Genomic DNA, 57,671 nt, shown 5'->3' on the forward strand with positions numbered 1-57,671 from the left:
TCGTCGACCGAGTTGAGCGTCGACGTCGCAGCCGGCGAATGCGTCGCGCTCGGCGGCACCGTCGACGACGCGACCATCGACTACGCGGTGTGCGGCAGCCCGAGCTCGAATTACAAGGTCGTCGACGTCGTCGATGCCAGTGCCATGTGCCCCGGCGACATCGACCAGACCTACTACGAGTCGTTCGGCGGCATCGAGGTCGGCGCGTTGTGTCTCGACATCGACTGGGTCGTGGGGGACTGCATCGACCTCGGTGGCGAGGATCCGCAGCGCATCGATTGCGGTGAGCCCGCCGTCCAGGGCGAGGAGGTCACCGAGATCCTGCTCGACACCTCCGACGTGAACGACTGCTCGACGTCCGAGGGTGGCTTCGTGTACCGGGAACGCAACTTCGTGGTCTGCACCGACACCATCTGAGGTTCTCTCCTCGTGCGGATGCCCGTCGCCGCCGCGACGGAGCATGTCGGTGCCTCCCGCAACAATGCGTTCGACAGATCATCATCCGACGGACGCGAGGACAGAACATGACGCACTGGCCGGACAGACCGATCTGCGCGTTCGATCTCGAGACCACCGACCGGGATCCCCGCAACGCCCGCATCGTCACGGCCTGCGTCGCAACCTTCGACGGCGACCGCATCGACACACGCTCGTGGCTGCTCGACCCGGGTATCGCGATACCCGAGGAGACCACCGCGATCCACGGCATCACCACCGCCCACGCCCGCGCCGAAGGACTCGACTATCTCGAGGGATACAAGCAGATCCGGCAGGCCGTGAGCGACGCATGGGCGCGCGGCCACATCGTCGTCGCATTCAACGCCAGCTACGACCTGACGGTTCTCGACGCCGAAGGACGCCGGCTCGGTCTGACGGGGCTCGACATCGGCACGGTCGTCGACCCGTACGTCATCGACCGGGAGATGGACCGCAGCCGGCCCGGCAGGCGCACACTGCAGGCGGTGTGCGAGGCGTACGGGGTGTCGCTGCCGAACCCGCACGAGGCCGAGGCCGACGCGCTCGCGGCCGGCCACCTGACCCGCGCGCTCGTGGCGAGATTTCCCGAGCTCGCCGAACTCGACATCATGGCCGATCAGGCCGCCTGGCACGCCGAACGTCAACGCAGTTTCGCCGAGTACCTGCGCGGGCTCGGTCGCGAGGTCGTCGACGTCGACGACAGCTGGCCGGTCCGGCTTCCTGCCCCGGTGGGCACCGATGTCCTCGAGCGTCCCGCGACCGAGACGAGGTTCCGACGCGCGCTGCGCGCGATCCGCGAGTTCTTCCGGCGACTGCGCCGGGGTTGATCAGGGAAGCAGACCCTGCCGGCGCGCTTCGACCACGGCTTCGTGCCGGCTGCGCGCGTCGAGCTTGTCCATGGCGTTGCGCAGATAGGTCTTCACCGTCTCTACGCTCAGCGACAACCGGTCGGCGATCTCCGCGTTGCGGCAACCCAGCGCCACATGGCTCAGCACGTCGTGCTCGCGCGCGGTCAGATGCGTCCGCGGTTGCGATGCGCCGTCGCGCGCCCGGGCCAAGGTCTCCTCGACCGTCCGTACCTGTTCCCTGATCGACGGATCATCGGTCCGCGCCGCGATCGCCCGCAGCGCAACGAGGCTTTCCGTCAGCGCTTCGGAAACGGCGGCAGGCACGGTGGTGCCGTGCGCGGCCCGCGTGTTCCCGATCAGCGACACGCGACGGTCCACCTCGTCGCGGATCTCGATCTCCCGCGCGAGCTCCGCGGCCGACCGCACGACCTTCTCCGCCACGACGTCGCCGATGGGCCGATTGACCCTCAGCCCGCCGTAGATCGCCGCCCGGGTGCGTCCGCGCACCACGACCGGCACGGCGAGCAACGACTCGATTCCCTCACCGGCGACCTGCCGGTCGTAGTGGTGGGTGATGTGCGGGGAGGTGAAGTAGTCGGCGACCGCGCCGGGACGTTGTTCGACGACCACCCGCCCGCCGAGTCCGCGTTCGGCGGCGATCACCAGATTGCGCAGGACACGACCGCGCGTTCCGACGAATCCGGACAGGACGACGTCCGAGCCCTGCACCGCGCCACCGAAGAGCACCGGCAGTTCCGTCGTCGCCTTGAGGTCGCGCAGCGTGGCGCGGAGGGTGTCGAGATCGTCGGGACGCAGCACACCCGGCACAGCGACATCCATCGATTGCTCCTGCTCTTCCCTCCGAACACCCACTTTCGAGGGTAGAGGGGCCAGTTCCACGATTCGTAACCTGCACATCGTCCGGTGTTGCGACGATCACAGAAGACGCCGGAATCCGAGTAGGCCACCCCCGGAGGTATCCGTGTCCATCGCCCCCGTCCGTCCCGGCTCGACCGGAGCCGCGAACTACAGCCAGATGAGCCCGCTGCGCTTCCTCGAACGGTCCGCGGCGGTGTTCCCGGATCGCACCGCGATCATCCACGGCGACCGCACGTACACCTACGCCGAGTTCGCCGACGAGACGCAGCGGCTCGCGCGCGTGCTGCGCAGCCGTATTCAGCCGGGCGACAAGATCGCGTACCTGACCCCGAACGTGCCCGAGATGCTCATTGCGCATTTCGCGGTTCCGCTCGCGGGCGGTGTGCTCGTCGCGCTGAACTCGCGACTGGCCGGGCCGGAACTCGAGTACATCCTCGACCACTCCGAGACGAAGCTGCTGTTCGTCGACTCCGAACTGCTCGGATCGGTCGCGAACGTCCGCGACAACGTTCCCGGCGTCGTCGAGATCATCGAGGTCCCCGACTCCACCGTGCCGGCTCCCGACGTCCCCGCCGGGGTGGCCACCGCCCGGTACGACGAGTTCCTCGCGCAGGCCGACTCGCTCGATTCGACGCCGCTGCCGTGGAGCGTCGACGACGAACTCGGCGTCATCACCCTCAACTACACGTCCGGCACCACCGGCAAGCCCAAGGGCGTGATGTACACCCACCGGGGCGCGTACCTGAACTCGCTGGGCGAGACCTTCCACAACAGCTTCGACGGGCAGAGCAAGTATCTGTGGACGCTGCCGATGTTCCACTGCAACGGCTGGTGCACGCCGTGGGCGGTGACCGCTGCGGCGGGCACCCACATCTGCCTGCGGGCGGTGCGGGCCGACGCGATCTGGGATGCCATCGACAACCTCGGAGTCACCAACCTGTGCGGTGCGCCCGCGGTGTGCTCGACCATCGCGAACGCCGAGCAGGCCCATCCCCTCGACCGTCCACTGCGGATCACCACGGCCGGTGCGCCGCCGTCACCGACGGTGATCGCCCAGCTCGAGCAGATCGGCATCACGGTCGTCCACGTCTACGGCCTGACCGAGGTGTACGGCCCGTACACCATCTGCGAGTACCAGGACAGCTGGGACGACAAGCCGGCCGACGAACGCGCCGCGCTGCTCTCCCGCCAGGGCGTGGGCATGCTGCAGGCCGAGACCGCGCGGGTCGTCGACGAGGACATGAACGACGTGCCCGCCGACGGCGAGACCATGGGCGAGATCGTGCTGCGCGGCAACAACGTCATGCTCGGCTACTACAAGGACCCGGACGCGACCGAGGAGGCGTTCCGCGGCGGCTGGTTCCACACCGGCGACCTCGGCGTGATGTACCCGGACGGATACATCCAGCTCAAGGACCGCGCGAAGGACATCATCATCTCCGGCGGCGAGAACATCTCGACCGTGGAGGTCGAGCAGGCGATCGTCAGCCACCCGGCGGTGCTCGACGTCGCGGTCGTCGGCGTTCCGGACGAGAAGTGGGGTGAGCGTCCCAAGGCGTTCGTGATCCTGAAGAAGGGCGAATCGGTCACGGCCGAGGAGATCATCGACTACACGCGCACGCTGCTCGCCGGGTACAAGGTGCCGCGCGACATCGTCTTCCCGCTGGAGCTGCCCCGCACCTCGACCGGCAAGATCCTGAAGTTCGAGCTGCGATCGGCCGAAGCCGCCGAGGGGTGAGCCGACCCCTCACGACTGCATTGGATACTCGACGCCATGACATCCGGTACCGGTAACAGCACCCGTCGCCTCGATTCGACGGGCCCCGATCCCGCCCAGTTCCGGGTGCATGTCGTCACGCAGGCGATCCGCCTGTTCTCCGAGTTCGGCTACGAGTCGACCACCGTCGAGCAGATCGCCGCGGCCGCCGGGGTGTCGCGGCGGACCTTCTTCCGGCAGTTCCGGTCGAAGGAGGACGTGATCTTCGCCGATCACGAATCCCTGCTCGAGCAGGTCGCCGAATACCTCTCGCAGGATTTCGACGATCCGTGGGCGGCGGCCTGCGAGGGGGCCAAGCTCGTCTTCGGGCACTTCCGTGACCGGCGCGAGCTGGCGGTGTGGCGGTATCGGGTGGTGCAGCGGGTGCCCGCACTGCGGGAGCGCGAACTCGTCACCACCTACCGCTACGAGCGGTTGTTCACCGACTTCCTGCGCGCCGCCGTCCCGACGGAGAAGCCGGTGCGCACCGTCAGCTTCGCGGCGGCGATGACCGCCACCCACAACTTCGTGCTGCGCGCGATGATCCGCGGCGACGAGACCGCCACCGCCGAACGCCTCGAACAGGAGCTGCTCGAGCTCCGCCGCACGTACGGGGTGGTTCCGGTGCCCGAAGGCGCGACGAACGGGAAGGCCGCACCGGCCCCGCCTGCGGTCGCGGTGGTGACCTATCCGGCCCACCTGACACCGGCCGAGATCGCCGAGCAGGTTCGGCTCCAGCTCGAAGGTGCACGTCAGCACCGTTGACCTGGCACTGAGTGCCGTGGTTACAATCGACTCATTCCGTCACGTCGCGAACCCTCGCCTCGCTATCCTCGAGGGAGCTACGCTCGCAAATCTGGCACCGCGTGCCGTTAGGAGTCCGCCGTCATGGCCCTCAATCCCGACTTCGACCTGTTCAAGCTCTCCGAGGAGCACGACGCTCTGCGCGAGGCCATCCGCGCGCTCGCCGAGAAGGAAATCGCGCCCTACGCCAAGGACGTCGACGAGAACTCCCGCTTCCCGCAGGAGGCCCTCGACGCCCTCAACAAGTCGGGCTTCAACGCTATCCACGTGCCCGAGCAGTTCGAAGGCCAGGGCGCCGACTCGATCGCCGCCTGCATCGTCATCGAAGAGGTCGCCCGAGTATGTGGCTCCTCCTCGCTGATCCCCGCCGTCAACAAGCTCGGTACCATGGGCCTGATCCTCCGCGGCTCCGACGAACTCAAGGCCAAGGTCCTCCCCGACATCGTCAACGGCGCGATGGCCTCCTACGCGCTGTCCGAGCGCGAGGCCGGCTCCGACGCCGCCTCCATGCGCACCCGCGCCAAGGCCGACGGCGACGACTGGATCCTCAACGGCTCCAAGTGCTGGATCACCAACGGTGGTAAGTCCACCTGGTACACCGTCATGGCCGTCACCGACCCCGAGAAGGGCGCCAACGGCATCTCCTCCTTCATGGTCCACAAGGACGACGAGGGCTTCGTCGTCGGACCGAAGGAGAAGAAGCTCGGCATCAAGGGCTCCCCCACCGCCGAGCTGTACTTCGAGAACTGCCGCATCCCCGGCGACCGCATCGTCGGCGAGCCGGGCACCGGCTTCAAGACCGCTCTCGCGACCCTCGACCACACCCGCCCCACCATCGGTGCGCAGGCCGTCGGCCTCGCCCAGGGCGCCCTCGACGCGGCGACCGCCTACGTCAAGGACCGCAAGCAGTTCGGCCGCCCGATCTCCGACAACCAGGGTGTGCAGTTCATGCTCGCCGACATGGCGATGAAGGTCGAGGCCGCACGCCTGATGGTCTACACCTCCGCTGCCCGCGCCGAGCGCGGCGAGCCCAACCTCGGCTTCATCTCGGCCGCCGCCAAGTGCTTCGCGTCGGACGTCGCGATGGAGGTCACCACCGACGCCGTGCAGCTGTTCGGTGGCGCCGGCTACACCACCGACTTCCCGGTCGAGCGCATGATGCGCGACGCCAAGATCACCCAGATCTACGAGGGCACCAACCAGATCCAGCGCGTCGTCATGTCGCGCGCTCTGCTGCGCTGACACCGGTCGCGTAGGTTACCCCCGGAACATCGAAGCGATCAGGAGTTACCGCAGTGGCAGTGGCAGTGGAAAAGGTAGGCGTGATCGGCGGCGGCACCATGGGTGCCGGTATCGCCGAGGTGTGCGCCAAGGCCGGTAGCGACGTCCTCGTCAAGGAGACCACCGAGGAGTTCGCCGCCGCGGCGCGCGAGCGTCTGAAGAAGTCGATCGGACGTGGCGTCAAGTCCGGCAAGATCACGCAGGAGGACGCCGACGCGGTCCTCGGACGGATCCGCGTCACGCTCGACCTGAACGAGTTCGCCGACCGCGACCTCGTCGTCGAGGCCGCACCCGAGATCGAGTCGCTCAAGGTGGAGATCTTCTCCGAGCTCGACAAGATCGTGAAGCCCGAGGGCATCCTCGCCACCAACACGTCGTCGATCCCCGTCATCAAAATGGCGCAGGCGACGCAGCGGCCCGGCAAGGTCGTGGGCGTGCACTTCTTCAACCCGGTGCCGGTGATGCCGCTCGTCGAGATCATCTCGGCGCTCACCACCGACGAGGCCACCGCCGACACGGTGTTCGACTACGCGAAGAACACCCTCGGCAAGACGGCCGTGCGCGCGGGCGACCGTGCAGGCTTCATCGTCAACGCCCTGCTCATCCCGTACCTGTGCTCGGCAGTGCGCATGCTCGAGTCGGGATACGCGACGAAGGAAGACATCGACGCCGCGATGAAGGGTGGCTGCGGCTACCCGATGGGTCCGCTGACCCTCATCGACACCGTCGGCCTCGACATCACCCTCAACGCCGCGCAGTCGCTGTACGACGAGTTCGCCGAGCCGCACTACGCACCCCCGGCACTGCTGCGTCGCATGGTCGACGCGGGTCGCCTGGGTCGCAAGACCGGCGAGGGCTTCTACAGCTACAAGTAGGCCTCACTCGGACGCCCCTGCCGTTCCTTCTCGGAACGGCAGGGGCGTCTGCGTATCCGGAACAGCCGGGAGGTACGCAACAACAGTTCCGGGTTCGCAACACTGCCGGTAACTGCCGGCGTTGCGAACCTTCATCACGTGTTGCGTACCTCGCGTACGACCGATGTCTGTCGCCTTCTGCTATCGTCCCGACCCGGACGTATCGGGGGATTCTGTCGGGGGGCAGTGGTGACATTGCACGTAGATCCTGAAGCGCTGCGCACATTCGCAACCTTCGTTGCGGACACCGCCGACGCGATGAACGACTGGGACGTCGGCGAACCGTATGCCGTGTCGCAATCAGCACTTCCCGGAACAGAATTCGCGGCCGTCTGCGCACGAGCCTTCACCGCCACCGATCAAGCACTCGGCAACGTGTGCAGTCGCCTGCGCGAGATCGTCGACATCACCGACGGCGCCGCGAACGACTACGTCGTCGCAGAGACGGACTTCGTGGCTGCACTCTCGGCGATGGATCAGCACGGATGAGACCGGGAGTCGCCGCCATCCGGTCCTGGAATCCCGACGCGCTGCGAATCACCGCCGACCACCTCGACGTGCTCGTCGACACACTCGACGACCGCATGAAAGGTCTGCTCACCGAGCAGGATGTGCTCGCCGAGCGATGGTCCGGCGACGCCGCGCGTGCCGCCGCCGCGCGAGTGGTCCGCGAACGCTCATTGGGCAGCGCCATCGCCGAAGCCCTCCTGCAGGTCGCGGAGGCGTACCGCACCGGCGCGTGGCTCGTCGAAGGCACCCGCCTGCACCTCCTGTCGGTCGTGGGCGGCGCCGAACAGTCCGGGTTCACCGTGCACGACGACGGCACCGTCGACCCCTCCGACCAGATCCAGATCCTCTCGGCGATGCTGCCGGCCGAAGCCGTCGCAGAGGCCCGTGCACGTCTCGAACACGAAGCAACGGAACTGACCCACGCCGTCACCGGCGCTCTCGAACAGGCGTCGCGAGCCGCGACGGAAACTGCCGATCGCATCACCGCCGCCGTTGCGGTACTCGAAGCAGCCCGGGATGCCGCGGCGCCGGGGAAGGTCGTGCAGAACGAGAACGGCGAGTTCTCCTGGTGGCCTGACTGGGCAGCTACGACGGCAGCCTCCACCATCGGCGTGATGGCCGACGGAACGAAAGAGGGTCTTACAGCGGCAGCAACAGCGTCCGGTGACGACCTCGCCCGTGGAGTCGCGCAAAAGCTCGGGCCGGCTGGGGCGGCACTCGGAGTGGTCCCAGCGATAGTCAACGACATCGAAGGAGGGATGCATCCTGCCGAGGCAGTCGTAACAGAAGGCGCCGGCGCTGCGCTCGGCTACTGGGGCGGCCTGAAGGCCGGAGCTTTTGTTGGATCCCTTGTCGCGCCGGGGATCGGAACCGCAGTCGGACTGGTGGCGGGCGCGGTGGCCGGCGCTTCCATTTCCTGGTTGACCTCCAAGGTTCTACAAGCAGCACTGCATTGATTCGAGTCGTCCACCGCGTTGAAAGGAACAGGGCCAGACTTATGCAACACCAGCACCCGACGATGCCCGTCGGCCTTCCGGACGACAACCAGGCATGGCCTCAGTGCCTTCGCTGCACAGATGCCGTTTTCTCCGTCGCCATGTTCAGTCTTGCAATCCTTCTCGCATACTCGTCTTTCCAGGGCGCCGAGCGTGGGGACGCTACCTACTTCGTCGGCTTCGCAGGTGGAACAGCACTAGCAATTTCGCTCTTCATCATCGGCATCCGTGATGCCGGAATCCGATATCTCGGGTTATCCCGGTCGATTACGGTTCATGAGGATCCCGTGCGAGGACGCGGCTTGGCGATCCCGGTTCGAAAATCGAACACCCGGATCCTCTCGGGAATCCTTTTCGGCACCGCCGCATATGGTGCTTCCGCTTCACTTGGATGGTTCCTGGGATTCGGCGAGTCCCTGATGCCTTCCGGTCGCGACACACTCCCCGGTGCCGTGCTTCTACTCGCCGGTGCAATCGTCATGACCGCTCTTGCGCTCTTTGTCTTCGCCTTCCGCGCAACAACCGAATTAAGGATCTTTCCGTCCGGGGTGGAGCGACTTCGGAGGCGACGATCATTCCTCTCTGTACGAGATGATTCGACTTTCCTACCCTGGGACGATATCGGTCGCATAGAACCCAGGGAACTACCACCACGTACAGGATCCGCGGGTCGGCCGATCATCCACCTTTACAGCGCAACTGGAGCCGACACTTCGAGCACCGGGCATGATTCGACCCACCCCGTAAGCATTACAGCGCATCAACTGGTGGCGGAGCCGAACACACTTTTCGCGCTTCTCGAACACCTACGGACGAATCCGGATCAGCGGAGCTATGTAGGACAAAGGGGGGCAGTCGAACTGCTCCGCCCTCCCCCGCTTCGAAAACGGCTTCGTGAAGCCAGAATTGCTCACACGACGCGGTGAGGAAACACGTAGGTTGCGCGCGGACGCGTCAGAGAATCCACCGGCCGGAGTCCCAGGTCATTTCGCGGTTTCAGGTCTTGGCCAGTAGGTGTGGAAATGATCTCACCCCTCACGTACGAGCGAGGTGCTTGTTGAAGCGAGGAAAAAAGTTCGGACACCTGACGAACTTGTCGACAACATCCGATCGACGCCATCCGAAGCGCCCTGGCCACAACCGCTCAGGATAGTGCCACTAGTGCCGCACCCGTGAACCTTTGCCCGTTCTGGCCGACACGCCGACCGGTTGCGGCGTGTCGGCCACGGGATCGGTCAGCCTGGTCGAGTGGCAGAACGAGTACGCGTGCGAGAGATCGGTGACGACGAAGGCAGACGGCTGGTACGGATCATCCGCCGCGGCACCGGATCGGTGGTGACCTGGCGGCGCGCCCAGATGGTCCTGCTCTCGGCCCAGGGCATGCCGGTACCGAAGATCGCCGAGGTCAGCTTCACCAGCGCCGACCGGGTCCGTGATGTCATCCACAACTTCAACGCCGACGGATTCGACTCGCTGTACCCGAAGTACGCCGGCGGCCGGCCGAAAAAGTTCACCCTGCCGGAGCGCCGGGAGATCAAGAAGATCGCCAAGTCCGCCCCCGCCGAGCACGATCTGCCGTTCTCGACCTGGAGTCTGACCAAACTCGCCGAGTTCCTGGTCGCCGAGGGGGTGGTCGACGACATCAGCCACGAGGGTCTGCGCGTGCTGCTCCGCGAGGAGGGTGTCTCCTTTCAAAAAGTGAAGACCTGGAAGAGATCTCGGGACCCCGATTACGCGGTGAAGAAGGCTCGGGTCGAACACCTGTATGCCATCGCCGATGGCGATGTCGTGTCCGATCCCGATGAGCCACAGGCGATCTTCTGTCTCGACGAGTTCGGTCCCTTGAATCTGCAGCCGCATCCGGGCCGGCAGTGGGCGCAGCGTGGCGGCAGGCACAAGGACCCGGACCGGGAGCCGCGGCGCCGGCGGCGGGCGACCTACACCCGTCCGAACGGGGTGCGGCATCTGTTCGCCGCGTACGACCTGGGCAAGGACAAGCTGTACGGGCACGTCAAGACGACGAAGAACCGCTCCACGTTCCTCGAGTTCTGCCGTTACCTGCGCACTCTTTACCCGGCGGAGGTTCGTATCGCGATCGTGTGCGACAACTTCTCGCCGCACCTGACCACGAGGAAGTGCCAACGGGTCGGTCTGTGGGCAGAGGCGAACAACGTCGAGATCGCGTACACCCCGACGAACAGTTCGTGGCTCAACCGGATCGAGGCGCAGTTCACCGCGCTGCGGTACTTCGCGCTCGATGGCACCGACCACGGCAGTCACCGGGAGCAAGCGTCGATGATCCGTCGCTACATCATCTGGCGCAACAAGCACGCCGAGGATCAACAGCTACGGGAGATCGTCGACAGGGCAAACGTTGCGTGATGCGGCACTAGTTCTGTCGATTGCGCTGCTTATCGCAGCTTGCGTGAGCTTCGCATTCGTCCAGGACACGATCCGAACGAACGACTTCCAAGTCACACTCGGTGCGGCAGGCGGCTCGATTGCGCTGTTCGTCATCGCCCGATCCTCGTTTCGGCGTGCGGGTCTTCGGGACCTTCGACCGCACCGGGACATCAGATTTCGTCACGATCGCGACCGCGGTCCGGGTATCAGCATCCCAACACGAAGAACCGAAGTGTGGACAACAGTCGCAGTCATGCTGGGGTTGGCCGCCTATGGTTCCGCAGCAGCATTCACATGGCACAGCGGCCTCGGCGAAGCACTGTTGCCGATCAACCGAGACAACAGTGAGAGTGCCCTCTTCATAGCGGTATGCGCCGCCGGCATGGGCCTGATCGCGGTCCTGATCGTCTCCATCCGTTTCGAGACGACCCTGTACATCAGCCCACGAGGTGTACGCCGCTACGTACGTCGTCGAGTCTTCTTCAAAAAACAGGTATTCGACATCTCCCTGTCCTGGGAAGGTATTGCCCGGATTGGGGTAGGTAGCCTCGGAGTCGGTGGTGGAACTACGGTCCACCCGGTAATCGATCTTCATACGAACGAACCGATTCCACCAGAAGCTCGGACTCGACATGATTCGGAGTGTCGAGTGGCGGTCATGGCCCACCAGCTCGCTGTGGAGCCCAACACTCTGTTCGCGCTTTTGGAACGTCTGGTAGAGAATCCGTGCGATCGCGAACTCCTCACGAAATCCGATGCAGTCGAACTCTTGTGCCCTCCGCCGCTGCGGGAACGATTCCGCGCAGCACGCAAGCCGTCGCGTCAGCACGGGAACAGCCGGTAGGTACGCAACAGCAACATCGGGTTCGCAACGCGGCCAGTAACTGACGGCGTTGCGAACCCTCACTGCATGTTGCGTACCTCGATCCCCTGCCGCAGCAAGTGACGACCGGTTCGTCACCCCAGAGACAGCGCCGCCACGCCGTACACATTCAAAATGATTCAGGGAGTTGTAGTGACAGCCGGACACAACCGACCTTCTGGGACCGACTTTGCGAGAACGATTCCGGATGGCACGCCACCAGGAGGCGTCTCGATGAACGCTTCGATTCAGACGACTACAAGTAGGCCTCACTCGGACACCCCTGCCGTTCCTTCTCGGAACGGCGGGGGCGTCTGTGTATCCGCACCCTCGATCTCGTACCGGCGCCCGATACCGACGGTCAGCCGTCCCCACTCACTGCGGGCCACCCGCGTTCGATGCATCTCGAACGCGGTGACGTCGACGAAGGTTTCCTCGACGCGCCACACCATAGGGTCGTCGGTCGGCAGGACTTCGAACGAGACACAACCGGGTTCGGCGCGCGTCAGGTCAATATGACACTGCAGATGGCCGAGCATGATCTCACGCTCGGCCTCGCTGTGGCACAGCAGTTCTCCCCTGAGACGGACGTAGGACATCTCGGCTCCTTCCACGGCACCCCGACCGATCTCTGCTACCGTCACGCGCGGCGTATCGGAGAATTCAGTCGGAGGGTAGACGATTTCGCGCAGCACGCACCTCGTCACGCCAGCGCGCACACAACCGGGAGGTACGCAACAACAGTTCCGGGTTCGCAACACGGCCAGCAACTGCCGGCGTTGCGAACCTTCACTACGTGTTGCGTACCTCGCGTACGACCGATGCCCCGCTCGAAGTCGCCCGACGGTCCGCTCCGGCTCCGTGAGGGCGCCGTCTGCTATCGTCCCGACCCGGACGTATCGGGGGATTCTGTCGGGGGGCAGTGGTGACATTGCACGTAGATCCTGAAGCGCTGCGCACATTCGCAACCTTCGTTGCGGACACCGCCGACGCGATGAACGACTGGGACGTCGGCGAACCGTATGCCGTGTCGCAATCAGCACTTCCCGGAACAGAATTCGCGGCCGTCTGCGCACGAGCCTTCACCGCCACCGATCAAGCACTCGGCAACGTGTGCAGTCGCCTGCGCGAGATCGTCGACATCACCGACGGCGCCGCGAACGACTACGTCGTCGCAGAGACGGACTTCGTGGCTGCACTCTCGGCGATGGATCAGCACGGATGAGACCGGGAGTCGCCGCCATCCGGTCCTGGAATCCCGACGCGCTGCGAATCACCGCCGACCACCTCGACGTGCTCGTCGACACACTCGACGACCGCATGAAAGGTCTGCTCACCGAGCAGGATGTGCTCGCCGAGCGATGGTCCGGCGACGCCGCGCGTGCCGCCGCCGCGCGAGTGGTCCGCGAACGCTCATTGGGCAGCGCCATCGCCGAAGCCCTCCTGCAGGTCGCGGAGGCGTACCGCACCGGCGCGTGGCTCGTCGAAGGCACCCGCCTGCACCTCCTGTCGGTCGTGGGCGGCGCCGAACAGTCCGGGTTCACCGTGCACGACGACGGCACCGTCGACCCCTCCGACCAGATCCAGATCCTCTCGGCGATACTGCCGGCCGAAGCCGTCGCAGAGGCCCGTGCACGTCTCGAACACGAAGCAACGGAACTGACCCACGCCGTCACCGGCGCTCTCGAACAGGCGTCGCGAGCCGCGACGGAAACTGCCGATCGCATCACCGCCGCCGTTGCGGTACTCGAAGCAGCCCGGGATGCCGCGGCGCCGGGGAAGGTCGTGCAGAACGAGAACGGCGAGTTCTCCTGGTGGCCTGACTGGGCATCGACCATCGCAGCGTCGACCATCGGCGCAATGTCCGGAGCTACCAAGGAACTCCTGACCGACGCGGCCGTGGCCTCGGGCGACGATGTCGCACGCAACATCGCGCGTGGAATGAACCCGGCTGCCGCTGCAGTAGGCACCGTTCCTGCGATCGTCAACGACATCAAGGGAGGCATGGATCCCACCGAGGCGGTGGTGTCCGAGAGCGCCGGAACCGTTGTCGGCATGGTCGGTGCATTCCTGGCGTCGAAGGGAACTACCGCGGCTATCGGCGCTGCGACCGGCTCGGTCGTTCCAGGGGTCGGCACCGCCGCCGGCTTCGCTGTCGGGCTTGTGTTCGGGGGCTTTGCCACGTGGTACACATCCAAGAGGATCCAGGAGTTGTGGTGACGACCGAAGGCACGCCGGAAGACCGGAATCACGTTCGCGCCGATAGTTCCTCCGACGCGCCCTGTTGGCCGCAACGTCTTCGAATCGGATGGTGCATAGCGGGGGTATGTGTTCTGGTCTTCGCTACGTGGAGTCTGGTTGACAGTTCTGTGAGTATCCTCCACGAGGAGTTGGTATCCACGATCGGTTCGCTGTTGTACGGAGCAGCAATGCTGCTCATGGGCGTGATGTGTGTCAGACTCGGAGGGATTCGACATATCCTGTATTCCCCACGCATCAGAAGTTACAGGCATCCGGAACATGGCACGGGAATCGTTGTTCCCGGAGGATTTACGCCTCTAACTATTTTCATGGTCCTGCTCGTCGTGGTCGGGCTCGGATGCCTGGCCGTAGCGGCGCTGAACATCTACATCACCGACAAATCCGAGTTGCCTTACGGTCGCGACCCTCACGCCACTGCAATCTTCATGTTCGTGGGTGGGGTCGTCGCCCTGATCGCATCGGCAGTGTTCGCATGGTTCCGGCTCCCAACAACAGTGGGGTTGTACCCGCAAGGAATCGAAAGAGTCGTGCGCTCTCGCAAGCTCCGACGAAACAATGCCACCGTGCAGTTCGTGCGTTGGGACGCTATCGAAGGCATCATCGGAACGGATATCGTGACCCGTTCCGGATCCGGCGACGTCCGCACTCCGATGATCCACATCCACACGACCGGGCAGATTCCGCCCGAAGCGCGCATCCCCCACGACGAAGAACACACTCTCGCCATCGTCTGCACCTGGCTCATCGCAGAACCCAACACCCTACTGAGCCTGATACGACGAATGAGCGAACGGCCGCACGACCGCACGCTCCTCGCTCGGGAAGACGCGGCCGAACTTCTCAGACCACCGCCATTACGAGAGCGATTCCGGATGGCACGCCACCAGGAGGCGTCTCGATGAACGCTTCGCTTCAGACGACGCTCTCCGACTACCTCGCAGCACACGAAGTCGAACTGAACCCCTGCAGCCCGGACGATCCGCGGCACCCGCAACCGGAACTCCAGGCGCCGGAGGGTTGGATAGTTCTCCCTCGCGATGTCTTTCCGCATGCACATACGGTTCTCGTGGCTCCCGAGCACGTCGCGGACGATTGGGTGCCCAACGCCGTCCTCCTCCACGGCGCACTGTCGAAATGGCGGCCGACGGACGAACTACTGGAGGTCGCGGCGCGTGAAGCTCGCGAACTGCCCGCGTGGAGGGAGACGCTCCTCGACACATCCGATTTCCGCGGGCACCGATCGGTGATCATCCAAGGCTCCTATCGAGTGGACGACGTCGAGTACACCGCCGTGACGCGATACCTCGTGATCGACCACGAGTACGACCGCTACCTGACGCAACTGACGGCAACCGCACGCTCCGACAGTCTCGGGTCGCTCGACGTTCACATTCACACAATCCACGAAAGTCTGATCGTGCGGCAGGAGGGAAGGCCACGTGAGTGACCCTGCCGGAGACTCTTCTGTACAGCACCAATTCGATCCTGTATGGCCGCAACGCTTCCGGCCGTTCTTGTTCGCCCTCGGAACCATTCCGGTCTGGCTCGCCGTCACGGTGCTGGCCTGGGGTGCCGGTGACGATCATTCGACCTCGATGATCGACTCCTTGTTCATCGCCGCAGTGGTCATACTGCCCGCAGCACACATGTTCCACATGGCAGGATTCCAGCGGATCGGATTGCACCCCGGGATCCGGCACTGTCACGACGACACCCATGGACCTGGAATCGAAATTCCCTATCAACGGTTGCTTTACGCGCACGCGGCCTTCTGGCTGTCCTTCGTCACTGCAATAGTGGCGATCGGCATCCGTTCAGCCGACGAGCGACGAGGGATGAACGGGCCTTCCGATTCTCACCCTCCGGACGGGTCTTTCTGGATGTGGACGACCTTGGCCGTGGTCCTCGCCGGTGCCCTTCCGTTTCTGTTGCGACCACGTGGAGGTCTGTACCTCTATACAGACGGCATTCAGCGTCGCACGAGTTGGCTCTACCGTCGCGCAGTGTCGGATGTATTCGTCCGGTGGGAGGACATCGAGCAGATCGTGCCCGACGTCTACACTGTGACGTCTCGTGGTGCGGAGATACACCATCCGCTCATCAGGTTCCGTGTTCCGGGATTCAGCGTGACACGTCCGCGCGTGCCTCACGACCAGCCGGGTGCCTTCACCGTGATGGCGTACGTTCTCGTCAGCGAGCCCAACGCGCTGGTCGGGCTCGTCGACCGCCTCCATCGGTGTCCCGACGATTGCCATCTCGTCACGACACCCGAGGGCCCAGAACTCCTTCGTCCCCTTCCGGTGCGGGAACGCCTACGCATCGCACGGAAGATTCCGCGTCAACAGTGGGAATGGTGATGGGTACGCAACACCGGTGGTGGGTCCGCAACGCCGACAGTGACCGACCACGTTGCGAGCCTTCACCCCATGTTGCGTACCTCGGTCAGTTTCCGTTGTTCGGGCCGTGGACGCGGCGGTGCAGTGCTTCCATCCGCAGGTCCAGATCGCGCGCCGTCTCCGCGGCGAGGCGGAGTTCCTCGCGCAGTTCGTCCGGGACCTCGCGGTCGTGCTTGTAGTAGATCTTGTGTTCCAGACTCGCCCAGAAGTCCATGGCGACGGTGCGGATCTGCAGTTCGACGTAGACGCGCTCGACCCGGTCGGACATGTACACCGGGATCTGGACGATGACGTGCACGCTGCTGTACCCGTTGGGCTTCGGGCGCGCGATGTAGTCCTCGATCTCGACGACCGTCACGTCGAGCTGGCTCGTGATCATGTCGATGATCCGGTAGACGTCCGACGTGAAACTGCACGTGATGCGGATACCGGCGATGTCGCGGACGGCCTCGCGGATGCCGTCGAGCGAGGCGGGCGCACCCTTCCGTTCCGCCTTGGCGAGGATCGACTCGGGACTCTTCAACCGCGACTTCACGTGCTCGATCGGGTTGTATTCGCGGGCGTAGGTGAACTCCTCGCGCAGGATGTTGATCTTCGTCATCATCTCGTCGATGCCGAACTTGTACACCATGAGTGCGCGTCGCAGATCCTGCGCGAGATGCTCCACTGCGACCAGCGGTGCCTGCACGTCGTCCGGTGTCGGTAGTCCCGGTTCGGGTTCGCCCACCGTCGTCTTCACTCGATTCCTCCTCGACTGCTTCCGGGATCGAGTCTGCCAGTCCGACGACGACGGGCGGTTCCCACCTCCTCGACCTGCAGTTATGCCGGATACCTCACTCGAACAGGTCGGGCAGACCGTCCGAGATCCGATCGGGGAACTTCGGGTCGCGCTTCTCGAGGAACGACTCCACGCCCTCACGGACGTCGCCGGAGGTGCCCCGGACGTGGATACCGATCGACTCGGCCCGATGCGCGACTTCCGGGTCGGGCGCACCGAGCATCCGCCACATCAACTGCCGGGTCAACGCGACGGAGACGGGCGCGGTGCCGGCGACGAGGTCCTCCGCGATCTCGAGGGCACGCTCCAGCACCCTGTCGGCGGGCACGACCTCGCGGACGAGACCACGTTCGTGCGCTTCCGCGACCGGCACCATGCGACCACCGACGGTCCATTCGACGGCGGTCGAGATGCCGACGGCGCGGGGCAGGAACCAGGTGGAGCAGGCCTCCGGGACCAGGCCGCGGCGGGTGAAGACGAACCCGAACTTGGCGGTGTCGGCGGCGATGCGGATGTCCGCCGGGAGGGTCATGGTGACGCCCACGCCCGCAGCCGGGCCGTTGATGGCGGCGATCACCGGCTTGAGCGACCGGTAGATGCGCAGCGTGACGCGACCACCGAGGTCGGGCGGAGTTCCACCGGTTTCGGGGTCCTCGCCGAGGACGAAGGTGTCGCCACCGGCCGCGAGGTCGGCGCCCGCGCAGAACCCGCGGCCGGTGCCGGTGAGCACGACCGCCCGCACGTCGTCGTCGGCATCGGTCTCGTCGAAGAGGGAGATGAGCCGTTCACCCATGTCGTCGGTGAACGCGTTGAGGCGAGCGGGACGGTTCAGCCGGATGACCGCGACGGAGCCGTGGCGCTCGAGCAACACATCGTTTTCGGTACCGGTCTCTGTCACGTCGTCTCCTCGGTTCGCTGTCGGTCGTTCAGCGCCCGATGATAGGACTTCTAGCGATCGTTAAATAGCACTTCGGGACTCAGCGGGACTCACGCTTGCCGCGACCGAGTCGGTCGACGACGACGGCCCGCAACGAACGCGCTTCGATGCCGGCCTCGCGGCGGGCGCGTCCTCGGGTCACGAGCACACCGACGAGCGCGATCCCCCAGATCGGGTACTGCGCGAACCACGCGACGCGGAAGGCCTCGAAGGTGTAACCGCCGAGCCGGTCGAGCACGATGCCCATCGTCTGCACGACCAGCAGCGTCGCGAGGAAGCCACCGATGTTGACGATGCCGTTGGCCGTGCCCAGCGCGGTCCCGGGATTGAAGGTGCGGGCGTAGTCGAAGCCGATCATCGATCCCGGGCCGCCCACCGAGATGACGACGACCAGCACCACGAGCAGCCACAGCGGTGCGGGCCCGGGCAGGGCGAGCACCGCCGACCACGTCACGGCGCTGGCGAGGATGATCACGAGCACGAGCCACGAGCGTCTGGTCGGAAAGCGTCCCGACAGCACGCCGAGGATCGGTCCGGCCGAGATGGCCGTGACCACCGAGACGGTCAGCATCGAACCGGCCGCCGCGGGTGACAGACCCTGCGCGGAGACCAGATACGGCACGCCCCACATGAGCGCGAAGGTCGTCACCGAGAATTGCGTGCCCATGTGGGTGAAGAAGCCGAGCTTGGTGCCGGGGCGCCGCCACACCGTGCCGAGTCCGCCGATCACCTCGCGCAGCCCCGACGCGGTGACCTCCCGCGCCTCACCGGGCGGGGTGTCGCGCACGATCGCGAACACGAGGACGCACGCGAACAGGCCGAGCGCCGCAGCGCTGCCGTAGGCGGCCGTCCATCCGGTGCCGGTGAGCAGCAGGACGAACGGCACCGCCGACAGCACCTGGCCGAGCTGACCGAAGATGCCCGTCAACTGCGAGACCACAGGAACCCGACGCGGAGCGAACCACACCGGCACGAGCCGCAGCACCGAGATGAACGTCAGGGCGTCACCCACACCGACCAGCACACGAGCCAGATACGCGACCGGCAGCGACTCGGTGACGGCGAGGATCGCCTGGCCGACAGCGAGGATCACGGCGCCGGTCGCGATCATCCGCCGCGAACCGAACCTGTCGAGCAGTACACCGGCCGGGATCTGCATCCCCGCATAGACGATGAGCTGCAGGACGACGAAGCCGGACAGCACCGACGGCGAGATCTCGAAGCGTTCGGTGGCGGCGAGTCCGGAGACACCGAACGCCGTCCGATGAAGGACGGCGACGATGTAGGCGAAGACTCCGATACCCCAGACCAGCCATGCCCTCATGTCACAAGGACGATACGCGCCGGTCTGTTAACGGTGCTAATTACTCACGGCCGAGCGACACCCACGTCGGGTCGGCCGCACGCGGACCGGCGACCTTGTCGGCGAGACGATCCAGCCGCGCGACCTGCTCGTCGGTGAGCGTCACATCGAGCGCACCGGCGTTCTCCGTCACGCGACTCGCGTAACGGGTGCCGGGGATCGACACCGACGGCAATCCGAACTCGCGACCCTTCGCATCCAGCCATGCCAAAGCGATCTGCGCGATGGTCGCGTCCGCCTCCTTCGCGACCGCTCGCACCTCCTCGCGCACCGCGAGGTTGGTCGGCAGGGCATCGGCGCCGAAGCGCGGGAAACGCTTGCGCAGGTCGTTCCGGGCGACCTGGCCGGGATCGAAGGCGTCGGTCAGCAGTCCGCGGCTCACCGGCGAGTAGGGCACGAAGCCGATGCCGAGTTCGGCGGCAGTGGGCACCACGTGCCGTTCGACGTCGCGCGAGACGATGCTCCACTCCGACTGGATCGCCGCGATCGGGTGGACGGCGTGCGCGCGGCGCAGCTCGTCGCCCGTGGCCTCCGACAGTCCGATGTGCCGCACCTTGCCGGCCTGCACGAGTTCGGCGAGGGCACCGACCGTCTCCTCCACCGGCACCTCGGGATCGACACGGTGCAGGTAGTACAGGTCGACGTGGTCGACGCCGAGACGCCCGAGCGACTCGTCGATGGCCTGCTTCGCGTATTCGGGACGGCCGTTGATGCGACGGTTGGCGGTGCCCGTGCCGCCGACCGCGCCGACGAGACCGAACTTCGTCGCCAGCTGGACCTCGTCCCGCCGCTCGGCGAGCAGCTTGCCGACCACCTTCTCGCTGGTGCCGTCGCCGTAGACGTTGGCGGTGTCGATGAATGTGACGCCCAGATCCACGGCGTGGTGCAGGGTCGCGAGTGCCTCGTCGAGATTCACCTCGCCGTAGGCGGGGGCGACGGACATCGCGCCGTAACCCTGGGCGCTGACGACGAGACCGGGCGCGAGCTGGACGGTGGGGACAGGCATGTACTTCTCCTCGACGACGACACGGTGCGACTCCCGATCGTCCCGCATCCCGCGCATGATCGCAGGAGTTGAAATCGCCGTGATCCGAGCAGCCCGCGCCCTAGGCTGAGATCCATGGCGACCGACTGGCTCTCCCTGCAACGAACCGCGCGTCGCGAGTTCGACGACCGTGTCGCGCAGATCCGCGACTGGCACGCACCCACTCCGGACACCGAGTGGGACGTCACCGACCTGGTGTGGCACATGGTCGACGAGCAGCGCTGGATCCAGCCGCTGCTCTCCGGCCGTTCCCTCGACGACGCGAAGGCCGCGCTCGAACCGATCGGGGACGACCTCGCCGCCGAATGGGCACGCTTCGCCGAGCAGGCGACCGCCGCGTGGGCGATGGCGTCACCGGCTCAGGAGGTCCACCTGTCCTACGGCACCGTCCCGTGCCTCGACTACATGAAGCAGCAGATCGCGGACATCACCGTGCACACCTGGGATCTCGCCCGGGCCATCGGAGCCGACGAGACCCTCGACGCCGAACTCGTCGACGCCGTGCTCGCCGATGTCGAACCGCAGAAGGACATGCTCGCCTCGAGCGGTCTGTTCGCCGATCCCGTCCCGGTCCCCGACGACGCGTCCCCACAGGACCGACTCATCGCCCTCACCGGCCGCGACCCCAGGAAGACGTCATGACGGACCGACCCGACATCAAGCCCCGCAGCCGCGACGTCACCGACGGCATGGAGAAGGCCGCCTCGCGCGGCATGCTCCGCGCAGTGGGCATGGGCGACGACGACTGGGGCAAGCCGCAGATCGGCGTGGCATCGTCGTGGAACGAGATCACGCCCTGCAACCTCCCGCTCGAACGACTCGCGCGCTCGGTGAAGGAGGGCGTGCACGCCGCAGGAGGCTACCCGCTCGAGTTCGGCACCATCTCCGTGTCCGACGGGATCTCGATGGGACACGAGGGCATGCACTTCTCCCTGGTGTCGCGGGAGGTCATCGCCGATAGCGTCGAGACGGTGATGCAGGCCGAGCGACTCGACGGCTCCGTGCTGCTCGCGGGATGCGACAAGTCCCTGCCCGGGATGCTCATGGCCGCGGCCCGCCTCGATCTCGCCGCCGTCTTCCTGTACGCCGGGTCGATCCTGCCGGGCATCGCGAAACTATCCGACGGCACGGAACGCGACGTGACGATCATCGACGCCTTCGAAGCGGTCGGGGCGTGTGCGCGGGGCCTGATGTCCGAGACCGACCTCGACGCGATCGAGCGTGCCATCTGCCCCGGCGAGGGTGCGTGCGGCGGCATGTACACCGCGAACACGATGGCCGCCTCGGCCGAGGCGCTCGGCATGTCGCTGCCGGGAAGTGCGTCGCCGCCCGCCACGGATCGTCGCCGCGACGGTTTCGCCCGGCGCAGCGGCCAGGCTGTCGTCGAGATGTTGAAGCGTGGCATCACCGCGTCCGACATCCTCACCAAGGAGGCGTTCGAGAACGCCATCTCGGTGGTCATGGCCTTCGGTGGGTCCACGAACGCTGTGCTCCACCTGCTCGCGATCGCGCACGAGGCGCAGGTGGATCTGAGCCTCGACGACTTCGTCCGGGTGGGCGCGCGGGTGCCGCACCTCGCCGACGTCAAACCGTTCGGCCGGCACGTGATGAAAGACGTCGACCACATCGGCGGTGTCCCGGTCATCATGAAGGCGTTGCTCGACGCGGGTCTGCTGCACGGCGACTGCCTCACCGTCACCGGGAAGACCGTCGCGGAGAACCTCTCCGGCATCGCTCCCCCGGACCCCGACGGCAAGGTGCTGCGCGCCCTGAGCGACCCCATCCATCCCACCGGTGGCATCACGATCCTCCGCGGCAGCCTCGCTCCCGGCGGAGCGGTGGTGAAGTCCGCGGGCTTCGACGAGTCGGTCTTCGAGGGAACGGCGCGGGTCTTCGAACGCGAACGGGCAGCGATGGATGCGCTCGAGGACGGCACCATCACCGCCGGCGACGTGGTGGTCATCCGCTACGAGGGCCCCAAGGGCGGCCCGGGCATGCGCGAGATGCTCGCGATCACGGGCGCCATCAAGGGCGCCGGGCTAGGCAAGGACGTCCTGCTGCTCACCGACGGACGGTTCTCCGGTGGTACCACCGGGTTGTGCGTCGGGCACGTCGCCCCGGAGGCCGTCGACGGCGGCCCCATCGCCTTCGTCCGCGACGGCGACCGGATCCGTCTCGACGTCTCGAACGGCCTGCTCGACGTGCTGGTCGACGAGAAGGAAATGGAAACGCGGCGACAGGGCTGGGAGCCACTGCCGCCGCGCTACACCCGGGGTGTACTGGCGAAGTACACGAAGCTGGTCGGTTCCGCATCGAACGGTGCGGTGTGCGGATGAGGGTCGGGTGAACCCTCCCGCTCCAGGGGTGCTGCTAGATCGGACGGAAACCTGCGCCCGGCCCGCCCCGACCGTTGATGTCGGCCATGATCACGTCGATGTTCGTTCCGACCTCTGGGCCGGCGCACGGCGCGAGCAGGTAGGCGTTGACCATCGCGACGAGCGTCGTGCCCACCACGAGCGGTGCGCCCGAGTCGCCTTCGATGACGCACACCTGCGTCCAGGTCTCCTGCGAGCCGAACACGTCGCCCCAGACGATGCCGCAGGTGTTGCCCGTGGTGCGGCCTTCCTTGCAGGCGATGTTCGGGAAGCCCGCGGGGGCACCGAGGCCGGTGATCGTCACGTTGCCGACGCGGTTGACCGGAACGACCTTGCCCCGGTCGAACTCGATGACGGCGTAGTCGAGCCGTTCGTTGGTCGACACGATGCGGCCCACCGAGCCGGCAGCGAGGTCGTATTCGGCCTTCACCGTCATGCCGGGAGAGCCGCAGTGCGCGGCGGTGAGACCCACGAGGCGACCGGCGGCGTCGTTGCCGATCGTGGTGAGCGTGCAGTCGAAGATGTCCTGCCCGTTGTCTCCGAGAGTGATGCCCGAACCGCCACCGAGGGTGACCGGAGGAGCCGCGACGGCCACCCCGGAACCCGCGCCGACCAGCGCGACCGCGCTCGCGATTGCAACAACCAGTTTTCTGAACATGGAGGCCCTCCTGCGCTGCGCCGTCCGGCAGCCGTCGGGCTGAGCGTACTAGAGGTTTCCGCCGGATTTCCGGGTTGCGCCCAAGCTTTCCAGAGCTTGACGGGCCTCCTCGAGCTCGCGGCTGAGCTGCGCGACCCGCTCCTCGGCCGCGCGACGCGCCTCCTCGATCACCGACTGGACGGCCTCGGTGGCCGTGGGATCGCCGAGTTCCTTCACCGCACGTTCGACGGCGTCGGGTGCGACCGGCGCGGGCTTGCCGACCTTGCGGGTGCCGTGCGCGACCCCCACCGTCCACTCGTTCTCCGGGTCGATCGTGACGGTGATCGTGATCGACGGCGCCTTCTTCGCCTTGCGGGCCGGGGCCTTCGGCTTCGCCGGTGCCGGCGGCCGGGAGGCGGGAGCGTCGGACGAAGCGGAGGTCGTCTGGGTCACGGGCTTCTTCTCCTGGGCGCGGGGAACCGCAGCGGCCGCTGGGCTCTCGGACTTCGGGGTAGCAGGCTTCGGGGTAGCGGGCTTCTCGGCGACCGGCTTGGGTGCGGTAGCCCGTGGGGTCGCGGGTTGCACAGGTGCCGCCTTCGCGGGGGTCGCCTTCGCCGGAGCGGGCTTCGCACTGCCGGATGTGCGCGCGGCCTTCGCCGGGGCGCGCTTGGTTCCGGCCGGCTCGCGGGTGGCGCGCAGTTCGTCGGTCTCGAACGGCAACTCGTCGTCGACGCCCTTCGGCCGCACCATCACGGTGCTGCCGCTGATCGACACCACCCGCGCCGACGTCCCCGGGTCGATGCCGAGACTCGGAATGCCCTCGACGAGGTAGACGGTCGCGCGGCGCCCCTCGGCGAGAGCAGTACCGAGCTCTCCGAGTTGTTCCTCCGTCAGGTGGTCCGCGCGTCTGCGGGGCGACATGCGACGTCCTTTCTCGGTTCGCCGAAGGGTCGGCAGGGCTTCGATGACGGTCACTGTCGCACATCCGTACGACACGCCTGTACACCTGTTCGATACGACCTGCCGCGCACATGGGCCCCGGGCACGGTAAGGATGGAGGAGTGACCCCGTCCGATCCGGCACCTGCATCAGGAACCGACGTGCTGTCCGTGATCCAGTCACAGCTGGAGAACGCGCTGCTCGGTGGTCCTCTTCGCTACACCCTGAACGAGGTGGCCGAGTTGTGCGGGCTCGCACCTGCGCGGGTGCGCCGGCTGTGGCAGGCGCTCGGTCTGACCGTCGATCCCGATCCCGACGTCGTGATGTTCACCGACGGCGACGTCGAGGCCCTGCGTGCGACGGCCGCCATCATCGCGAGCGGCGCGATCGACGAAAGCCTCGAAGTGCCCGCAGCCCGGTCGATCGGACAGTCGATGTCGCGGCTGACCGAGTGGCAACTGAATCTGCTCAACACCCACGTCTTCACCCAGTTGGCCTCCGCCTACGAGAAAGCGGAGACTCCCCCGCAGGAAGAGGAGATCCGCGCGCTGATCGACCACATCGTCGATCGCACGACCGAACTCGCAGTGAGCCTCCAGAGCCACATGTGGCGTCGGCACCTGGTGGCCACGACCGCCCGGGCCGCCGCGCGCCCGCAGGATTCCGGGGAGCTCCACGAGTTGGTCGTCGGTTTCGCCGACATGGTCGGCTACACGCGGCTGACCCGGCAGATCGATGCGGCCGCGCTGAGCGAGCTGCTCGACTACTTCGAATCGGAGGTCTCCGACGTCATCGCCCGGCACAACGGCTGGGTGATCAAGACCGTCGGCGACGAGGTGATGTTCGCGGCCGAACGTCCGGTCGACGCCGCACGGATCGCCCTCGAACTGCAGGATTCGTTCGGGTCCCAGAAGGACTATCCGGACCTGCGGATCGGGCTGGCGTGGGGTCAGGCGTTGCCACGCTTCGGCGACCTGTTCGGTTCGGTCGTCAACATCGCGGCCCGTCTCACCGGCGCGGCGCGGCCGGGCACGATCCTCGTCGACGAGAACCTCGCCGACGCCCTCTCCGACTGCGAGGAGTTCCGCTTCCAGACGGTGCGCACGCTGCGGCTGCGGGACTTCCAGCATTCGCGGCTGTACGTCCTGCGTCGTCCGCGCGAGGAGAAGAAGGCGGCCGTGGGCGCGGATGGTCTCGGCGACGAGGACATGGGTCTGTGACCGGCCTGTCCTAACGATCCGTCCGGCGGGCTCTGCGCGCCGCGATGAAGTCGTCGACGATGTGCTCGCACGCGCGTCGGTCGATGGGCGCGAGCGTCGCGAGACGATTGAAGACGATCGGTCCGAGCAACTGGACCAGCGCCAGGTCGTAGTCGAAGTCGCCGAGTTCACGGCGGGCCTCCGGGGTGGCGAGGACGCGGTCGAACGACGACCGGTAGCGGTCGACGAGGATCTCCCGCAGCGACTGCAGTTCGGGCCGCTCGCTGCGTCCCGGTTCCTTCGTGAGTTCGCCGAGGCCCGGCCCGAGTCCCATCCAGCACATCGCTGTCAACGGGATGGGCGCCTCCTCGATGATGCGTGCCTGGGCGGCGAGCAGTTCGACGAGGCGGCTGCGGAGATCGCCTTCCTCCGGGACCGGCGGCGCCGGTGGGAGAAGCCGTGCGAAGGCCGCGGCGACCAGCTCGGTTCCGTTCGCGAAGTGCCGGTAGAGGGTGGCCCGCGCGACGCCGGCCGAGGCGGTGACCGCATCGATCGTCACGGCGTCGGCACCGCCGGTCGCGAGGAGGGTGGTGGCGGCGTCGAGAAGTCGGGCGCGCGAACGCACGCGGCGCGGATCCTCGTCGCGCGGTGAGGCGGGCCGGGTCTCGACGTCGCGGCGGGGTTCTGCTTCGGGTTCGACGCTCACGCCTCCAGTTGTAGTCGCTGAGAGCGAAGCATGTGCGAGACCGGTGGTTCAGTTACGATACCGGCAGTCTCGTTTCTGGTCCCGGCATTCCCCTCCGTCCGGAAGGCTCCCGTGTCCGACAGCACCGCGACCACCACCGCACCTCCTCGCATGACGCGAGCCCAGATCCGACTGCTCGCCGTCGCGTGCTCGGCTGTCGCCGTGGTCATCGCGGCGATGGCCTCGCTCAACACAGCCCTGCCCGACATCGCGGTCGACACCGGCGCGACGCAGTCCCAGCTGACCTGGATCGTCGACGGCTACACCCTCGCGCTGGCGGCACTGCTCCTTCCGGCCGGCGCGCTGGGCGATCGGTTCGGCCGCCGCGGCGTCATGATCGTCGGCCTGATCGTCTTCGCCGCCGGTTCGCTGTTGCCGCTGGTCGCCGACGCACCGTTGTGGATCATCGGTGCACGCGCGGTCGCGGGTGTCGGTGCGGCGCTGGTCATGCCGTCGACATTGTCGCTCATCACCGCAGGTTTCGCGGAGGGTCATCGGGCGCGTGTCATCGGCATCTGGGCCGGCGTGGCCGGATCGGGTGCCGTGCTCGGCATGATCCTGTCGGGGTTGGTGCTCGAATACGCGTCGTGGCGGGTGATCTTCGGAGGTTCCGCCGCCATCGCGATCCTGCTGGCCGCCCTCTCGTTCACCATCGCCTCGTCGCGCTCGGCGCAGCCGTTGCCGTTCGACTTCGGGGGCGGCATCCTCGTCGTCCTCACGGTGGGTCTGTTCGTCCTCGGCGTGATGGAGGGTCCGCATCGCGGATGGGCCGACGTGGTGACGCTCGGGTCGATGATCGCGGGTCTGGCGGCGGCTGCCGGGTTCGTGCTTGTCGAGCTCCGATCGAAGGCACCGTTGCTGGACGTGCGGTTGTTCCGTCAACGGGCGTTCGGTGTGGGCGCGGCCGGGTTGTCGTTCCAGTACCTCGCGGGCTTCGGCTTGTTCTTCCTCATCGTGCAGTACCTGCAGCTCGTGCTGGGCTACTCACCACTGCGGGCCTCCCTGGCACTGACGCCGATCTTCCTCGTCGTCATGGGCCTGTCGCTCGCCGTGCCCGCGCTGCTGACGCGGGTGGGCATCCGCATCCTGCTCAGCGCCGGCCTGGCGCTGATCGGTGTCGCCCTGATCCTCATGGGTCTGCTCGACGCCGACTCCACCTACGTCGAGGTGGCGTTCGCGCTGAGCATCGCGGGTGTCGGCGTCGGTATCTGTACGGCCCCCGCGACCCACGCGATCGTCACCAATACTCCCGAGGACCAGCTGGGCGTGGCGTCGGCGGTCAACGACGCGACCCGCGAGATCGGCGCGGCGATCGGTGTCGCGATCACGGGCAGCGTCCTGGCTGCGGCGTACGGGCACGGCATCGATCCGGTGGCACCGATGATCCCCGAGCCGGCCCGGTCCGCCGTGCAGGACTCGCTCGCCGCCGCGATACAGGTCGCCGAGCAAGCAGGCCCGCAGGGCGAGCAACTCGCCGAACTCGCACAGAACGCCTTCCTCGACGGCTTGCAGCAGGCCTCGTGGGCGGTCGCCGCGATCCTCCTGGTCGGAGCGGTGATCTCCGCCTTCTGGGCACCCCGGCGCTCGTAGCCCTCCCCTCTTCCTTTCTTCCCGATGCCCGCGACGCAGGTTGCGGGCATTGTGCTGTGCGCACGATCACGCTAACCTGGATAACAGTTACCAGTCGTCACACTAAAAAGGTGGAGACATGACCGCATCGCTCACCCGCGAGACCAGCAAGGGCTTCATTCCCGGCGTCGCACTGTCCGATCGCGAGGAAACCGCCGGACGACTGCTCGCCTCGTCCGCACGCAAGTCGTACGACCCGGTCGTCGAGGTGGACTGGGAGGCCCCCGTCCCCGACGACAAGTTCGGCATGACCCCCGAATGGAGCACGCTCTACGGCACCGCGCTGTGGGACGAACTCACCGAGGAACAGCGCATCGAACTGACCAAGCACGAGGCCGCGAGCGTCTCGAGTGTCGGCCTGTGGTTCGAGATCCTGCTCATGCAGATGCTCCTGCGCGACGTCTACGACCGCGACAAGCATTCGCGCCACGTGCAGTTCGCCCTCACCGAGGTCGCCGACGAGTGCCGCCACTCGGTGATGTTCGCGCGTGCCGGCGAACGGTTGAACATGCCCGGCTACGGTCCGGCCCGCTACATCCACCAGCTCGGCCGCCTGTGGGGCCGGTTCTTCAAGGGCGCCAACGCCTATGCGGCAGTGATGGCGGCCGAGGAGATCCTCGACATGATGCAGCGCGACTTCATGCGCGACGAGCGGGTCCAGCCCGTCACCCGCGCGGTGTCGAAGATCCACGTCCTCGAGGAGGCCCGGCACATCCGCTTCGCGCGCGAGGAGGTCGCACGCCGACTCTCCGGGGCGAGCCGTGCACGCCTGGCGATCGAGCGCTTCAACACCGCGCTCGTGGTGTTCTTCGTCGTCAAGAGCATGATCCACCCCGACGTCTACGCCAATGCGGGCCTCGACCGCGAGCGTGCTCTGCGAGAGGCGAAGGGCAACAAGCACTATCACGATCGCGTGCGCAAGTCCGGCGCGAAGCTGATGACCTTCCTCGACAACGTCGGCCTCATCGGCGGACCGTCGAAGATCCTCTACAAGAAGGTCCACCTGCTCTGACACGGCCTATCGGCCGCATAACGAAATGTGCGCAGTTCTCGTCGATCCCCGAGGGGATTTCCGACGAGAACTGCGCACAGCCGTTCGTGGCGAAAGCCGAAGGGCGTCAGCCCACCTTCTCGGTGGCATGCAGACTGTCGTCGCGCTCCTGCTCCGGGAACAGCGTGCGCGTGATCTTCCGAGCGGTGTCGGCGACGATCGGCGCCACCCACTCCAGACGGGTCGAACGGGCGTCCGCCGCCAGCGACAGGGCGGCAACCGGGCCGTCGACGCCGCGGAGTGCAACGCCCACACATCCGATGCCGCGCGCAGCCTCCTCACGCTCGAACGCGACGCCCCGACGCTTACGGATGCGGTTGAGCTCCTGGTGCAGCGCGACGTGATCGCGGATGGTGCGCTCGGTGCACGGCACGAGCTGCTTGCCGTACAGCGCGTCGATGCGTTCGGGCTCGAGCCACGCGAGGATGGACTTGCCGGCCGCGGTGGCGTAGGCGGGGAACCTCCCGCCGACCCGCGACGGCACGCTCGACGCGAGCTGCCCACCGACCTTGTCGAGGTAGAGCACCTCGTTGCCCTCGAGGACCGTCAGGTGGACGACGGCGCCGGTCTGCATCGCCAGGTCGTGGAGATGCGGCGCGGCGGCCTCACGGATACGGCGGTGGCCCGTGTCGCTGCCACCGAGGCCGAGGGCACGCGGGCCGAGGCAGTAACCGAAGGATGCGTGCTCGATCCAGTCGCGACGCACGAGGTGGTCGAGGATGCGGTGCACGGTCGAGCGGGGCAGTCCGGAACGGCAGGTGACCTCTTCGAGAGTGAGGGCGCCGCGGCTGTCGAAGGCCTCCAGGATGAGGGTCATCCGATCGACCATCGATGGCGGAAGTTCCCGCTTGGACGAGGTTCCGACGGGCTCGAGCGCGGAGTCGACGGCGGTCAACTGCACCTCCAAAAGTCCTGGCCACGACCCTGCGCGCCTCATGAAACTGGAATCTGTTCCAGAACGTTAGCAGTAACAGCGGTCACACCGGAAGGGGTACACACAGACTGTAGGTACTCCGGAGTCAGTTTCCTGACGAGAGTGAATTCCTATGAGTCTGGTCGGAATCGCGCGGACAGGCTATTGTCGGGACCGTGAGCAAGACGTACGAGCGCGCGAGCCGGTCGCCGCACCGTCGTGCCCCCCTGTCGTGTATCCGCGGGTGCCGGGCCCGCTGACCGCCGCACCCGTTCCCGCCCCCTCGATGCTGCCCGACGGCGTCGTGTCCGGGGTCCGAAGGTCAGCATGTCGACGATCAGAACACATCCCGAACCCGGAGCAGAGCCATGAGCGACACCACCCCTGAAACAACCGATCCCAGCGCGAACTGGAGCTTCGAGACCAAGCAGATCCACGTGGGCCAGCCCGCCGGTGGCGACACGAAGGCCCGGGCCCTGCCCATCTACCAGACCACCAGCTACACCTTCGACAACACCGATCACGCCGCGGCGCTGTTCGGTCTCGCCGAGCCGGGCAACATCTACACCCGCATCATGAACCCGACGCAGGACGCGGTCGAGCAGCGCATCGCCGCCCTCGAAGGTGGCGTCGCCGCCCTCCTGCTCGCGTCCGGACAGGCAGCCGAGACCTTCTCGATCCTCAACCTGGCGCAGGCCGGCGACCACATCGTGTCGAGCCCGTATCTCTACGGCGGCACCTACAACCTGTTCCACTACACCCTGCCCAAGCTCGGCATCGAGGTCACTTTCGTCGAGGATCCCGACAACCTCGACCAGTGGCGCGAGGCCATCCGCGACAACACCCGCGCGTTCTTCGGCGAGACGATCGCCAACCCGAAGAACCACATCCTCGACCTGCCCGGCATCTCGGGTGTCGCCCACGAGAACGGGCTGCCGCTGATCGTCGACAACACGGTCGCCACCCCCTACCTGCTCCGCCCGCTCGAGCACGGCGCCGACATCGTCGTGCACTCGGCCACCAAGTACCTCGGCGGTCACGGCACGGCCATCGCCGGTGTCATCGTCGACGGCGGCACGTTCGACTGGACGCAGGGCCGCCACGCCGGTTTCACCACCCCGGACCCGAGCTACCACGGTGTTGTCTTCGCCGACCTCGGCGCGCCTGCCTACGCGCTCAAGGCGCGCGTGCAGCTGTTGCGCGACATGGGCGCAGCGGTCTCCCCGTTCAACGCCTTCCTCATCTCGCAGGGCCTCGAGACGCTGAGCCTGCGCATCGAGCGGCATGTGGAGAACGCACAGAAGGTCGCCGAGTTCCTCGAGGGACGCCCGGAGGTCACCTCCGTCGCCTACGCCGGCCTGAAGTCCTCGCCGTGGTACGACCGCGCCCAGCAGCTCACCCCGCGCGGCGCCGGTGCGATCGTGGTGTTCGAGCTCTCCGGCGGCATCGACGCCGGCAAGCGCTTCGTCAACGCGCTGACCCTGCACAGCCACGTCGCGAACATCGGCGACGTCCGCTCGCTGGTCATCCACCCCGCGTCGACGACCCACTCACAGCTCACCGGCGAGGAGCAGATCGCCGCGGGTGTCACGCCGGGTCTCGTGCGACTCGCCGTGGGCATCGAGAACATCGACGACATCCTCGCCGACATCACCACCGGCCTCGAGGCTGCGGGCAGCTGACCCGAAGGATCGAAACAAGCGACGGCCCATCCCTTTTCGGGGTGGGCCGTCGCCCTTTCCGTTGGGATCGGGACACGACGACGAGCGCCCGGAAGCAGGTCGCACAAACCGGACGGTAGGCCGCAGGGGACGCGGCACACGGATGGTTCCCACTGATCGGGACGATGCTGGGGCGGCAGGCACGGGTCGGTGCATGGTGTGCAGACCGTCAGCGCGACCGAGCTTCGTAAACCTTTGTGTACGCCCTGCTCCGCACATGCACCGTGCGGTCCCCCGAAAGGCGAATCCTTGGCAGCACCAGTAGATCTGCAGCAGATGATGCACACGGTCGTCTCCCGGCTCACCGGCCCGGGTGGCAGATTCGAGATCGTCGAGGAGGAGGTCCGCGGCAACCGCATGCCTGTGATGCGCAACCGCGATCGCCGGATCGGTGATCTCGTCGCCGCGTCCCGGCAGTGGGGCGACCGCGACTATCTCGTCACCGCAGATCGCCGCATCTCGTTCGCCGAACACGCCGATGCCGTCGCCGCCCTCGCCACCGCGCTGCGCGACGACTACGGCGTGCGCAAGGGCGATCGTGTGGCCGTGCTGGCCGCCAATTCACCCGAATGGGTCGTCACCTTCTGGGCCACCCAGTGCCTCGGCGCGATCACCGTCGGTCTCAACTCGTGGTGGACTCCGACCGAGATCACCTACGGGGTCGATCTCACCGCACCCAGGGTGATCGTCGCCGACGCCCGGCGCGCCGAACTGCTCGCCAGAGCCGACGTCTCGGGATTCGAACTGCTCACGATCGAGGACGACGTGCCGCGGATCGTGGCCGAGAGGTCCGGCTCGGAACTGCCGTCCGCGGATGTGGACGAGGACGATCCCGCGGTCATCCTGTTCACCAGCGGGACGAGCGGTCATCCCAAGGGTGCGCTGCACTCTCACCGCAACGTGCTCGCGGTGGTCGATTACCACCGCTACTCGGATGCGCTGGTGGCGGCGATTCACCAACGCTCTTACGACGATTCGGTGCCCGGCGACAACCGATACCTGTTGGCGTCACCGCTCTTCCACATCGCGAGCCTCCACAATCTCGCGATTCCGCGACTGGCGACGGGCAGTGCCGTCGTCATGACGCAGGGTGCCTTCGACGTCGACAAGGTGTTCGCGCTCATCGAGCAGGAGAAGGTGACCAACTGGGGTGCGGTGCCGACCATGGCCGCCCGCATGCTCGAACACGAGGACCCCGACCGGTACGACCTGTCGTCGCTCACCGCGTTCGCTCTCGCGTCGGCGCCGTCTTCCCCTGCATTGAAGCAGCGGCTGCGCGAGAAGTTCCCCTTCGCCGGACAGGCGCTCGTGGACAGCTACGGGCTGACCGAGTGCAGCACCGCCGTCGCCGTCGCCACGGCCCCCGAACTCGAGGCGTTCCCGGGCACCCTCGGCAGTCCCATCATCACGGTGAGCCTGGAGATCCGTGATCCGTTCGGCGAACGGGTGCCCGACGGCGACGAGGGCGAGGTGTGTGTTCGCAGCCCGTACGTGATGCTCGGGTACTGGGAGGATCCGGAGGCCACCGATGCCTCGATCACCTCCGACGGGTGGTTGCGCACCGGGGACTACGGCACGATCGAGAACGGACGCCTGCGGCTCACGGGTCGCCGGTCCGATCTCATCCTGCGCGGCGGCGAGAACGTCTATCCGACGGAGATCGAACAGCGCCTCGACGAGCACCCCGACGTCGTGGAGAGCGCAGTGATCGGCGTGGACCACGAGGATCTGGGACAGGAGGTCGCGGCCGTCGTCGTGCTGCGGCCCGGCAGCACGGCCGCCGAGGACGACCTGCGAGCCTTCTGCGCCGAGCGACTGGCCTACTACAAGGTGCCCACCGTCTGGCGGATCACGCAGAATTTGCTCCCCCGCAACGCGACCGGCAAGATCATCCGACGCTCGATCACCGTCTGATCGACGAGCGCACCGGTCACTCGCCGAGCCCGAACAGCGACGTGGCGTTGTCGCGGCACACCGCGCGGATCCACTCGCTGTCGGGCGCGACGCGTTCGAGCACCTCGAGCTGGTGGAGATAGCCGTACGGGATGTTCGGAAAGTCCGTGCCGAGCAGGATCTTCCGGCGCAGCGTGTCGAGGCGCGGCAGCTGATCCTTCGGGAAGGGTGTGTCCTCCTCGACGAAATCGGTGAACGCCATCGTCGTGTCGAGATACACCCGCTCGTACTGCTCCGCGAGGTCGAGGAACTCGCGGTACTCGGGCAGACCCATGTGCGCGACGATCACCGTCAGCTGCGGGTACCGGCGCATGAGCTCCTGCATCGGGGCGGGGCCGGTGTACGTGCCGGGCGCCGGGCCCGACCCACAGTGCACGACGATGGGCACGCCCGAGTCCTCGAGCAGGCCCCACACGTCGTCGAGGAGCGGGTCGAGCGGCGAGTAGTCGCCGACCTGGATGTGGGATTTGAACACGCGCGCGCCCGCCTCGATCGCCGCGGCGACGTACTCCTTCGCGTCGGCCTCCGGGTAGAAGGTGGCGGTGTGGAGGCAGTCGGGGGTCCGGGCCGCGAAGTCGGCCGCCCACGAGTTGAGCCACGCCGCCATCTCCGGCTTGTGCGGGTACAGCATGGCGGTGAACCGGTGCACCCCGAAGTCGCGGAGACGCGTGACGCGTTCCTCCTCGTCGTGCCGGTAGGTGATCGGCCAGGGCCGTCCGACGAGCGGACCCGCGGAGTCGAAGTACTCCCAGACCTTGTCCATCACGTTCTTCGGCATGAAGTGGGTGTGAACATCGATGAGGACGTCGATGTCGTGACGCCGGCGGAACTGCGCTACCTGTTCGATTTCGTTCACGCTGCGACCGTACCGAAGCGATGGCGACGAAGGCAGCCGAGCAGAAAACAACAGGTCACAGACAGCATCTGATCCAGTACAGGACAATTGCCCAGGTTAGGTTAAGCTAACCGTAAGATAGGCTGTCCTAAGTGCCTATCCCATTTTTTGTGAGCGAACACCGAGGAACATCGATGAATGCATCCCGCCTGTACCGAGGTGCCGTGCTCGGCACCCTGGCCGCCCTCGCCCTGACGGCATGCTCGAGCGACCCGGCCACCGAGTCGTCCGACACCTCCGCCGCCACCGTCACGGTCGAGGACAACTTCGGTACGCAGACCGTCACCGTGCCGCCCGAGTCCGTGGTCGCCACCGACAACAGCACCTTCGAGACACTCGATACGTGGGGCGTTCCCCTCGCCGCAGGCGCCGTATCGCTGATGCCGAAGACGATCTCCTACACGGAGGACGACAGCATCGTCGATCTGGGATCGCATCGTGAACCCAACCTCGAAGCCGTCGTTGCGGTCGAGCCGGACCTGATCATCAACGGCGGGCGCTTCGCGCAGTTCAGGGAGCAGTTCCAGGATCTCGCACCGGACGCCACCATCGTCGAGGTCGCGCCGCGCGACGGCGAGGACTTCGCCGAGGAACTCAAGCGCGGCACCACTGTCCTCGGTGAGATCTTCGCCAAGGAAGCAGAGGCACAGGAACTCAACGACGCGTTGGACGCGTCGATCGCCCGGGTCCAGGCCGCATACTCCCCGGATCAGTCGGTGATGGGTCTGATCGTCTCCGGCGGCGAGATCGGTTACGTCGCCCCGAGCACCGGGCGCACCATCGGCCCCATGTTCGACATCTTCGACCTGACCCCGGCTCTCGAGGTTCCCGAAGGCACCGATGACCACCAGGGTGACGACATCTCCGTCGAGGCCATCGCCGCATCGAACCCGGGCCTGATCATCGTCATGGACCGTGACGCGGGTACCTCGACCGGTGGCGGCCCCGACTACGTGCCGGCGACCACGGTCATCAACGACTCCCAGGCGCTGCAGAACGTGAAGGCAGTCCAGGAGGGCAACATCATCTACCTGCCCGCCGACACCTACACCAACGAGAGCATCCAGACGTACACGGAGTTCTTCAACTCCCTGGCGGACCTGCTCGAGAAGAACGCGCAGAACGCAGACAACCCGTGATCTGCGCCCCGAGCGCAATCGAGTACTGAACCCACAGCGTCGACCGCCGTGGACTCGGCCACGAGCCGGGTCCACGGCCGACGTGCTTCCGGAGCAGAGATGCCGAAATGACGACCCAAGCCCCACCGTCCCGAACGCGGGAAAGACTCTTCGACCGGAAACTGCTGCTGGGTTTCCTCGGCGTCGGCGCCCTGCTGATCGCCTCACTGTTCACCGGGGTGTTCGACATCTTCGGCGGTGACTTCGGCTGGGAGATGTTCAACATCACCCGCGTCCCTCGCACGATCGCCCTGGTGCTGGCCGGGGCCGCGATGGCGATGTCCGGACTCGTCATGCAGTTGCTCACCCAGAACCGCTTCGTCGAACCGACCACCACCGGCACGACGGAGTGGGCAGGATTGGGGTTGCTGATCATGATGATCGTCGCCCCGACCGCGGGTCTTCTGCCCAGGATGATCGGTGCGGTCGTGGCGGCCTTCATCGGAACGATGATCTTCTTCCTGTTCCTCCGGCGAGTGCAACTGTCCTCGTCGCTGATCGTGCCCATCGTCGGCATCATGCTGGGCGCCGTCGTCGGCTCCATCACCACCTACATCGCTCTCGCCACCGACAAACTCCAGAGCCTGGGCATCTGGTTCGCGGGGAGTTTCACGTCGATCATCAAGGGCCAGTACGAGGTTCTCTGGATCGTCGCGGTCGTCGCGGTCCTGGTGTTCATCGCCGCCGACCGGTTCACCGTCGCCGGTCTCGGTGAGGACGTCGCGACCAACGTCGGCCTGAACTACAACCGCATCATCCTGCTGGGAACCGGCCTCATCGCGATTGCCACCGGAGTGGTCACCGTCGTGGTCGGTTCGCTTCCCTTCCTGGGGCTCATCGTCCCCAACATCGTGTCGATGTTCCGCGGCGACGATCTGCGCAGCAATCTCCCCTGGGTCTGCCTGCTCGGTATCGCCATCGTGACCGTCTGCGACCTGATCGGCCGGACGATCATCATGCCGTTCGAGATCCCGGTATCACTCATCCTCGGCGTCGTCGGCTCCGTCGTCTTCATCGCCATGCTTCTGCGGAGTCGCCGCAATGTCTGACATCACCGAGTCGATCTCCCCGGCAGAATCGATCCCCACGGCATCGATCCCCACAGCTCCGCCGACCGCCGCAACGGCAACGAGGGCCGAGCGCACAGGCTCCGGCGCATTCGCGACCACGCGACAGCTACGCCGCTACTGGATTCTCGTGGGGACTCTCGCGCTCCTCTCGGTCGTCATCGCCGTGGGTATCGTGACCTGGGACAATCCGATGCCCTTCGGGACCGCGGGCTTCTGGCGGATCACGCAGATGCGCGCGACCAACCTGGTCGTGATCGCGATCGTCGTCGTCTGCCAGGCCGTTGCGACGGTCTCGTTCCAATCTGCGACGAACAACCGCATCATCACCCCGTCGATCATGGGATTCGAGGCCCTCTACGTCGCGATCCAGACCGCCGCCGTCTTCTTCCTGGGCGCGGTCGGGGTCACGGCGCTCACGGGGGTGCCGCAGTTCGCACTCATGGTCGTATTGATGGTCGGCTTCTCGCTGATGCTCTACGGATGGCTGCTCTCCGGCAAGTACGGGAACATGCAGGTGATGCTGCTCGTCGGCATCGTCCTGGGTGGCGGTCTCGGATCCGTGGCGACCTTCATGCAGCGCATGCTCACCCCCAGCGAGTTCGACATCCTCACCGCCAAATTGTTCGGGTCGGTGTCCAATGCGGATGCCTCCTACCTACCGCTGGCGATCCCGTTGTGCATCGGCGCAGCGGGAACACTGTGGTGGCGTTCCCGCAGGCTCAACATCATTGCGCTGGGCAAGGACGTCACCACGAATCTCGGCCTGAACCATCGCCGAGAGATCATGCTCGTACTGTTTCTCGTGTCGGTCCTCATGGCCACCACCACCGCGCTCGTCGGCCCGCTGACGTTCCTCGGCTTCCTCGTCGCGACCTTGGCCTACCAGTTCGCGACCACGCACGATCACCGCTTCGTGTTCCCGGTGGCGATCCTGACCGGGTTCGTCATCCTGGGGGGCGCCTACTTCGTTCTGAAGAACATCTTCTACGCAGAGGGTGCCGTGTCCATCATCATCGAGGCCGTCGGCGGCACGGCCTTCCTCTACGTGATCCTTCGGAAGGGCAGACTGTGATCGAGATCAAGGGTCTCCGTAAGGAATACAGCAAGACGGTCACGATCGGTGAGATCGATCTGACCATTCCCGCAGGCGGCATCACGGCCCTGGTCGGACCGAACGGTGCGGGCAAGTCGACGATGCTGACCATCGTGGGCCGCTTGCTCGGGGCCGACGCCGGCACCATCGAGATCGCAGGCTACGACGTTTCGAGCACTGCCTCGAAGGACCTCGCGAAGATCGTCTCGATCCTCCGCCAGGAGAACCACTTCGTCACTCGCCTGACGGTGCGGCAACTCGTCGGATTCGGCCGATACCCGCACTCGAAGGGCCGTCTCACCCGCAAGGACGAGGAGGCCATCAGCAACGCCATCGAGTTCTTCGACCTCACCGACCTCGAACACCGCTACCTGGACCAACTGTCCGGCGGACAACGCCAGCGAGCCTACGTGGCCATGGTGCTGTGCCAGGACACCGACTACATCCTCCTGGACGAACCGCTGAACAACCTGGACATGAAGCATTCGGTCCAGATGATGAAGCATCTTCACAAGGTGGCCGTCGAAATGGGGCGCACGGTCGTCATCGTGCTTCACGACATCAACTTCGCAGGCCACTACGCGGACCGGATCTGCGCGATGAAGGACGGCAAGGTCGTCGAATTCGGAACTCCGGAAGAGATCTTGGTGGACGAGACCTTGACGCGCGTCTTCGATACTCCGGTGACGTGCGTCGACGGACCCAACGGCCGCCTCGCCGTCTACTACTGACTCAGAACAAGGTCAGTTCGGCGTCGTCGGCGCGCTTCGGTGGCTTGTGCGCGACCACGGGCGTGCTCGGCACCTCGATCGGTCCGGGCTTCGCCGCGATCTCGCGGGCGGCCTGGCCGGCGAGCGTGTCGGCCATCTCGTTGAAGTGGTTGCCGACGTGCCCGCGCACCCAGCGGAACCGCACCGGACCGGTGCGGTCGGTGAGCTCGCGGTCGATGGCGCGCACGAGTTCGAGATTCTTCACCGGGGCGCCGGTGGCCGTCTTCCAGCCCTTGCGCTTCCATCCGGGCAGCCATTCGGAGGCGCACTTGATCGCGTACTGCGAATCGGATTCGATGATCATCGGTTCGGCGCCGGGATGCGCCCGCAGTGCCTCGAGCACCGCCCGGAGCTCGGCGATCTGATTCGTGCCCGAACGCTCACCGCCCGACGCGCTGGGCCCCTCGTGATTGACCCACGCCCACCCGATGGCGCCACCGGGATTGCGAAGGCAGGATCCGTCGGTGCTCACGATGATCATGCGCCCGACCATAGCCGCACCCTCCGACACCACGAAAGTCGGCTCCAGCGCCCGGAGTACGGTAAGGCGGTGACCGTGTCCGACGAGCGAAGCCGTCGCATCGCGCGCGTGGCGGACGAAGCATCCCTCGACACCCGCGTGCGCGTGCCGTGGCCCGTCGACGTGGTGCGCACCCTGCGGCCGCTGCAGCGCGGGCCGTGGGATCCGTGTCATCGCGTCGTCGCAGGCGCCGTCTGGCGCACCTCCCGCATGGACACCGGTGCAGTGACGTACCGGCTCACTCAGGACGGTCCGCACGGGGCGCGGTGCCTGGCGTGGGGCCCGGGCGCGTCCGAGCTGGTCGAACGGCTGCCGACTCTGCTCGGCGCCGACGACGACCCGTCCGGCTTCGTACCCGAGCATCCCCTGCTCGTCGAGGCGCATCGACGCATGCCCGCCCTGCGCATCACCCGCACCGGCCGGGTGCTCGAATCCCTGGTGCCGGCCATCCTGGAACAGCGGGTGCACGGGGTGGCGGCGTTCGCGTCCTGGCGTCGTCTCGTCACGTGGTTCGGTGATCCGGCGCCCGGCCCGGCCCCGGAGGGCATGCGCGTGCCGCCCTCCGCGGCGACCTGGCGGACCGTGCCGTCCTGGGAGTTCCATCGGGCGAACGTCGACCCCGGCCGGGCACGCACCGTGGTGCGGTGCGCGCAGGCCGCCGACTCCCTCGAACGTCTCGTCCACGAACCGCCCGCCGACGCCCGGCGCAAGCTGCGGGTCGTGCCGGGAGTGGGAGTGTGGACGGCCGCGGAGGTCGCCCAGCGCGCGTTCGGCGACACCGATGCGCTCTCCGTCGGCGACTACCACCTCGCGAAGGTCGTCGGATGGGCGCTGCTCGGTAAGCCCCTCGACGATCCCGGCATGATCGAGTACCTCGAACCCCAACGCCCGCAACGCTATCGGGTGGTTCGACTGATCGTGGAGACCGGTGGGTACGCACGGGTTCCGAAGCGCGGGCCTCGCACCCCCATCACCGACCATCGTCGGCGGTGACGGGGTCTCGATCCACAGGGCCCGTGATCGTAGACTCGGTCACATGTCCGCCACCCACGACGCGGCCGGCCCCGATCGGCTCGGACACCTCCCGAGCTATCTGATGACCCAGGCGGCGCGACACGTCCATCGCGTCGTGTTCGACCGTCTCGACTCCGCCGATGCCCGCGGTCACCACTACCGGATCCTGGCCGCCCTCGAGGAATACGGTCCGTCCAGTCAGATCGACCTCGCCCGGCGCTGCGGACTCGACCGCAGCGACGTCGCCGCCGCCGTCGACGCACTCGTCGACCGTCGTTTCGTCGTACGCGCCGCCGACCCCACCGATCGGCGACGCAACATCATCACCCTCCCCCAGCGCGGGCGCCGGCGACTGTTCGATCTCGACCGGATGCTCACCGCGGCGCAGGAAGAGGCGTTCGCTCCCCTCGACGCGGCCGAACGGGCCCAGCTCACCGCGATGCTGACCAGGATTGTCGAGCATCACACCAGGCCTGCGCCGATTTCCGCGCAGCAGTCGTAGGCTTGTAGGGGTGCATCCGGCGGAGATCCCGCCGCGAGCACAAGCTACGAAAGGACCCCCGGCGTGCAGGCCAAATCTTGCCGAGAATCACGAGTCGTCAAGACCAGCAGGGTGTTTCCCAACGACGTCAACGATCACAACACGTTGTTCGGCGGGAAGCTGATGAGCGACATCGACATGACCGCGTCGATCTCGGCGACACGTCACAGTCGCGCGTCGGTTGTGACGGCGTCGACCGACTCCGTGGCGTTCCTCGAACCCGTCCGCCCCTCCGACTCCGTGTGCCTCGAGTCGTTCGTGACCTGGACCGGACGCAGCTCGATGGAGGTCTTCGTCAAGGTCACCGCCGAGGATCTGCGCAGCGGTGAGCGACGCATCGCCGCGACCGCCTTCCTCACCTTCGTTGCGGTCGACGACGGCGGTCGACCCATGCAGGTCCCGCCGGTGCTGCCCGAGTCCGACGAGGAGCGCAAGCTCAACGAGTCCGGTGACGAGCGGGCGGAGCACCGCCGCATGCACCGCGCGCAGAGCCAGGAGATGGCGAAGTACCTCACCACCAGCCGACCGTGGTGAGGTAGGGCCGTACCCACCCACCGTCGAGTCGTAATCGACCGATCCCCACACGCGTATCGCAGAGCCCGGCACCACGCTGAACACTGTCCACGTGGTGAATACGTCTGCCGGATGCGTGAAATCGCGGCGCGCGGCGCGGAGTTGTGGAAATATCTCGACCACTCGACGCGAAGGGGGATCGCGTGTTCGACATCGAGCTTTCGGCAGGAACGATCGAGTACGAGGACACCGGCGGCGACGGACCGGTTCTCGTGTTCATTCACGGCCTTCTGATGGACGGCACCGGGTGGCGGCACGTCGTCGAACAACTCCGCGGCACCTACCGATGCATCGTGCCGACCTGGCCTCTCGGCTCGCACCGCATACCGATGCGTCCGGAGGCAGACCTCACCCTCGTCGGAATGGGCCATCTCATCGGGGAGTTCCTCGACGCCCTCGATCTGCGTGACGTCACGCTGATCCAGAACGATTGGGGCGGCGCCCAGGCCTTCCTCGCCGTGTCGGATCCCGAACGGGTCTCGCGACTGGTACTCGCCGCGTGCGAGGCATTCGACAACTACCCGCCCGGTCCGGTGAAGCTGTTCCTGCCGCTGGTCCGGATTCCGGGCGGGGTACGCGTGCTCATGGCCGTGCTCGGCACGAAATTCGGACGACGAGGCCCCGGTACCTGGGGCTGGATGAGCAAACGTCCGGTACCCGGACCTGTCATGGACGCCTGGTTCCGTCCGGCCACCGTCGACCGGAACATCCGGCGTGATCTGGCGAAGTACGCACTCTCGGCTCCGCCCAAGCAACAACTGCTCGAGATCGCTGCGAAGGCGGCGCAGTTCTCCGGGCCGGTGCTGGTCGTGTGGGCCACCGAGGACCGCATGATGCCCCGCGATCACGGACGACGCCTCGCCGAGGCCTTCCCCGACGCGCGACTGGTCGAAATCGACGACAGCTACACCTTGCTGGCCGAAGACCAGCCCGAGAAGCTCACCGCGGCAATCGAAGAGTTCCTGACCACCACGGCCGGTTGAGACATCGCACATCCGGAAACGACTCGGCGCCCGGTGCAGCCGAGTGTCGACTGGACCGGACGCCGGGTAGTTCCGAACCGAGCGCTTACAGCGCCCGCGCGATGATCTGCTTCATGACCTCGTTCGCGCCGGCGTAGATCCGCTGGACGCGCGCATCCTCGTACATCCGCGCGATGAGGTATTCGCGCATGTAGCCGTAGCCGCCGTGCAGCTGCACGCACCGGTCGATGACCTCGCACTGCTTGTCGGTCAGCCAGTACTTGACCATCGCGGCGTCCGACGGGTCGAGTTGGCCCTTCAGGTGCTGCTCGATGCAGTGATCGAGGAAGATGCGGCAGGTGCGAGCGATGGTCTGGCACTCGGCGAGTTCGAAGGCCGTGTTCTGGAACTCGAACAGGCTGTGCCCGAACGCCTGTCGCGCCTTGGTGTAACGGACGGTCTCCTCGACGGCCCGGTCCATCGCACCGGCCGCCTGCGCGCCGATGATCAGGCGTTCCTGCACGAGCTGTGCCATGAGCTGACCGAAGCCGAGGCCCTCGGATTCGCCGAGCAGGTTCGTCACGGGCACGCGCACGTCGACGAACGACAGCTCGGAGGTGTCGGCGGCGTGCTGACCGACCTTGTCGAGCACACGGCCCACCGAGAAGCCCGGGGCGTCACGGAGATCCACGATGAGCAGCGACACACCCTTGGCGCCGGCCTTCGGATCGGTCTTGACGGCGAGGACTATGACGTCGGCCGAGGAACCGTTGGTGATGAAGGTCTTCGAGCCGTTGACGACGTAATGGTCGCCGTCGCGCACCGCGGTGGTCTTGATGGCCTTGAGATCCGAACCCGCACCGGGTTCGGTCATGCCGATGGCGCCGAGGATCTCGCCGGTGGCCATGCCCGGCAGCCATGCCTTCTTCTGCTCCTCGTTGCCGTACTCGAGGATGTAGTGCGCGACGATGCCGCTGTGCACGGAGTTGCCGAACGCGAGATCGCCGGAATAGCCCTGCGCGTCGAACACCGCGAGGTCGTGCGCGAAGGTGCCGCCACCCCCGCCGTACTCCTCGGGGATCGAGCAGCACAGCAGACCGAGCTTGCCGGCCTCGAGCCACACCTCACGGTCGATACGACGCTGCGAATCCCACTTCTCGGCCTTGCCCATGACCTCGCGATCGAAGAACTCGCGCGCGAGATCGTAGACGGCAGAGACCTCGTCGTCGTACCAGGAGGCGACGTGCTTCTTCGGCATCGGGTTCAGGTTTCCTTTTCGCAGTGTTCGATTCGGAGTGGTCAGGATCCGCGCAGTTCGCGCTTGAGGAGCTTGCCGCTCTGGTTACGCGGCAGGACGTCGACGAAGCGAACGGCCTTGGGCACCTTGAACGGTGCGAGACGCCGCTTGACGTGGTCGATCAGGGTGGGCTCGTCGAGTTCGTGACCGTCCTTGAGGACGACCACCGCGGTCACCGCTTCGATCCACTTCTCGTCCGGAGTACCGATCACCGCGACCTCGGCGACGGCCGGGTGCGTGTAGATCGCGTCCTCGACCTCACGTGAGGCGACGAGGATGCCACCGGTGTTGATGACGTCCTTGATGCGGTCGACGACGGTGATGAAGCCTTCGGCGTCGCGGGTGACGAGGTCACCGGAGTGGAACCAGCCGTCGCGGAAGGCCTCCTCGGTCGCGGTGGGGTTCTCCCAGTAGCCGAGGCACAGTTGCGGTGAGCGGTACAGGATCTCGCCGGGTTCGCCGTCGGGGACATCGTTGCCGTCGGCGTCGACGACGCGGGTCTCGACGAACAGCACCGCCCGGCCGCACGAGGCGGGACGCGCGTCGTGCTCCTCGGGACGGAGGACGGTGGCGAGCGGACCGATCTCGGACTGCCCGAAGCAGTTGTAGAAGCCGAGTTCGGGGTAGCGGCCGCGGAGCCGCTCGAGGACGGTGACCGGCATGATCGACGCGCCGTACTGTGCCTTGCGCAGCGACGACAGGTCGCGCTTGTCGAGGTCGGGGTGGTTGGTCAGCGGCACCCACACCGTCGGGGCGAGGAACAGCGATCCGATGCGCTCCTCCTCCACCAGGCGGAGGATCTCGGCGACGTCGGGCGCGGGCAGCAGCCGCACGGTCGCGCCGACCGCGAAGTACGGGATGAGGAAGACGTGCATCGCCGCGGAGTGGTAGAGCGGCATGCACACGAGCGGATCGTCGCCGGCCGACAGGTCGAGCGCCTCGATCGACGACATGTATTCGAAGGTGAGCGCCCGGTGGGTCATCATGGCGCCCTTGGGCTTCGACGTCGTGCCCGAGGTGTAGAGGAGCTGGACGAGGTCGGTGTCGGCCACGGCGACGTCGAGCGTCGGCACGTCGCCGGTCTGCGCGACCGTCACCAGGGAGTCGTCGGCGTCGCGGAGCGGGACGACGGTCTCGGCCGGCACGTCGGCCAGGACGGCGTCGAGGTTGTCGCGCAACACGGGGTCGACGAGCACTGCCTTCGCGCCCGACTGACCGAGCAGGTACGACAGTTCCTCGCCGCGCAGCGCGTAGTTGATCGGCACGTGCACCAGGCCGGCGCGGGCAGCGGCGAGATATCCGATCGCGTAGCCGTCGGAGTTGGTGCCGTAGGCGGCCACGCGGTCGCCCTTGGTCAGGCCCAAGGAGAGCAGGTGCGCAGCGGCACGGGTGACGGCATCGTCGAGTTCCCGGTAGGTGAACTGCCGGTCGCCGAAGCGGAGTGCGACGCGGGCGGGATAGCGCGCGGCGGTGCGGTGGAGGATGCCGTCGACGGTGCTCTGACGCGGATCGGGGGTCATGCAGCGAACTTTATAGGACGTCCAACCAACTAGTCCAGACTTAGCGATCGCTCGGGATCAGCGGTCCTTCCAGACCGGTGCGCGCTTCTCGAGGAAGGCCGTCATCCCCTCCTGCGCGTCGTCGATCATGGCGTTCGACGCCATCGTCTCCGCCATCGCGGCATAGGCCGTCTCCTGCGGCAGATCGATCTGCCGGTAGAACGCATCCTTGCCGATCCGCATCGTCTCGGGGGACGACGTTGCGATCTTCAGGGCGAGTTCGGTGGTCGCGGTCTCCAGCGTCTCCGGTTCGACGACGTAGTTCACCAGTCCCCAGTCGGCGGCGGTCTGCGCGTCGATGGTGTCGCCGGTCAGCAGCATCTGCAGCGCCCGCTTGCGGCCGATCGCACGGCTGACCGCGACCATCGGCGTCGAGCAGAACAACCCGATCCGCACCCCGGGGGTGCCGAAGCAGGCATCGGAGGCGGCCACCGCGAGATCGCACGATGCGACGAGCTGGCATCCCGCCGCGAGCGCCGTGCCCTGCACCGATGCGATCACCGGTTGAGGGATCGACTGCACCGTCCGCATCATCTCGTTGCACGTCTCGAAGATCGCGCGTTCCTCGTCGAGCGTGCGTCCGATCATCTGCCGCAGGTCGTGCCCGGCCGAGAACACCGGGCCTTCCGCGCGGACCACGATCACCTTCGAGTCGGCCGCGAGCGCCGTCAGACCGGCGATGACCTCGCGCATCGTCTCCACCGACAGCGGGTTGCGCTGCTTCGGGCGGTCGAGGGTGAGCACCCCGATACCGCTGGCCTCGTCGACAGCGATGAGCACGGGCGGGGGCAGGGTGTCGACGGCGTCGGGGCCGTCCGCAGAGCGATCCGTCACGTTCCCTTTCCTACACCACCGGCGGGTTACCGGCGCGGCATCGACGAGACGAGATCCGCGACGCGGGCGGGCTCCCGACCGAGCAGCGCTGCCGTCACGGCGCTTCCCGCGACGAAGCCGTGAGCGTCGTAGAAGTCGAACATCGCGGCCAGACGTCCGCGGGCATCTGTGGGCAGGTCGCGGCCGTGGCGCTCCATCCACACCGGGACGGACACCTGCTCGAGCTCCACCGATCGCCCGGCGACCGCGCACAGCTGCCGCACACTCACCGAGTCCGGTCCCCCGAGCTCGTAGGTGGCGCCGTGGTGGATGTCCGCACCCTCGACGAGGACACGGGCCGCCACCGTCGCGACGTCCGACAGGGCGACGAACGAGAACGGCGCGTCGGGGTCGTAGGGGACGTCGAGTGCATCGACCGAGCCGTCGAGGACGGGTGCGAAGTTCTCCGTGTACGCGCAGGGCTGCAGAACGGTCCACCGCACCCCGGAGGCGTGCAGGAGGTCCTCGCAACGCGCCTTGTCGAGGTGGTGCGGCATCGCCGGCGTGTACGGCCAGGCGACGGAGTGGTAGACGACGTGATCGACACCTGCCTCGGCCACCGCCGCGAGGAACCGTTCGAACAGCGCCGGTTCGTCGGGGTGCATGTTCGGGGCGATGAAATAGATGCCGCGGCAACCCGCCAGCGCGTCGACGAGCCCGGCACCCGTCTCGAGGTCGACAGCACGATCCCCCGCCTGCCGAGCGGTGTGCACCACTCGGCGGACGGGGGTCGTGTCTGCTGTCTCCAGCGCCGAGACGACAGCCGTTCCGGTCTTCCCCGCGGCACCGATCACTGCGAGATCGGTGCCGCGGGAGAGAGTGGCCGTCGTCGACATCAGTTGCCGATGAAGTCGTACTCGGCGAACTCGGCACCACCCGACAGGCGGGCGTAACCGGGACCGCGGTCGAAGAAGGGCTCTTCCTCGCCGCGCTCGGCGCGCATCTGCGCACGCAGCGCCTCGGTGGCCTCGACGTCGGCGACGGGCTCGTCGGCCGAGGTGTCCTTCAGGATCACGCCGTAGTCGTCGCGGGCGCCCTCGACGGACACCTTGCGCCACAGCACGTCCCGGACCACCTCGTCGATCGGACGATCGAGCGGGTCGCCCCAGCCACCGCCACCGGTGGTGCGGATGCGCACGACCTCGCCGGCCTTGATCGGCTCGGCGTCCGTGAGAGCGTCGAACTCGCGCTCGTTCGGGCCGCCGGGATCGAGGGTGACGGAGAACGGCTTGCCGGCCTTGCCGCCCTTGACACCCCAGCACGCGAGGATCGAACGGTCCGCGATGGACATGAAGTTCGCGTCCTTGAGCATGCGGATGTGCTTCTCGTAGCCGAGACCACCGCGGTAGCGACCGGCTCCACCGGAATCGATTGCCAGACCCAGCTTCTCGACGATGAACGGGAAGCGGCTCTCGGTGAACTCCGTGGGCAGGTTCCGCGAGTCGGGCACCACGTGGATGGTGTCCTCACCGTCGGCGTAGTGCCGGCCACCCGAGCCGCCACCGAGCACCTCACGCATGAGGTAGGAGTGGCCGTCGAAGTCCTCGCCGTACACACCGGTGTAGCGGATGGTCTCCTGGTCGGCGGGCATGTTGCCGTCGACCGCCTTGGCGACCACACCGGAGAGCACACCGAGCAGACGCAGGATCACGAACGTGCGAGCGTTGGTGGGGGCGGGGAAGATCGGCGTGATGAGCGTGCCCGGCTCCGGGAACTTCATCTCGATCAGCGGCACGACACCTTCGTTGACGTCCAGCTCCGCCATGCGGTCCGGGGTGTCGGCCAGGTTGCGGAGGATCGGCGCCAGCCACTTGATGAGGAAGTTGCCGTCGGCGTAGTCACCGCAGTGGTTGATCGGACCCTTCGCCTGCGGACCGGTGCCGTTGAAGTCCAGGATCAGACGCTCGCCGCCCTCGTCCTCCGGGGAGGTCTTGGTGAGGGTGATGCGCTGCACGTGCAGCATGGGCTCGTCCACACCGTCGTGCTCGGCGTAGTCCTCCCAGGTGTACGTGCCCACCGGGATCTTGCTGAGGATCTCGCGGCGGTACGTCTCCGTGGTGGCGTCGAGGATCGCGTCGAAGCAGGCCTCGACGGTCTCGACACCGTAGCGCTCGAACAGCTCCGACAGCCGGCGCGCGCCCATGAGGCACGCCGAGCACTCGGCGTCGAGGTCGGCGGCGAGCGAGTCGGGCATTCGGGAGTTGCGGGTCATGATCCGCAGCGCCGCCTCGTTCGGAACGCCCTGGTCCCACAGCTTGATCGGCGGGACCATCAGTCCCTCCTCGTACACCGTGGTCGCACCTGACGGCATGGAGCCGGGGCAGCAACCGCCGATGTCGTCGTGGTGGCCGAAGGCCTGCACGAACGCGACCACCGAGGGCTCGGTGTCGCCGGGACGGGTCGCGAAGACCGGCACGGTGACGCACAGGTCGGGGAGGTGGCCGATGCCGCCTTCGGAGAGGTAGACGTCGTTGTGGAAGAAGACGTCGCCGGGCTTCATCGTCTCGAGCGGGAAGTCCCGCGCCACCGGATGCACGAGCGCCGAGTACGACCGACCGGTGAGCTTGCGCAGGTTGCGGTCATGGATGCCGGCACGGAAGTCGTGGGCGTCGCGGATCATCGGCGAGCGTGAGGTCCGGGAGATGGAGGTCTCCACCTCCATCTCGACGCTGGCGAGGTAACCGGCGACGATCTCGACGAGCACCGGATCGGGAGCGGTGCCCGAAGCGTCGGTCAGCCGGAAGGGCTTGCGCGTCGTGGCCGCGGCGGGTTCGAGAGTCGCAGTCATCGGGTGGCTCCGTTCGAGTCGGATGTCTTGGTGAGGCGGATGTTGCCGAAAGAGTCGATGCGAGCGCGGAATCCGGGGTGGACCGGGATGGTCGAGCTGAATTCCTCGATCACGGCGGGACCTTCGAGTTCGTCGCCGGCGCCGAGGCGGGCGCGGTCGTACACGCGGGTGGTGACCCACTCGTCGAAGTACGCCTCGCGGGTGCCGGTGAGGGCGGCGTCCGCACCCGTGCCCGGGGCGATCTCGGAGAGTTCCGGTCGCTTGATGGGTCCGATGCCGCTGACGCGGAGGTTGACCCATTCCACGTGCTGGTGGGGATCGTTGCGGAAGTCGTAGCCGTAGAGCTCGCGGTGTGCCTGGTGGAAGCGTTCGGCTGCCTCGTCCATCAGTTCCTGGGTGATGGGGCCGTCGCCGACCGGCACGCGCACCTCGAAGGCCTGGCCGAAGTAGCGCAGGTCCGCCGAGCGGGCGTACTGCCGCTGGTCGGGACCGAATCCCTCGTCCTCCAGGGCACGTTCGGCCTCGGCCGCGAGAGCGTCGAGTCCGGCCTGCAGCTCGTCGATCTTCAACCGGTCGTGGCGGCTGACGTGCGTCTGCACGTAGTCGTTGCGGACGTCGACGGTGAGCAGACCGAAGGCCGAGACGTTGCCGGGGTTGAGCGGCACGAGGACGTCCTTGAGACCGAGGATGTCGACGAGGCGGCAGGCCAGCAGCGAGCCGGAGCCACCGAAGGTCACCAGGGTGAAGTCGCGGACGTCGAGACCACGCTTGACGGTGATCTGGCGCAGCGCGTTGGCCTGGTTCCAGGCCGACACCTCGAGGATGCCCGTGGCACACGCCTCGAACTCGAGGCCGAGACTGTGCGCGAGCTCCTCGACGCCCTTGCGGGCGAGCTCGGTGTCGAGCGGGATCTCACCGCCGAGCAGGTGGGGAGGGATGCGGCCGAGCAGGACGTGGGCGTCGGTGATGGTCGGCTCGTTGCCGCCCTTGCCGTAGCACAGGGGTCCGGGATCGGCGCCGGCCGACTGCGGGCCGACACGCAGGGTGCCCTCGGGGGTCATCCATGCGATGGAGCCGCCACCGGCGCCGACGGTCACCACGTCGATCATCGGGATCTTGGACGGGTAGACACCCACGCGACCTTCCGTGGTGAGTGCCGGCTCGCCGCCGACGACCACGGTGACGTCCGTGGAGGTGCCGCCACCGTCGCAGGTCAGCACCTGGTCGACACCGGCGACACCGGCGATCAGGGCCGCGCCCAGTGCACCGGCCGCGGGGCCGGAGAGCACGGTGGTGATCGGCTGGTGCACGACCTCCTTGGCCGAGAGCACACCGCCGTTGGACTTCATCACGTAGAACGGGATGTCGCGCTGCTCGCCCTCGGCGGAGGAGAACTCGCGCAGACGGTTCGCGATGTTGTTGACGTAGTTGCGGATGTTGGGCTTGACCGCGGCGTCGACGAGGGTAGTGATGGACCGCTCGTACTCGCGGTACTCGCGCAGCACCTCGCTGGAGATGCTCACGGTCGCTTCCGGGTGCTCCTCCATGAGGATGTCGCGGACGCGGCGCTCGTGCTCGGGGTTGGCGTAGGAGTGCATGAGGCACACGCCGACGGTGAGGATCTCACGGTCCTTGAAGAAGCGGGCGGCGGCGCGGACGTCGTCCTCGTTCAGGGGACGGATCTCACTGCCGTCGTAGGCGAGACGACCGCGGATGGTGCGGACGCGGTCGGCCGGCACGATGCGGTCGGGCTTGACCCAGAAGTAGGAGTTGCCGTAGCCGTCGGGGACCGACTGGCGGGCGATCTCGAGAACGTGCTCGTAGCCCTCGGTGGTGATGAATCCGAGGGTGCCGACCTTGCCCTCGAGGAGCTTGTTGGTCGCGACGGTGGTGCCGTGGCTGACGGCGTCGATCGCGTCGCCGGTCTCGCCGAGCTGCGCGAGGACCTTCTCGATGCCTGCGAGGAAGCCGATGGCCGGATCCTGCGGTGTCGACGGGGTCTTCGTGGTGACGATGGTGCCGGACTCGTCGTCCACCGCGACCACGTCCGTGAATGTTCCGCCGGTATCGATACCGACCCGAATCTTCCTGGATCCCATGTTTCCTCCTGGGTTCGTCTCGCCGGTGTCCCACCTGACGTCTGATGACATTCCACCCCCTGAGCGGCGGTGTTTCTTTGTCACATCTCGCCGAACTCGTCGCCTGGAGTTCGGGGTTCGTGCACCTGCCACCCATAAACGACGGCACCCCCGGGCCGTGGTGGCCCGGGGGTGCCGGAAAACTCGTCGAAAAGGGTCAGCGTCGGGCGAGGATCGCCCCCAGGGCGACGCCCGCCAGCGCGATACCGGCGCCCACTCCCGCCGACAGCAGAACGGTTGCTGCCGAAGGCGTTCCGGCCGGTGCCGGTGCAGCTGCCGCGGCGGCAACGGGCAGCGCGGTGGTCTTCACACCCGCACCCTCGGCCACCTCGGCCACCTCGGCTCCGTTCACGCCCGCGACGGGTGCCGCTTCGGCCGCACTCGGTGCCGCCGGCAGACCGTTGGCGATCACACCGTCGATGCCGTTGAAGAACACGCCGGCCATCTTCTTCGCGACACCGGTGATCATCCGCTGCCCGACGCCACCGACCATGCCGCCGACGACCGCGTCCGCGTCGTAGGTGAGCACGGTGCCGCCGTCACGTTCTTCGAGACGCACCGCCACGTCGGCCTTGACCGTTCCCGGAGCGCCGGAACCCGATGCCGTCATGACGAACGATTCGGGACGATTCTGCTGCGACAGAACCACTTCCCCGTCGTAGGTGCCCTTGATGGAGGCCACCCCGGCGGTGATGGACAGCTTGTAGTGGTTGTCGCTGATCTGCTCGAGCGCCTGCACGCCCGGGATCGTCGCCGCGAGAACACGGCCGTCCTGCAGGCTGTCGTACACCACGTCGGGGGGTGCCTGCAGTTGCGCGGTACCGGCGATTCTCATTCGTTCTCCTTGTTTCGGGATGCCGCGTGGGTCAGACGCAGCTCGAACAACTCCGAGGGGGAAATCGGCATGCTGGTGATCGGGATGCCCTCCGCGTCCTCGACGGCCGCGGCGATCACTGCCGAGGTCGGGATGACACCGGCCTCGCCGGCACCCTTCATTCCGAGGGGATTGAGTGCGGACGGGGTGACGGTGTGGTCCATCTCGAGCGAGTCGGGCATCTCCGTCACGAAGGGCATGAGGAAGTCCATGTACGACGCGTTGAGCATCTGCCCGTGCTCGTCGTAGACGATCTTCTCGTAGAGTGCGCCGCCGATGCCCTGCGCGACCGCGCCCTGCACCTGACCCTCGACGATGCGCGGGTTGATGACGTTGCCGCAGTCGTGCACCACCGCATACCGGAGCACGCGGATCTCTGCGGTGACGGGATCGGTCTCGACGATCGCCGCGTGGATTCCCGACGCGAACGTCGAGGTGGGCGGCGAGTAGTAGCCGGTCGCCTCCAGACCGGGCTGCTCACCCTCGAGGACGGGCGGCACCGACATGTCGGTCTCGGCATTCGCGAATCCCGTTGCGCGACGGGATGCGTCGTCGAAGGCGTAGCGGAGCGGGTTCGACAGTACGGCCACGACACCGAGTGGGATCGAGGTGCCCTCCGCGCCGGGTTCGGTGCCCACCACGCACACGTGCCCCTCGCGCAGTTCGAGATCGGCGACGTCGGCGTGGAGGTGTTCCGCGGCGATCTTCTTCGCCTTCTCCGCCACCATCTGCGCGGCGACGTGGAAGGCGGATCCGGACATCACGGCACCGCGCGATGCGAACGTGCCGACCGCATAACCGAATCGGCGGGTGTCGCCGGTGACGATCTCGACGTCGGAGACCGGCACACCGAGATCGTCCGCGACGATCTGCGCGAAGGAGGTCTGATGCCCCTGGCCCTGGGTGGTCAGGCCCGTGGCGGCCTCGACCTTGCCCGAGGTCTCGATGAGCACATGTGCGCCCTCGTACGGGCCCGGTCCCGTGCCCTCGACGTACGCTCCCACACCGATTCCGACGCGGCGACCCTCGGCGCGGGCACGTTCCTTGTACTCGGCGAACTCGTCCCAGCCGATGAGCTTCTTGAGCTTGTCCGTTCCGGCCTGGTAGTCGCCGGTGTCGTAGATGAGCGGACGACCGTCCTGGAAGATCAGGTGAAAGTCGTAGGGCATCTCCTCGGGGCGGATGAAATTGGTCTCGCGGACCTCGAGGACATCCTTGCCGAGATGCTTGGCGATGGCGTCCATCGCCCGCTCCATCGCGAACACGCCCTGGGGTCGTCCCGCGCCGCGGTAGGGCGTGACGATGACCGTGTTGGTGTACAGCGAGTAGGCGTCCACCCGGAAGGCGCGCGGCTTGTAGGGGCCGAGCACCTGGGTGGAGGTGTTGAGCAGCACGATGATGCCGTACGGCAGGTAGGCGCCGTTGTCGTGCCAGATCGAGAAGTCGAAGGCCAGCAGCCGGCCGTCGTCGTCGAACCCGATGGTCACCTCGTGGATCTGCCCGCGCTCGTGGGCGCTGGAGACGAAGTGTTCGCGCCGGTCCTCGACCCACTTGACCTCATTGGAGATCCCGGCCTGCCCCAGCTTGCGGGCGGCCCAGGTGACCATGACCTCCTCGGGCCACGGGTGCACGATCTTCACACCGAAACCGCCGCCGACGTCGGGGGCGATGCAGTGGACCTTGTTGTGCGCCATGCCAAGTCGAGCTGCGATCGCGGCACGGGCGGAGGTCGAGGTCTGAGTGGACGTCCAGAAGGTCAGCGCCTTCTCGTCGTCGTCCCAACGGGCGTAGACGCCTTTGCCCTCCATCGGCATCGACGCCGAACGTTCGATCTCGAGGTCGAGGGTCAGCGTGTGCGGTGCCGCGGCGAGCTCCGCCTCGATGTCGCCGAAACCGTGCTGGAGGTGTGCCGCGACGTTGTCGGGCACATCCGGGTGGACGACGTGCTCGGCGTTGCGTGCGGTGTCGACACCGACCACGGCCGGCAGGGCCTCGTAGGTGATGTCGATCAGCGCACAGGCGTCCTCGGCGATGTACCGGTTGTCGGCGACGACCATCACGATCGCCTCGCCGACGTGGTTCACCTCGTCCTTGGCGAGCGGATATCCGTTGCGCGGAGCGGTGATCGCGGGGTGCGGGATCAACAGCGGGAGGTTCTCGGCCATCTCGGGCGAGTCGGCCTCGAGATCGTCGTAGGTGTAGATGGCGTGCACACCCGGCAGTTCCAGCGCCGCATCGACGGTGATGTCGAGGATGCGGGCATGGGCGTGCGGCGACCGGACGAAGGCCGCGGCGAGCGCGCCGTGCCCGAGATCGTCGAGATAGCGACCGTTACCGCTGACGAGCCGGTTGTCCTCCACGCGCGGGATGGGCTTGCCGAACGACTTGCCCGACTCGGTGGCACCGCCGATGTCGGCGGGGGCGAGGTCGGTCGTGCTCGTCGAGACGGAGTTCGAGACGGGCGAATCGGAGACACTGGTCATGCTCGTCCTGCCTTTCCTCCGACCGGAGCGGTGGTGCCGCGGACCTTGGCGTCGAGCGAGGCGCGTGCCGCCTCGTTGTCGGGGCCGAGCGGTGAGCCTCCGGACCGTTCACGCTTGATCTCGGCGGCGCGCAGCACGGCCGCCCGGATGTTCTGGTAACCCGTGCACCGGCACAGATTGCCGGCGATCGCATCGGTCGCCTCCTCGTGGGTGGGCGACGGGTTCTCCTCGAGGAAGGCCGCGATCGTGGTGACGAATCCCGGTGTGCAGAAACCGCATTGCAGACCGTGGCAGTCGACGAATGCCTCCTGCACAGGGTGCAGGGTGCCGTCCGGTTCGACGAGCCCTTCGACCGTCGTCACCGAGCGGCCCTCGAGGCTCGCGGCGAGCACGAGGCACGACCGCACCGGCTTGCCGTCGAGCAGCACCGTGCACGCGCCGCACACGCCGTGCTCGCATCCCACGTGGGTGCCGGTCTGACGGAGGTGATGACGGATCGCGTCCGATGCCAGCGTGCGCGAGGGCAGCACGACCGTCTGCGTCACGCCGTTGAGGGTGAAGGTCACGGCGACGTGGTGCTCGCCGGTCTCCGCCTGCAGTTCGTCGACCTGTTCGGCGACGGTCCGCCGCGAGGCGTCGCGACCACCCTTGTGGATCGAGCTCGTCATCGACTTCCTCCCGTGTGCATCGGTACCCGTGTGTCGTCGCGGATCGCGTCCTGCGCGGCCGCGAAACCGACACGACCGGTCAGTGCGGCCACCAGCTGTGACCGGTAGCGGTCGGTGGCGTGGATGTCCGCCTCCGTCTCGACGGTCTCGCGTGCCTTCTCCGCGACCTGCTGCCACAGCGGGTCGCGCTCGTCGTGTGCCGAGGCCCCGCGCAGGATGTCGGTGTAGTCGACGACCTGCCCGAGCTCTCCCGCGGAGACGTAGGTCATCCGGGCGGACGTCACCGCGCCGTCCTCGACCTCCACCTGTGCGACCACGCCGACGAGGGCGTAGTCGCCGTGGCGTCGTGCGATCTCGTCGATGGCGGTTCCGGTGCCCGGCCGCGCCGCGGGAACGGTCACGCTGGTCGCGATCTCGTCGGCCTCGAGGGTCGATTCGAGCGGCCCGGCGAACAGCTCGGCGGCGGGGATCTGCCGGACTCCGCGTACGGAGCGGACGGTGAGCGTTCCGCCGAGCAACGACAGCACGGCCGGCATCTCCGCGGACGGGTCGGCGTGGACGATCGATCCGACGGTCGTTCCGCGATTGCGGATGGTCGGGTGTGCGACCAGCCGGAGCGCGCGGCCCAGCAAGGGCTGGACCTGCGCGACCGTGGGATCGGATTCGAGCGCTGCGTGGGTGGTGAGCGCGTCGAAGGTGACGCCGAGTTCCTGCGAAGCGGAGATCGCGTCGAGTCGCGGGATCGAGCCGATGTCGACGAGGTGAGCCGGTGCCGCCAGGCGCATCGACAGCAGCGGAATCAGTGACTGGCCGCCGGCGAGCACTTTGCCCTCGTGCGCGACCCCTGCGAGGACCTCGCAGGCTTCATCGATCGACCGCGGTCGGTGATAGGTGAGTGGCGACGGTTTCATTCAACAGATCCTGCCCGCATAGTTCGATCAACGTTTCGTGGAGAAGTGACAAAGCTCACGACTCGACAATGTCAGATGTAATAGAGGTCACGCGAATTCCTTCACCCTCCCCTGGCCGCTCTCGCCGTCCGGATCGGGCTCCGTCCGGCCCGGTTCTCCCTGATCGGAGGGGGTATCGGGATCCTCGGGTGCGATGTCCTTGGGGGCGATGACCCGGCACAGGTGGTAGAGACCGATCACGACGATGGTGCCCAGCGCGATGCCGCTCAGCGAGAACGTGTCGGTGAACTGGAGGCTGGTGTCGCCGATCGCGATGATCAGGCCGGCCGCGACGGGCATGAGGTTGCGCGGGTCGCCGAAGTCGACACCGTTCTCCTTCCAGATCTTGGCGCCGAGCAGACCGATGATGCCGTAGAGGACCACGGTGATGCCGCCGAGCACGCCACCCGGGGTCGCGGAGATGACCGCGCCGAACTTCGGGGAGAAGCCGAGGAGCATAGCGATGACGCCGGCCGAGGCATAGGCGGCCGTCGAGTACACGCGGGTCGCGGCCATGACGCCGATGTTCTCCGCGTAGGTCGTCGTCGGGGAACCGCCGACGCTCGTGGCGAGGGCGGTGGCGAGGCCGTCACCGGCCAGCGCGCGTCCCATCATCGGATCGAGGTCGGTCTTGGTGATCTCGGCGACCGCCTTGACGTGTCCGGCGTTCTCCGCGATCAGGGCGATGACACCGGGCAGTACGAGCACGATGAAGGTGAGGCTGAACGACGGGGCATGGATGCCGACGACACCGGCCGCCTCGTCCGTGAACGGCGGCAGGCCGAACCACGGAGCGGAGACAACGCCGTCCCAGTTCACGCGGAAGTGTTCGGTGACAGCGTCCGCACCGGCGTCGTAGGAGGTGATCGGTCCGCTGATGCGATCGAGAACCCAGGACAGTACGTAACCGAACAGCAGTGCCAGGAAGATGGCGACACGGCCGAGGAAGCCGCGCAGCACGACGCTACCCACGATCAGCGCGATCATCACCGTCAGCGCGACCCACTGGTCCTGCGGCCAGTAGGTGCCGGCCACGACCGGCGCCAGGTTGAAGCCGATGAGCATGACCACCGCGCCGGTGACGACCGGCGGCAGGATCTTGAACACCAGCGAACCGCCGAGGAAGTGGATCACCACACCGATCGCGGCGAGCACGAGCCCGGAGACCATGATCGCGCCGGTGACCTCGGAGGGCGAACCGCCCTGGGCGTAGATCGCGGCAATGCCGCCGACGAAGGCCGCGGAGGTCCCCAGGTAGCTGGGGATCCGGCCCTTCACGACGGCGAGGAAGAAGAGGGTGCAGAAGCCCGAGAGCATCACTGCGAGTTGCGGGTTGAGACCCATGATGATCGGGAAGACGAAGGTGGCGCCGAACATCGACACCACGTGCTGGCCGCCCAGGCCGATCGTGCGGCCCCAACTCAGGCGCTCCATCGGCGCCACGACCTGACCCGGTTCTATGTTCTTGCCGTCTCCGTGCACTGTCCAGATGGGCATATCGGACCTTTCAGCAGAGTGTGGGTGCCGATAGAGTTCACGTGGATTGTTACGCCTGTGTTGCCGATCACACGTGTACTTCGGTAGCCGCAAACGCTAACGGAGCAGCTGAGGCCCGGCGTGGGAGGAATCTGCCAGGAGCGGCCCTCCGAAATTGGCAAGATCGGTGGTTGATCGTCAGGAATCGATCCCGCGCATCGCGATGATCTTGAGCGCGAGCGAAAGATCCAACCGCAGTTCGGGCTGCTCGGTGAAG

Annotated in this window: 54 protein-coding genes (2 of these 54 only partly in view); 30 read left to right on the forward strand and 24 right to left on the reverse strand. The window is 66.8% G+C overall.

Going from position 1 to position 57,671, the window contains the following annotated elements; translation table 11 throughout:
- Positions 1 to 417, forward strand: partial view of an LppU family putative lipoprotein gene (gene lppU / locus CKW34_RS21795; protein ID WP_039585292.1) — the 3' portion only. It extends 168 nt beyond the left edge of the window; 417 of the gene's 585 nt are visible here — the last part of the coding sequence; its start codon lies beyond the left edge, outside the window; the stop codon is at positions 415 to 417.
- Positions 418 to 524: 107 nt separating this feature from the next.
- Positions 525 to 1,304, forward strand: coding sequence for a 3'-5' exonuclease (locus CKW34_RS21800; RefSeq protein ID WP_059384694.1), 780 nt, complete (start codon positions 525 to 527; stop codon positions 1,302 to 1,304).
- On the opposite strand, the gene CKW34_RS21805 is transcribed toward CKW34_RS21800, so the two are convergent.
- Positions 1,305 to 2,165 (reverse strand): LuxR C-terminal-related transcriptional regulator, encoded by an 861-nt coding sequence (locus tag CKW34_RS21805; RefSeq protein WP_059384693.1) that lies wholly within the window; start codon positions 2,163 to 2,165, stop codon positions 1,305 to 1,307. It lies immediately after the preceding gene.
- A 196-nt stretch (positions 2,166 to 2,361) separates the two neighbouring features.
- Between CKW34_RS21805 and CKW34_RS21810 the strand changes: the two genes are divergently transcribed.
- From CKW34_RS21810 to CKW34_RS24385, 8 genes are all read left to right on the forward strand, one after another.
- The gene (locus CKW34_RS21810) at positions 2,362 to 3,942 is read left to right on the forward strand and encodes an acyl--CoA ligase family protein (RefSeq protein WP_231921957.1); all 1,581 of its coding nucleotides are present in this window, start codon (positions 2,362 to 2,364) and stop codon (positions 3,940 to 3,942) included.
- 36 nt (positions 3,943 to 3,978) lie between these two features.
- The gene (locus tag CKW34_RS21815; protein WP_059384691.1) at positions 3,979 to 4,725 is read left to right on the forward strand and encodes a TetR family transcriptional regulator; all 747 of its coding nucleotides are present in this window, start codon (positions 3,979 to 3,981) and stop codon (positions 4,723 to 4,725) included.
- Positions 4,726 to 4,848: 123 nt separating this feature from the next.
- Positions 4,849 to 6,006: an acyl-CoA dehydrogenase gene (locus tag CKW34_RS21820; RefSeq protein WP_006553691.1), complete on the forward strand. Its 1,158-nt coding sequence runs from the start codon at positions 4,849 to 4,851 to the stop codon at positions 6,004 to 6,006.
- A 65-nt stretch (positions 6,007 to 6,071) separates the two neighbouring features.
- Positions 6,072 to 6,920, forward strand: coding sequence for a 3-hydroxybutyryl-CoA dehydrogenase (locus tag CKW34_RS21825; RefSeq protein ID WP_026061655.1), 849 nt, complete (start codon positions 6,072 to 6,074; stop codon positions 6,918 to 6,920).
- Between the two features lie 228 nt (positions 6,921 to 7,148).
- The gene (locus tag CKW34_RS21830; protein WP_228044709.1) at positions 7,149 to 7,448 is read left to right on the forward strand and encodes a hypothetical protein; all 300 of its coding nucleotides are present in this window, start codon (positions 7,149 to 7,151) and stop codon (positions 7,446 to 7,448) included.
- Entirely contained in the window at positions 7,445 to 8,425 is a 981-nt protein-coding gene (locus CKW34_RS21835; RefSeq protein WP_095092060.1) for a hypothetical protein, read from the forward strand. Before CKW34_RS21830 ends, CKW34_RS21835 begins: the two co-directional genes overlap by 4 nt.
- A gap of 1,287 nt (positions 8,426 to 9,712) precedes the next feature.
- Positions 9,713 to 10,846 carry an IS630 family transposase gene (locus tag CKW34_RS21840; RefSeq protein WP_059384845.1) on the forward strand — a complete coding sequence of 378 codons (1,134 nt, stop codon included), beginning with the start codon at positions 9,713 to 9,715 and terminating at the stop codon, positions 10,844 to 10,846.
- Positions 10,847 to 10,889: 43 nt separating this feature from the next.
- Positions 10,890 to 11,711 carry a hypothetical protein gene (locus tag CKW34_RS24385; protein WP_155419005.1) on the forward strand — a complete coding sequence of 274 codons (822 nt, stop codon included), beginning with the start codon at positions 10,890 to 10,892 and terminating at the stop codon, positions 11,709 to 11,711.
- 287 nt (positions 11,712 to 11,998) lie between these two features.
- On the opposite strand, the gene CKW34_RS21845 is transcribed toward CKW34_RS24385, so the two are convergent.
- Positions 11,999 to 12,424, reverse strand: coding sequence for a putative quinol monooxygenase (locus CKW34_RS21845; RefSeq protein ID WP_231921767.1), 426 nt, complete (start codon positions 12,422 to 12,424; stop codon positions 11,999 to 12,001).
- A 230-nt stretch (positions 12,425 to 12,654) separates the two neighbouring features.
- Between CKW34_RS21845 and CKW34_RS21850 the strand changes: the two genes are divergently transcribed.
- From CKW34_RS21850 to CKW34_RS24565, 5 genes are all read left to right on the forward strand, one after another.
- Entirely contained in the window at positions 12,655 to 12,954 is a 300-nt protein-coding gene (locus CKW34_RS21850) for a hypothetical protein (protein WP_228044709.1), read from the forward strand.
- Complete coding sequence (locus CKW34_RS21855; protein ID WP_095092061.1) at positions 12,951 to 13,949, forward strand: hypothetical protein; 999 nt, start codon at positions 12,951 to 12,953, stop codon at positions 13,947 to 13,949. The genes CKW34_RS21850 and CKW34_RS21855 overlap by 4 nt, the downstream gene beginning before the upstream one ends.
- A gap of 209 nt (positions 13,950 to 14,158) precedes the next feature.
- On the forward strand, positions 14,159 to 14,893 hold the full coding sequence (locus CKW34_RS21860; RefSeq protein WP_231921768.1) for a hypothetical protein: 735 nt from the start codon (positions 14,159 to 14,161) through the stop codon (positions 14,891 to 14,893).
- On the forward strand, positions 14,890 to 15,438 hold the full coding sequence (locus tag CKW34_RS21865) for an LpqN/LpqT family lipoprotein (protein ID WP_059382856.1): 549 nt from the start codon (positions 14,890 to 14,892) through the stop codon (positions 15,436 to 15,438). The genes CKW34_RS21860 and CKW34_RS21865 overlap by 4 nt, the downstream gene beginning before the upstream one ends.
- Positions 15,431 to 16,348, forward strand: a complete 918-nt coding sequence (locus CKW34_RS24565; RefSeq protein WP_174479637.1) for a hypothetical protein — start codon at positions 15,431 to 15,433, stop codon at positions 16,346 to 16,348. The genes CKW34_RS21865 and CKW34_RS24565 overlap by 8 nt, the downstream gene beginning before the upstream one ends.
- An 85-nt stretch (positions 16,349 to 16,433) precedes the next feature.
- Here CKW34_RS24565 and CKW34_RS21875 read toward each other — a convergent pair whose 3' ends face one another.
- The 4 genes from CKW34_RS21875 to CKW34_RS21890 form a co-directional block, all read right to left on the reverse strand.
- Entirely contained in the window at positions 16,434 to 17,126 is a 693-nt protein-coding gene (locus CKW34_RS21875) for a GTP pyrophosphokinase (RefSeq protein WP_024102151.1), read from the reverse strand.
- A 94-nt stretch (positions 17,127 to 17,220) separates the two neighbouring features.
- The gene (locus CKW34_RS21880; protein WP_059382854.1) at positions 17,221 to 18,063 is read right to left on the reverse strand and encodes an enoyl-CoA hydratase-related protein; all 843 of its coding nucleotides are present in this window, start codon (positions 18,061 to 18,063) and stop codon (positions 17,221 to 17,223) included.
- A gap of 79 nt (positions 18,064 to 18,142) precedes the next feature.
- Positions 18,143 to 19,426 (reverse strand): MFS transporter, encoded by a 1,284-nt coding sequence (locus tag CKW34_RS21885; protein ID WP_059382853.1) that lies wholly within the window; start codon positions 19,424 to 19,426, stop codon positions 18,143 to 18,145.
- A 40-nt stretch (positions 19,427 to 19,466) separates the two neighbouring features.
- Complete coding sequence (locus CKW34_RS21890; protein ID WP_059382866.1) at positions 19,467 to 20,471, reverse strand: aldo/keto reductase; 1,005 nt, start codon at positions 20,469 to 20,471, stop codon at positions 19,467 to 19,469.
- Positions 20,472 to 20,585: 114 nt separating this feature from the next.
- Here CKW34_RS21890 and CKW34_RS21895 point away from each other — a divergent pair, with 114 nt between their 5' ends.
- A complete protein-coding gene (locus CKW34_RS21895; RefSeq protein ID WP_059382852.1) occupies positions 20,586 to 21,152 on the forward strand; it encodes a TIGR03086 family metal-binding protein in 567 nt (188 codons plus the stop codon).
- Positions 21,149 to 22,846, forward strand: coding sequence for a dihydroxy-acid dehydratase (ilvD, locus tag CKW34_RS21900; protein WP_059382851.1), 1,698 nt, complete (start codon positions 21,149 to 21,151; stop codon positions 22,844 to 22,846). Before CKW34_RS21895 ends, ilvD begins: the two co-directional genes overlap by 4 nt.
- Positions 22,847 to 22,880: 34 nt before the next feature.
- Here ilvD and CKW34_RS21905 read toward each other — a convergent pair whose 3' ends face one another.
- Together CKW34_RS21905 and CKW34_RS21910 are read right to left on the reverse strand one after the other, a co-directional pair.
- Positions 22,881 to 23,543 (reverse strand): chymotrypsin family serine protease, encoded by a 663-nt coding sequence (locus CKW34_RS21905; protein ID WP_059382850.1) that lies wholly within the window; start codon positions 23,541 to 23,543, stop codon positions 22,881 to 22,883.
- A 48-nt stretch (positions 23,544 to 23,591) separates the two neighbouring features.
- Positions 23,592 to 24,443 carry a DUF6319 family protein gene (locus tag CKW34_RS21910; protein WP_059382865.1) on the reverse strand — a complete coding sequence of 284 codons (852 nt, stop codon included), beginning with the start codon at positions 24,441 to 24,443 and terminating at the stop codon, positions 23,592 to 23,594.
- A gap of 140 nt (positions 24,444 to 24,583) precedes the next feature.
- Here CKW34_RS21910 and CKW34_RS21915 point away from each other — a divergent pair, with 140 nt between their 5' ends.
- Complete coding sequence (locus CKW34_RS21915; RefSeq protein WP_059382864.1) at positions 24,584 to 25,681, forward strand: adenylate/guanylate cyclase domain-containing protein; 1,098 nt, start codon at positions 24,584 to 24,586, stop codon at positions 25,679 to 25,681.
- A 10-nt stretch (positions 25,682 to 25,691) separates the two neighbouring features.
- Here the strand turns inward: CKW34_RS21915 and CKW34_RS21920 are convergent, their stop codons facing one another.
- Positions 25,692 to 26,366: a TetR/AcrR family transcriptional regulator gene (locus CKW34_RS21920; RefSeq protein WP_370670852.1), complete on the reverse strand. Its 675-nt coding sequence runs from the start codon at positions 26,364 to 26,366 to the stop codon at positions 25,692 to 25,694.
- 150 nt (positions 26,367 to 26,516) lie between these two features.
- On the opposite strand from CKW34_RS21920, the gene CKW34_RS21925 reads away from it, so the two are divergent.
- A complete protein-coding gene (locus CKW34_RS21925; RefSeq protein WP_059382862.1) occupies positions 26,517 to 27,995 on the forward strand; it encodes an MFS transporter in 1,479 nt (492 codons plus the stop codon).
- A 118-nt stretch (positions 27,996 to 28,113) separates the two neighbouring features.
- Entirely contained in the window at positions 28,114 to 29,046 is a 933-nt protein-coding gene (locus tag CKW34_RS21930; protein WP_059382849.1) for an AurF N-oxygenase family protein, read from the forward strand.
- A 106-nt stretch (positions 29,047 to 29,152) separates the two neighbouring features.
- Here CKW34_RS21930 and CKW34_RS21935 read toward each other — a convergent pair whose 3' ends face one another.
- Positions 29,153 to 29,980: an IclR family transcriptional regulator gene (locus tag CKW34_RS21935; protein ID WP_370670853.1), complete on the reverse strand. Its 828-nt coding sequence runs from the start codon at positions 29,978 to 29,980 to the stop codon at positions 29,153 to 29,155.
- Between the two features lie 386 nt (positions 29,981 to 30,366).
- On the opposite strand from CKW34_RS21935, the gene CKW34_RS21940 reads away from it, so the two are divergent.
- Both CKW34_RS21940 and casG read left to right on the forward strand, forming a co-directional pair.
- On the forward strand, positions 30,367 to 31,680 hold the full coding sequence (locus CKW34_RS21940; protein ID WP_059382847.1) for a bifunctional o-acetylhomoserine/o-acetylserine sulfhydrylase: 1,314 nt from the start codon (positions 30,367 to 30,369) through the stop codon (positions 31,678 to 31,680).
- 288 nt (positions 31,681 to 31,968) lie between these two features.
- A complete protein-coding gene (casG, locus tag CKW34_RS21945; protein WP_370670851.1) occupies positions 31,969 to 33,633 on the forward strand; it encodes a steroid-24-oyl-CoA synthetase in 1,665 nt (554 codons plus the stop codon).
- A gap of 16 nt (positions 33,634 to 33,649) precedes the next feature.
- Here the strand turns inward: casG and CKW34_RS21950 are convergent, their stop codons facing one another.
- The gene (locus CKW34_RS21950; protein WP_059382846.1) at positions 33,650 to 34,528 is read right to left on the reverse strand and encodes an amidohydrolase family protein; all 879 of its coding nucleotides are present in this window, start codon (positions 34,526 to 34,528) and stop codon (positions 33,650 to 33,652) included.
- A 173-nt stretch (positions 34,529 to 34,701) separates the two neighbouring features.
- Here CKW34_RS21950 and CKW34_RS21955 point away from each other — a divergent pair, with 173 nt between their 5' ends.
- From CKW34_RS21955 to CKW34_RS21970, 4 genes are all read left to right on the forward strand, one after another.
- The gene (locus CKW34_RS21955) at positions 34,702 to 35,706 is read left to right on the forward strand and encodes a siderophore ABC transporter substrate-binding protein (RefSeq protein WP_059382845.1); all 1,005 of its coding nucleotides are present in this window, start codon (positions 34,702 to 34,704) and stop codon (positions 35,704 to 35,706) included.
- A gap of 107 nt (positions 35,707 to 35,813) precedes the next feature.
- On the forward strand, positions 35,814 to 36,794 hold the full coding sequence (locus CKW34_RS21960) for an ABC transporter permease (protein WP_059382844.1): 981 nt from the start codon (positions 35,814 to 35,816) through the stop codon (positions 36,792 to 36,794).
- Positions 36,787 to 37,887 carry an iron chelate uptake ABC transporter family permease subunit gene (locus CKW34_RS21965; protein WP_059382843.1) on the forward strand — a complete coding sequence of 367 codons (1,101 nt, stop codon included), beginning with the start codon at positions 36,787 to 36,789 and terminating at the stop codon, positions 37,885 to 37,887. Before CKW34_RS21960 ends, CKW34_RS21965 begins: the two co-directional genes overlap by 8 nt.
- Positions 37,884 to 38,639, forward strand: coding sequence for an iron ABC transporter ATP-binding protein (locus CKW34_RS21970; protein ID WP_059382842.1), 756 nt, complete (start codon positions 37,884 to 37,886; stop codon positions 38,637 to 38,639). Before CKW34_RS21965 ends, CKW34_RS21970 begins: the two co-directional genes overlap by 4 nt.
- 1 nt (position 38,640) lies before the next feature.
- Here CKW34_RS21970 and CKW34_RS21975 read toward each other — a convergent pair whose 3' ends face one another.
- Entirely contained in the window at positions 38,641 to 39,159 is a 519-nt protein-coding gene (locus CKW34_RS21975; protein ID WP_026061190.1) for a ribonuclease H family protein, read from the reverse strand.
- 69 nt (positions 39,160 to 39,228) lie between these two features.
- Between CKW34_RS21975 and CKW34_RS21980 the strand changes: the two genes are divergently transcribed.
- From CKW34_RS21980 to CKW34_RS21995, 4 genes are all read left to right on the forward strand, one after another.
- Positions 39,229 to 40,191, forward strand: a complete 963-nt coding sequence (locus tag CKW34_RS21980) for a DNA-3-methyladenine glycosylase family protein (RefSeq protein ID WP_059382841.1) — start codon at positions 39,229 to 39,231, stop codon at positions 40,189 to 40,191.
- Positions 40,192 to 40,234: 43 nt separating this feature from the next.
- Positions 40,235 to 40,714 (forward strand): MarR family winged helix-turn-helix transcriptional regulator, encoded by a 480-nt coding sequence (locus tag CKW34_RS21985; protein ID WP_059382840.1) that lies wholly within the window; start codon positions 40,235 to 40,237, stop codon positions 40,712 to 40,714.
- A gap of 162 nt (positions 40,715 to 40,876) precedes the next feature.
- Positions 40,877 to 41,287: an acyl-CoA thioesterase gene (locus CKW34_RS21990; protein WP_231921770.1), complete on the forward strand. Its 411-nt coding sequence runs from the start codon at positions 40,877 to 40,879 to the stop codon at positions 41,285 to 41,287.
- Between the two features lie 182 nt (positions 41,288 to 41,469).
- On the forward strand, positions 41,470 to 42,309 hold the full coding sequence (locus CKW34_RS21995; RefSeq protein WP_059382838.1) for an alpha/beta fold hydrolase: 840 nt from the start codon (positions 41,470 to 41,472) through the stop codon (positions 42,307 to 42,309).
- Between the two features lie 85 nt (positions 42,310 to 42,394).
- Here CKW34_RS21995 and CKW34_RS22000 read toward each other — a convergent pair whose 3' ends face one another.
- The 12 genes from CKW34_RS22000 to CKW34_RS22055 all read right to left on the reverse strand — a co-directional run.
- The gene (locus CKW34_RS22000) at positions 42,395 to 43,546 is read right to left on the reverse strand and encodes an acyl-CoA dehydrogenase family protein (protein ID WP_059382837.1); all 1,152 of its coding nucleotides are present in this window, start codon (positions 43,544 to 43,546) and stop codon (positions 42,395 to 42,397) included.
- A gap of 41 nt (positions 43,547 to 43,587) precedes the next feature.
- On the reverse strand, positions 43,588 to 45,105 hold the full coding sequence (locus CKW34_RS22005) for an acyl-CoA synthetase (RefSeq protein WP_059382836.1): 1,518 nt from the start codon (positions 45,103 to 45,105) through the stop codon (positions 43,588 to 43,590).
- A gap of 57 nt (positions 45,106 to 45,162) precedes the next feature.
- Positions 45,163 to 45,978 carry an enoyl-CoA hydratase gene (locus CKW34_RS22010; RefSeq protein WP_059382835.1) on the reverse strand — a complete coding sequence of 272 codons (816 nt, stop codon included), beginning with the start codon at positions 45,976 to 45,978 and terminating at the stop codon, positions 45,163 to 45,165.
- Between the two features lie 26 nt (positions 45,979 to 46,004).
- Positions 46,005 to 46,853 (reverse strand): SDR family oxidoreductase, encoded by an 849-nt coding sequence (locus tag CKW34_RS22015; RefSeq protein ID WP_059382834.1) that lies wholly within the window; start codon positions 46,851 to 46,853, stop codon positions 46,005 to 46,007.
- Positions 46,853 to 48,805 (reverse strand): hydantoinase B/oxoprolinase family protein, encoded by a 1,953-nt coding sequence (locus CKW34_RS22020; protein WP_059382833.1) that lies wholly within the window; start codon positions 48,803 to 48,805, stop codon positions 46,853 to 46,855. The genes CKW34_RS22015 and CKW34_RS22020 overlap by 1 nt, the downstream gene beginning before the upstream one ends.
- A complete protein-coding gene (locus CKW34_RS22025; protein WP_059382832.1) occupies positions 48,802 to 50,904 on the reverse strand; it encodes a hydantoinase/oxoprolinase family protein in 2,103 nt (700 codons plus the stop codon). The genes CKW34_RS22020 and CKW34_RS22025 overlap by 4 nt, the downstream gene beginning before the upstream one ends.
- Before the next feature lie 196 nt (positions 50,905 to 51,100).
- Positions 51,101 to 51,778: an SRPBCC family protein gene (locus tag CKW34_RS22030; protein WP_059382831.1), complete on the reverse strand. Its 678-nt coding sequence runs from the start codon at positions 51,776 to 51,778 to the stop codon at positions 51,101 to 51,103.
- Complete coding sequence (cutA, locus tag CKW34_RS22035; RefSeq protein WP_059382830.1) at positions 51,775 to 54,300, reverse strand: aerobic carbon-monoxide dehydrogenase large subunit; 2,526 nt, start codon at positions 54,298 to 54,300, stop codon at positions 51,775 to 51,777. Before cutA ends, CKW34_RS22030 begins: the two co-directional genes overlap by 4 nt.
- A complete protein-coding gene (locus tag CKW34_RS22040; protein WP_059382829.1) occupies positions 54,297 to 54,968 on the reverse strand; it encodes a (2Fe-2S)-binding protein in 672 nt (223 codons plus the stop codon). The genes cutA and CKW34_RS22040 overlap by 4 nt, the downstream gene beginning before the upstream one ends.
- Positions 54,965 to 55,879: an FAD binding domain-containing protein gene (locus CKW34_RS22045; protein WP_059382828.1), complete on the reverse strand. Its 915-nt coding sequence runs from the start codon at positions 55,877 to 55,879 to the stop codon at positions 54,965 to 54,967. Before CKW34_RS22045 ends, CKW34_RS22040 begins: the two co-directional genes overlap by 4 nt.
- A gap of 87 nt (positions 55,880 to 55,966) precedes the next feature.
- Complete coding sequence (locus CKW34_RS22050) at positions 55,967 to 57,415, reverse strand: uracil-xanthine permease family protein (RefSeq protein WP_059382827.1); 1,449 nt, start codon at positions 57,413 to 57,415, stop codon at positions 55,967 to 55,969.
- A gap of 177 nt (positions 57,416 to 57,592) precedes the next feature.
- Positions 57,593 to 57,671, reverse strand: partial view of a helix-turn-helix domain-containing protein gene (locus tag CKW34_RS22055; protein WP_174479636.1) — the final stretch only. 1,625 nt of this gene lie beyond the right edge of the window; only the last 79 of its 1,704 coding nucleotides appear in the window; its start codon lies off the right edge, out of view; the stop codon is at positions 57,593 to 57,595.

It is taken from the genome of Rhodococcus rhodochrous, assembly GCF_900187265.1.
Lineage (GTDB): Bacteria > Actinomycetota > Actinomycetes > Mycobacteriales > Mycobacteriaceae > Rhodococcus > Rhodococcus rhodochrous.

Excerpts from the sequence above, each read along its gene's own strand:
- CKW34_RS21800 (WP_059384694.1), top strand. The coding sequence starts at position 525 with ATGACGCACTGGCCGGACAGACCGATCTGCGCGTTCGATCTCGAGACC.
- CKW34_RS21805 (WP_059384693.1), bottom strand. The coding sequence starts at position 2,165 with ATGGATGTCGCTGTGCCGGGTGTGCTGCGTCCCGACGATCTCGACACC.
- CKW34_RS21810 (WP_231921957.1), top strand. The coding sequence starts at position 2,362 with ATGAGCCCGCTGCGCTTCCTCGAACGGTCCGCGGCGGTGTTCCCGGAT.
- CKW34_RS21815 (WP_059384691.1), top strand. The coding sequence starts at position 3,979 with ATGACATCCGGTACCGGTAACAGCACCCGTCGCCTCGATTCGACGGGC.
- CKW34_RS21820 (WP_006553691.1), top strand. The coding sequence starts at position 4,849 with ATGGCCCTCAATCCCGACTTCGACCTGTTCAAGCTCTCCGAGGAGCAC.
- CKW34_RS21835 (WP_095092060.1), top strand. The coding sequence starts at position 7,445 with ATGAGACCGGGAGTCGCCGCCATCCGGTCCTGGAATCCCGACGCGCTG.
- CKW34_RS21855 (WP_095092061.1), top strand. The coding sequence starts at position 12,951 with ATGAGACCGGGAGTCGCCGCCATCCGGTCCTGGAATCCCGACGCGCTG.
- CKW34_RS21860 (WP_231921768.1), top strand. The coding sequence starts at position 14,159 with ATGCTGCTCATGGGCGTGATGTGTGTCAGACTCGGAGGGATTCGACAT.
- CKW34_RS21865 (WP_059382856.1), top strand. The coding sequence starts at position 14,890 with ATGAACGCTTCGCTTCAGACGACGCTCTCCGACTACCTCGCAGCACAC.
- CKW34_RS21885 (WP_059382853.1), bottom strand. The coding sequence starts at position 19,426 with ATGAGGGCATGGCTGGTCTGGGGTATCGGAGTCTTCGCCTACATCGTC.
- CKW34_RS21890 (WP_059382866.1), bottom strand. The coding sequence starts at position 20,471 with ATGCCTGTCCCCACCGTCCAGCTCGCGCCCGGTCTCGTCGTCAGCGCC.
- CKW34_RS21895 (WP_059382852.1), top strand. The coding sequence starts at position 20,586 with ATGGCGACCGACTGGCTCTCCCTGCAACGAACCGCGCGTCGCGAGTTC.
- ilvD (WP_059382851.1), top strand. The coding sequence starts at position 21,149 with ATGACGGACCGACCCGACATCAAGCCCCGCAGCCGCGACGTCACCGAC.
- CKW34_RS21905 (WP_059382850.1), bottom strand. The coding sequence starts at position 23,543 with ATGTTCAGAAAACTGGTTGTTGCAATCGCGAGCGCGGTCGCGCTGGTC.
- CKW34_RS21910 (WP_059382865.1), bottom strand. The coding sequence starts at position 24,443 with ATGTCGCCCCGCAGACGCGCGGACCACCTGACGGAGGAACAACTCGGA.
- CKW34_RS21925 (WP_059382862.1), top strand. The coding sequence starts at position 26,517 with ATGACGCGAGCCCAGATCCGACTGCTCGCCGTCGCGTGCTCGGCTGTC.
- CKW34_RS21930 (WP_059382849.1), top strand. The coding sequence starts at position 28,114 with ATGACCGCATCGCTCACCCGCGAGACCAGCAAGGGCTTCATTCCCGGC.
- CKW34_RS21940 (WP_059382847.1), top strand. The coding sequence starts at position 30,367 with ATGAGCGACACCACCCCTGAAACAACCGATCCCAGCGCGAACTGGAGC.
- CKW34_RS21955 (WP_059382845.1), top strand. The coding sequence starts at position 34,702 with ATGAATGCATCCCGCCTGTACCGAGGTGCCGTGCTCGGCACCCTGGCC.
- CKW34_RS21960 (WP_059382844.1), top strand. The coding sequence starts at position 35,814 with ATGACGACCCAAGCCCCACCGTCCCGAACGCGGGAAAGACTCTTCGAC.
- CKW34_RS21965 (WP_059382843.1), top strand. The coding sequence starts at position 36,787 with ATGTCTGACATCACCGAGTCGATCTCCCCGGCAGAATCGATCCCCACG.
- CKW34_RS21975 (WP_026061190.1), bottom strand. The coding sequence starts at position 39,159 with ATGATCATCGTGAGCACCGACGGATCCTGCCTTCGCAATCCCGGTGGC.
- CKW34_RS21985 (WP_059382840.1), top strand. The coding sequence starts at position 40,235 with ATGTCCGCCACCCACGACGCGGCCGGCCCCGATCGGCTCGGACACCTC.
- CKW34_RS21990 (WP_231921770.1), top strand. The coding sequence starts at position 40,877 with ATGAGCGACATCGACATGACCGCGTCGATCTCGGCGACACGTCACAGT.
- CKW34_RS22000 (WP_059382837.1), bottom strand. The coding sequence starts at position 43,546 with ATGCCGAAGAAGCACGTCGCCTCCTGGTACGACGACGAGGTCTCTGCC.
- CKW34_RS22005 (WP_059382836.1), bottom strand. The coding sequence starts at position 45,105 with ATGACCCCCGATCCGCGTCAGAGCACCGTCGACGGCATCCTCCACCGC.
- CKW34_RS22015 (WP_059382834.1), bottom strand. The coding sequence starts at position 46,853 with ATGTCGACGACGGCCACTCTCTCCCGCGGCACCGATCTCGCAGTGATC.
- CKW34_RS22020 (WP_059382833.1), bottom strand. The coding sequence starts at position 48,805 with ATGACTGCGACTCTCGAACCCGCCGCGGCCACGACGCGCAAGCCCTTC.
- CKW34_RS22025 (WP_059382832.1), bottom strand. The coding sequence starts at position 50,904 with ATGGGATCCAGGAAGATTCGGGTCGGTATCGATACCGGCGGAACATTC.
- CKW34_RS22030 (WP_059382831.1), bottom strand. The coding sequence starts at position 51,778 with ATGAGAATCGCCGGTACCGCGCAACTGCAGGCACCCCCCGACGTGGTG.
- cutA (WP_059382830.1), bottom strand. The coding sequence starts at position 54,300 with ATGACCAGTGTCTCCGATTCGCCCGTCTCGAACTCCGTCTCGACGAGC.
- CKW34_RS22040 (WP_059382829.1), bottom strand. The coding sequence starts at position 54,968 with ATGACGAGCTCGATCCACAAGGGTGGTCGCGACGCCTCGCGGCGGACC.
- CKW34_RS22045 (WP_059382828.1), bottom strand. The coding sequence starts at position 55,879 with ATGAAACCGTCGCCACTCACCTATCACCGACCGCGGTCGATCGATGAA.
- CKW34_RS22050 (WP_059382827.1), bottom strand. The coding sequence starts at position 57,415 with ATGCCCATCTGGACAGTGCACGGAGACGGCAAGAACATAGAACCGGGT.